59 protein-coding genes (2 of these 59 running past the window's edge) are annotated in these 57671 nt (G+C 41.6%); all 59 read right to left on the bottom strand.

Annotated features, from left to right (window positions below; translation table 11 throughout):
* Positions 1-1002, bottom strand: the 5' portion of a protein-coding gene (gene rseP, locus BIV59_RS00840) for an RIP metalloprotease RseP (protein ID WP_071349567.1). Its footprint begins 255 nt before the window's first position; 1002 of the gene's 1257 nt are visible here — the first part of the coding sequence; its start codon is at positions 1000-1002; the stop codon falls past the left edge of the window.
* Between the two features lie 16 nt (positions 1003-1018).
* The gene (locus tag BIV59_RS00835) at positions 1019-2176 is read right to left on the bottom strand and encodes a 1-deoxy-D-xylulose-5-phosphate reductoisomerase (RefSeq protein WP_071349535.1); all 1158 of its coding nucleotides are present in this window, start codon (positions 2174-2176) and stop codon (positions 1019-1021) included.
* Positions 2177-2345: 169 nt separating this feature from the next.
* Positions 2346-3143, bottom strand: coding sequence for a phosphatidate cytidylyltransferase (locus tag BIV59_RS00830; RefSeq protein WP_071349534.1), 798 nt, complete (start codon positions 3141-3143; stop codon positions 2346-2348).
* 26 nt (positions 3144-3169) lie between these two features.
* On the bottom strand, positions 3170-3943 hold the full coding sequence (locus BIV59_RS00825; RefSeq protein WP_139194278.1) for an isoprenyl transferase: 774 nt from the start codon (positions 3941-3943) through the stop codon (positions 3170-3172).
* A 422-nt stretch (positions 3944-4365) separates the two neighbouring features.
* On the bottom strand, positions 4366-4923 hold the full coding sequence (frr, locus tag BIV59_RS00820) for a ribosome recycling factor (RefSeq protein WP_071349532.1): 558 nt from the start codon (positions 4921-4923) through the stop codon (positions 4366-4368).
* Between the two features lies 1 nt (position 4924).
* Positions 4925-5647, bottom strand: a complete 723-nt coding sequence (pyrH, locus tag BIV59_RS00815; RefSeq protein WP_071349531.1) for a UMP kinase — start codon at positions 5645-5647, stop codon at positions 4925-4927.
* A 125-nt stretch (positions 5648-5772) separates the two neighbouring features.
* Positions 5773-6657 carry a translation elongation factor Ts gene (gene tsf, locus BIV59_RS00810; protein WP_071349530.1) on the bottom strand — a complete coding sequence of 295 codons (885 nt, stop codon included), beginning with the start codon at positions 6655-6657 and terminating at the stop codon, positions 5773-5775.
* A gap of 238 nt (positions 6658-6895) precedes the next feature.
* Complete coding sequence (gene rpsB / locus BIV59_RS00805) at positions 6896-7609, bottom strand: 30S ribosomal protein S2 (protein WP_071349529.1); 714 nt, start codon at positions 7607-7609, stop codon at positions 6896-6898.
* A 158-nt stretch (positions 7610-7767) separates the two neighbouring features.
* Positions 7768-8478, bottom strand: a complete 711-nt coding sequence (locus BIV59_RS00800; RefSeq protein WP_071349528.1) for a hypothetical protein — start codon at positions 8476-8478, stop codon at positions 7768-7770.
* Positions 8479-8779: 301 nt separating this feature from the next.
* Complete coding sequence (locus BIV59_RS00795; protein WP_071349527.1) at positions 8780-9541, bottom strand: FliA/WhiG family RNA polymerase sigma factor; 762 nt, start codon at positions 9539-9541, stop codon at positions 8780-8782.
* A gap of 491 nt (positions 9542-10032) precedes the next feature.
* A complete protein-coding gene (locus tag BIV59_RS00790; RefSeq protein ID WP_071349526.1) occupies positions 10033-10530 on the bottom strand; it encodes a chemotaxis protein CheD in 498 nt (165 codons plus the stop codon).
* Positions 10523-11158: a chemotaxis protein CheC gene (locus BIV59_RS00785; protein WP_071349525.1), complete on the bottom strand. Its 636-nt coding sequence runs from the start codon at positions 11156-11158 to the stop codon at positions 10523-10525. The genes BIV59_RS00790 and BIV59_RS00785 overlap by 8 nt, the downstream gene beginning before the upstream one ends.
* Before the next feature lie 3 nt (positions 11159-11161).
* The gene (locus tag BIV59_RS00780; RefSeq protein ID WP_071349524.1) at positions 11162-11638 is read right to left on the bottom strand and encodes a chemotaxis protein CheW; all 477 of its coding nucleotides are present in this window, start codon (positions 11636-11638) and stop codon (positions 11162-11164) included.
* A 218-nt stretch (positions 11639-11856) separates the two neighbouring features.
* The gene (locus tag BIV59_RS00775) at positions 11857-13905 is read right to left on the bottom strand and encodes a chemotaxis protein CheA (RefSeq protein ID WP_071349523.1); all 2049 of its coding nucleotides are present in this window, start codon (positions 13903-13905) and stop codon (positions 11857-11859) included.
* A 19-nt stretch (positions 13906-13924) separates the two neighbouring features.
* Positions 13925-15016: a protein-glutamate methylesterase/protein-glutamine glutaminase gene (locus BIV59_RS00770; protein ID WP_071349522.1), complete on the bottom strand. Its 1092-nt coding sequence runs from the start codon at positions 15014-15016 to the stop codon at positions 13925-13927.
* 9 nt (positions 15017-15025) lie between these two features.
* Positions 15026-15889 (bottom strand): MinD/ParA family protein, encoded by an 864-nt coding sequence (locus BIV59_RS00765; protein ID WP_071349521.1) that lies wholly within the window; start codon positions 15887-15889, stop codon positions 15026-15028.
* Positions 15873-17045 carry a flagellar biosynthesis GTPase FlhF gene (flhF, locus tag BIV59_RS00760; RefSeq protein WP_071349520.1) on the bottom strand — a complete coding sequence of 391 codons (1173 nt, stop codon included), beginning with the start codon at positions 17043-17045 and terminating at the stop codon, positions 15873-15875. The genes BIV59_RS00765 and flhF overlap by 17 nt, the downstream gene beginning before the upstream one ends.
* A complete protein-coding gene (flhA, locus tag BIV59_RS00755; protein ID WP_071349519.1) occupies positions 17042-19078 on the bottom strand; it encodes a flagellar biosynthesis protein FlhA in 2037 nt (678 codons plus the stop codon). Before flhA ends, flhF begins: the two co-directional genes overlap by 4 nt.
* A 74-nt stretch (positions 19079-19152) precedes the next feature.
* Positions 19153-20244, bottom strand: coding sequence for a flagellar biosynthesis protein FlhB (gene flhB / locus BIV59_RS00750; protein ID WP_071349518.1), 1092 nt, complete (start codon positions 20242-20244; stop codon positions 19153-19155).
* Position 20245: 1 nt separating this feature from the next.
* Positions 20246-21022: a flagellar biosynthetic protein FliR gene (fliR, locus tag BIV59_RS00745; RefSeq protein ID WP_071349517.1), complete on the bottom strand. Its 777-nt coding sequence runs from the start codon at positions 21020-21022 to the stop codon at positions 20246-20248.
* Positions 21023-21024: 2 nt separating this feature from the next.
* Positions 21025-21294, bottom strand: a complete 270-nt coding sequence (fliQ, locus tag BIV59_RS00740; RefSeq protein ID WP_071349516.1) for a flagellar biosynthesis protein FliQ — start codon at positions 21292-21294, stop codon at positions 21025-21027.
* Between the two features lie 17 nt (positions 21295-21311).
* On the bottom strand, positions 21312-21965 hold the full coding sequence (gene fliP, locus BIV59_RS00735; RefSeq protein WP_481747404.1) for a flagellar type III secretion system pore protein FliP: 654 nt from the start codon (positions 21963-21965) through the stop codon (positions 21312-21314).
* Positions 21966-21973: 8 nt separating this feature from the next.
* Positions 21974-22636 carry a flagellar biosynthetic protein FliO gene (locus BIV59_RS00730; RefSeq protein WP_071349514.1) on the bottom strand — a complete coding sequence of 221 codons (663 nt, stop codon included), beginning with the start codon at positions 22634-22636 and terminating at the stop codon, positions 21974-21976.
* A gap of 21 nt (positions 22637-22657) precedes the next feature.
* Complete coding sequence (locus BIV59_RS00725; RefSeq protein ID WP_071349513.1) at positions 22658-23020, bottom strand: response regulator; 363 nt, start codon at positions 23018-23020, stop codon at positions 22658-22660.
* Positions 23021-23036: 16 nt separating this feature from the next.
* Complete coding sequence (gene fliY / locus BIV59_RS00720; RefSeq protein ID WP_071349512.1) at positions 23037-24302, bottom strand: flagellar motor switch phosphatase FliY; 1266 nt, start codon at positions 24300-24302, stop codon at positions 23037-23039.
* Positions 24292-25290, bottom strand: coding sequence for a flagellar motor switch protein FliM (gene fliM, locus BIV59_RS00715; RefSeq protein ID WP_071349511.1), 999 nt, complete (start codon positions 25288-25290; stop codon positions 24292-24294). Before fliM ends, fliY begins: the two co-directional genes overlap by 11 nt.
* 48 nt (positions 25291-25338) lie before the next feature.
* Positions 25339-25764: a flagellar basal body-associated protein FliL gene (gene fliL / locus BIV59_RS00710; protein WP_071349510.1), complete on the bottom strand. Its 426-nt coding sequence runs from the start codon at positions 25762-25764 to the stop codon at positions 25339-25341.
* Positions 25764-25979, bottom strand: a complete 216-nt coding sequence (locus tag BIV59_RS22615; protein WP_083391979.1) for a flagellar FlbD family protein — start codon at positions 25977-25979, stop codon at positions 25764-25766. Before BIV59_RS22615 ends, fliL begins: the two co-directional genes overlap by 1 nt.
* 50 nt (positions 25980-26029) lie before the next feature.
* Entirely contained in the window at positions 26030-26833 is an 804-nt protein-coding gene (flgG, locus tag BIV59_RS00705; RefSeq protein WP_071349509.1) for a flagellar basal body rod protein FlgG, read from the bottom strand.
* A 70-nt stretch (positions 26834-26903) separates the two neighbouring features.
* Complete coding sequence (locus tag BIV59_RS00700) at positions 26904-27287, bottom strand: TIGR02530 family flagellar biosynthesis protein (RefSeq protein ID WP_071349508.1); 384 nt, start codon at positions 27285-27287, stop codon at positions 26904-26906.
* A 12-nt stretch (positions 27288-27299) separates the two neighbouring features.
* Complete coding sequence (gene flgD, locus BIV59_RS00695; RefSeq protein ID WP_071349507.1) at positions 27300-27950, bottom strand: flagellar hook assembly protein FlgD; 651 nt, start codon at positions 27948-27950, stop codon at positions 27300-27302.
* An 8-nt stretch (positions 27951-27958) separates the two neighbouring features.
* Complete coding sequence (locus BIV59_RS00690) at positions 27959-29278, bottom strand: flagellar hook-length control protein FliK (protein WP_139194276.1); 1320 nt, start codon at positions 29276-29278, stop codon at positions 27959-27961.
* Positions 29279-29357: 79 nt separating this feature from the next.
* On the bottom strand, positions 29358-29966 hold the full coding sequence (locus tag BIV59_RS00685) for a MotE family protein (RefSeq protein WP_071349505.1): 609 nt from the start codon (positions 29964-29966) through the stop codon (positions 29358-29360).
* A gap of 21 nt (positions 29967-29987) precedes the next feature.
* On the bottom strand, positions 29988-30431 hold the full coding sequence (gene fliJ / locus BIV59_RS00680) for a flagellar export protein FliJ (RefSeq protein WP_071349504.1): 444 nt from the start codon (positions 30429-30431) through the stop codon (positions 29988-29990).
* Positions 30432-30436: 5 nt separating this feature from the next.
* On the bottom strand, positions 30437-31753 hold the full coding sequence (gene fliI / locus BIV59_RS00675; RefSeq protein WP_071349503.1) for a flagellar protein export ATPase FliI: 1317 nt from the start codon (positions 31751-31753) through the stop codon (positions 30437-30439).
* Between the two features lie 2 nt (positions 31754-31755).
* Positions 31756-32532 carry a flagellar assembly protein FliH gene (gene fliH, locus BIV59_RS00670; protein ID WP_139194275.1) on the bottom strand — a complete coding sequence of 259 codons (777 nt, stop codon included), beginning with the start codon at positions 32530-32532 and terminating at the stop codon, positions 31756-31758.
* On the bottom strand, positions 32516-33535 hold the full coding sequence (fliG, locus tag BIV59_RS00665) for a flagellar motor switch protein FliG (RefSeq protein ID WP_071349501.1): 1020 nt from the start codon (positions 33533-33535) through the stop codon (positions 32516-32518). The genes fliH and fliG overlap by 17 nt, the downstream gene beginning before the upstream one ends.
* 12 nt (positions 33536-33547) lie before the next feature.
* Complete coding sequence (gene fliF, locus BIV59_RS00660; RefSeq protein WP_071349500.1) at positions 33548-35137, bottom strand: flagellar basal-body MS-ring/collar protein FliF; 1590 nt, start codon at positions 35135-35137, stop codon at positions 33548-33550.
* Positions 35138-35232: 95 nt separating this feature from the next.
* Entirely contained in the window at positions 35233-35538 is a 306-nt protein-coding gene (gene fliE, locus BIV59_RS00655) for a flagellar hook-basal body complex protein FliE (RefSeq protein WP_071349499.1), read from the bottom strand.
* A gap of 86 nt (positions 35539-35624) precedes the next feature.
* On the bottom strand, positions 35625-36080 hold the full coding sequence (gene flgC, locus BIV59_RS00650; protein WP_071349498.1) for a flagellar basal body rod protein FlgC: 456 nt from the start codon (positions 36078-36080) through the stop codon (positions 35625-35627).
* Complete coding sequence (flgB, locus tag BIV59_RS00645) at positions 36080-36469, bottom strand: flagellar basal body rod protein FlgB (protein ID WP_071349497.1); 390 nt, start codon at positions 36467-36469, stop codon at positions 36080-36082. The genes flgC and flgB overlap by 1 nt, the downstream gene beginning before the upstream one ends.
* 608 nt (positions 36470-37077) lie before the next feature.
* Positions 37078-37857: a GTP-sensing pleiotropic transcriptional regulator CodY gene (codY, locus tag BIV59_RS00640; RefSeq protein WP_071349496.1), complete on the bottom strand. Its 780-nt coding sequence runs from the start codon at positions 37855-37857 to the stop codon at positions 37078-37080.
* A 140-nt stretch (positions 37858-37997) separates the two neighbouring features.
* On the bottom strand, positions 37998-39407 hold the full coding sequence (gene hslU, locus BIV59_RS00635) for an HslU--HslV peptidase ATPase subunit (protein WP_071349495.1): 1410 nt from the start codon (positions 39405-39407) through the stop codon (positions 37998-38000).
* A gap of 18 nt (positions 39408-39425) precedes the next feature.
* Positions 39426-39968: an ATP-dependent protease subunit HslV gene (gene hslV, locus BIV59_RS00630; RefSeq protein WP_071349494.1), complete on the bottom strand. Its 543-nt coding sequence runs from the start codon at positions 39966-39968 to the stop codon at positions 39426-39428.
* 151 nt (positions 39969-40119) lie between these two features.
* Positions 40120-41022: a tyrosine recombinase XerC gene (gene xerC / locus BIV59_RS00625; protein WP_071349493.1), complete on the bottom strand. Its 903-nt coding sequence runs from the start codon at positions 41020-41022 to the stop codon at positions 40120-40122.
* A gap of 60 nt (positions 41023-41082) precedes the next feature.
* A complete protein-coding gene (gene trmFO / locus BIV59_RS00620) occupies positions 41083-42390 on the bottom strand; it encodes an FADH(2)-oxidizing methylenetetrahydrofolate--tRNA-(uracil(54)-C(5))-methyltransferase TrmFO (RefSeq protein WP_071349492.1) in 1308 nt (435 codons plus the stop codon).
* A 273-nt stretch (positions 42391-42663) separates the two neighbouring features.
* Positions 42664-44739 (bottom strand): type I DNA topoisomerase, encoded by a 2076-nt coding sequence (topA, locus tag BIV59_RS00615; protein ID WP_071349491.1) that lies wholly within the window; start codon positions 44737-44739, stop codon positions 42664-42666.
* Positions 44740-45112: 373 nt separating this feature from the next.
* A complete protein-coding gene (gene dprA, locus BIV59_RS00610; protein ID WP_071349490.1) occupies positions 45113-45979 on the bottom strand; it encodes a DNA-processing protein DprA in 867 nt (288 codons plus the stop codon).
* A 164-nt stretch (positions 45980-46143) separates the two neighbouring features.
* Positions 46144-47046, bottom strand: a complete 903-nt coding sequence (gene sucD, locus BIV59_RS00605; protein ID WP_071349489.1) for a succinate--CoA ligase subunit alpha — start codon at positions 47044-47046, stop codon at positions 46144-46146.
* A gap of 20 nt (positions 47047-47066) precedes the next feature.
* The gene (gene sucC / locus BIV59_RS00600) at positions 47067-48227 is read right to left on the bottom strand and encodes an ADP-forming succinate--CoA ligase subunit beta (RefSeq protein WP_071349488.1); all 1161 of its coding nucleotides are present in this window, start codon (positions 48225-48227) and stop codon (positions 47067-47069) included.
* 189 nt (positions 48228-48416) lie between these two features.
* A complete protein-coding gene (locus BIV59_RS00595; RefSeq protein ID WP_071349566.1) occupies positions 48417-49487 on the bottom strand; it encodes a DUF871 domain-containing protein in 1071 nt (356 codons plus the stop codon).
* Positions 49488-49629: 142 nt separating this feature from the next.
* The gene (locus tag BIV59_RS00590; RefSeq protein WP_071349487.1) at positions 49630-50991 is read right to left on the bottom strand and encodes a PTS transporter subunit EIIC; all 1362 of its coding nucleotides are present in this window, start codon (positions 50989-50991) and stop codon (positions 49630-49632) included.
* Between the two features lie 103 nt (positions 50992-51094).
* Positions 51095-51979: an N-acetylmuramic acid 6-phosphate etherase gene (gene murQ / locus BIV59_RS00585; protein ID WP_071349486.1), complete on the bottom strand. Its 885-nt coding sequence runs from the start codon at positions 51977-51979 to the stop codon at positions 51095-51097.
* Between the two features lie 115 nt (positions 51980-52094).
* The gene (locus BIV59_RS00580; RefSeq protein ID WP_071349485.1) at positions 52095-52946 is read right to left on the bottom strand and encodes a MurR/RpiR family transcriptional regulator; all 852 of its coding nucleotides are present in this window, start codon (positions 52944-52946) and stop codon (positions 52095-52097) included.
* An 85-nt stretch (positions 52947-53031) separates the two neighbouring features.
* Positions 53032-53310: an EscU/YscU/HrcU family type III secretion system export apparatus switch protein gene (locus BIV59_RS00575; protein ID WP_071349484.1), complete on the bottom strand. Its 279-nt coding sequence runs from the start codon at positions 53308-53310 to the stop codon at positions 53032-53034.
* Positions 53307-55238: a hypothetical protein gene (locus tag BIV59_RS00570; RefSeq protein ID WP_071349483.1), complete on the bottom strand. Its 1932-nt coding sequence runs from the start codon at positions 55236-55238 to the stop codon at positions 53307-53309. Before BIV59_RS00570 ends, BIV59_RS00575 begins: the two co-directional genes overlap by 4 nt.
* 7 nt (positions 55239-55245) lie before the next feature.
* A complete protein-coding gene (locus BIV59_RS00565; RefSeq protein ID WP_139194280.1) occupies positions 55246-56016 on the bottom strand; it encodes a ribonuclease HII in 771 nt (256 codons plus the stop codon).
* 173 nt (positions 56017-56189) lie between these two features.
* The gene (gene ylqF, locus BIV59_RS00560; protein WP_071349481.1) at positions 56190-57056 is read right to left on the bottom strand and encodes a ribosome biogenesis GTPase YlqF; all 867 of its coding nucleotides are present in this window, start codon (positions 57054-57056) and stop codon (positions 56190-56192) included.
* A gap of 291 nt (positions 57057-57347) precedes the next feature.
* Positions 57348-57671, bottom strand: the 3' portion of a protein-coding gene (gene rplS / locus BIV59_RS00555; RefSeq protein WP_071349480.1) for a 50S ribosomal protein L19. It continues 24 nt past the right edge of the window; 324 of the gene's 348 nt are visible here — the last part of the coding sequence; the start codon falls outside the window, past its right edge; it ends in the stop codon at positions 57348-57350.

Below are 57671 nucleotides of genomic sequence, written 5' to 3'. Positions count from 1 at the left end.
TGTAGATTTGTATATCCCGACAGGGCCGGAAAGCATATCTATTTTAAAATGCCCGCTGACAAGCTTGCCCAGCATAAAGAAAATTTGCTTAGTCCATTCATACGTTTCCGTAAAACCCAGTTTGAAAGCTTTGAGAGGAGACTTTTCAATAGGCGGATATACACCGATCACACCCATTTTCTGCCCGTCCCGTTCAACTTCTTTCGGGGTGACCGGAACCTCCAATGTCTTTCCATTCCGCTCAACAACGAACTCAATCTCTTTTCCCGGGTTTTTCTGAATGCTTTTTTGAACATCATTCCAGCTTGAAACTTCACTTCCGTCAATAGACTGTACTTCATCGCCTTGTTTTAGGCCTGAGGAAATGGCCGTCCCATCCTTGGTTAATTCCCCGAGCTTAGCCTTATCGACAGCAACGCCTTGAAACAAACCAATAATCATAAAAATGATTATTGCCAGGATAAAGTTCATCATTGGCCCCGCAAATATAGTAATGGCACGGTTTCCAAGTGATTTAGAAGCAAACTGCCTGTCGTAGGGTGCAATTTGATTTTCAACTCCATCTTCCACAATCACGGCTTCAGGATGCACGGAAAAAGTCTTCAGCTCTCCTTCGCTCTCCTCATAGCCGCTGATAAACAGCTTATGGTCAAGGTCCAGCGCCTCTACCTCTATGATATGAATATCTGAATATTTATCTTTATTGTTTGTGACAATTTTCGAAACAATATTTTCTTTATCAAAAATCAGTCCCACCCGAAAACCTGGTTTAATTTCTATATTTTCCGCATCTTCACCGGCCATTCTCACATATCCGCCAATCGGAAGCAGCCGAATCGTATATACCGTCTCGTTTCGCTTAAAAGTTAACACCTTGGGACCAAACCCTATTGCGAATTCCCGGCATAAGATGCCTGCCCGCTTTGCAAAGTATAAGTGGCCAAGTTCATGGAAGAAGACGAGCGCCCCAAAAATAATTATGAAGGCAATTACGGTTTGCAGTGTTTGCACGTGAACATCACCCCGAAATTAATAGTTTTTTGACATATTGCCGTGTATGCAGGTCCACTTCCTGGATAATGGATAACTCCGGATTGTCGATTGCCTGGTGATTATTCAGAGCTTTTTCAATCAATTTCTCTATTTCAAGAAATGAAATATCTCCATTAAGAAAACGCGCCACTGCCTCTTCATTAGCTGCATTTAAAACAGTCGGCATCGTTCCGCCTATTTTACCTGCTTCATATGCAAATTGCAAACAAGGAAAACGCCCAAAATCCATTTCTTCAAAATGCAGCTTTCCGATGCTTGCAAGATCAAGCCTGTTTTTCGAAGCAAGCGGCAGCCTGTCCGGATAGGTGAGGGCATATTGTATCGGCACTCGCATATCTGGGGTGCCAAGCTGTGCAATCACACTTGAATCATGATATTCAACCATTGAATGGATAATGCTTTCTTTATGCAGCAGCACATCGATTTTTTCGTAAGGCAGACCAAAAAGCCAGTGCGCTTCTATTACTTCTAGCCCCTTATTCATCATTGTTGCAGAATCGATTGTGATCTTGGCGCCCATGGACCAGTTAGGATGATTCAGCGCATCCTCTACACTGACATCTTTCAGCTCTTCCCTTGTCCGGTCACGGAAACTGCCGCCTGAGGCGGTAATTATGAGACGTTCGATGTTTTTTTCTTTTTCGCCTTGCAGTGCCTGAAAAATGGCAGAGTGCTCACTGTCGACCGGAAGCAGGCTGACTCCTGCCTTACGGGCTTCCTCCATAACCAGGTGACCAGCTGTTACAAGTGTTTCTTTATTGGCAATCGCGATGTCTTTTTTTGCTTTTATGGCTTTAAGAGTCGGAGCTAGGCCTACACTGCCGATCACAGCATTCACAAGCACAGTCGCTTTTTCGTATACAGCTGCTTCTTCAAGTCCTGTGTCACCATAAACAAACTTTATATCTCCTTGTGGAAACTCCGTTTTAAGGGTTTCACAATCTTCTTTCGTTTGTACAGAAACCAATTCGGGCTTGAATTCATTGATGAATTTCCGTGTCAGGCCGATATTTCTGCCTGCAGACATCGACACTATCCGAAACTCATCGGGATGTGAACGGACGACATCCGCGGTCTGCTTCCCAATCGAACCTGTTGCGCCTAAAAGACTAATATATTTCATGTGTATTCAACTCCAATTTGCTTGCAGCTTTTAACCCATAAAACTCCAAGGTTTTTTTCAAATGTTACTGTTACGCTTGCCTCCTGCTGTTTCCGCTTAGTTAAAGATTCCCCAGGGGCAGATTCAGTCTATAGGGCTAATACAAGGCAGCAATGTCCCTGAAAAGTCTTTAAAATAGATTCAGTATCTGGAGGATTGGCAAAATAAAAATTAAACTGTCAAGCCTGTCCAATATTCCACCATGGCCCGGCAGCAGCCTTCCTGAATCCTTTACGCCATAATGCCTTTTATACGCTGATTGAACAAGATCTCCCATTTGGCCAAAAACTGATATAAGAATGCTAATCAGCAGTAATTTAACAGCCGAGTGTTCGAGATCAGAAAAGAAGTAAAATAAAATGGCGACAATCAGAGCGCAGACAATTCCGCCTACAAATCCCTCAATTGTCTTATTGGGGCTGATTTCCGGCCACAGCTTGCGTTTGCCCATTGCCTTACCAAAAAAGTATGCACCAGAATCAGTCGCCCAGATGGTAAAAAGGGCATAAAATAAGTAATACAGTCCGTTTGTGCCCTCCTGCCGGGTCTCAAACATATAATAAAAGCCCATACCTACATAAAGAACAGAAATAGACAGAAACCCAGCATCATCAAAAGTAAATGAATTCTTCGTCACAACAGTATATATCAGGTAAATCAGCACACCTAAAAGAAAAATCTGAAGCTTATGCTGATAAATATAACCAAATATGCCTCCGTGCTGTTCCGGCACCAGCGCTGCCCATAATAAAATAAACGACAGCAGGGATGAAAAAGAACTTAATGGCATCTTTTTCATTTTCAGCAATTCATAAAAACCAATTGTAGCCATCAGATAAATCAACAGTAAAAATGGCAGGTTCCCCAATACAACTAAGGGGATAAATATGGCTGCAGCAATAACAGCCGTAATAATACGTTGTTTCATTAGTTCAATTTTCCTCGCCTTCTAAATTAGACACCGCCAAACCTTCTTGACCGTTTCTGGTAGACTTCAACGGCTTCGAGCAGGTCCTCTTCCTTAAAATCAGGCCATAATACATCAGTAAACCAGAATTCGGAATAAGCAAGCTGCCATAACATGAAGTTACTTAGCCTTATCTCACCGCTTGTACGTATCAGCAGGTCCGGATCCTGTAAATTGCCTGTCATTAAATATCTGGAGAAATCCTCTTCAGTAATATCACCATTTAATAATCCGCTTTTTTTGTCATCAATGATTTTCTTCACTGCCCCGAGGATTTCCGAACGGCTTCCATAATTCAATGCGAAATTTAAAATCAGACCGGTATTATGTTTTGTTTTCTCCATTGCCGTTTCAACTGCTCTTATTGTATGCGGAGGAAGGTACGACTTATCGCCAATCATCTCCACTTTAACATTTTCGGATACAAGTTCAGGCAAAAAAGATCCTAAAAATTCTTCCGGCAGTTTCATCAGGAACTCCACTTCACTTTTAGGGCGTTTCCAGTTTTCCGTAGAAAACGCGTAAACCGTCAATGTTCCAATACCCAGCTTATTGGCAAGCCTTGTAATTCTTCTTACCACTTTCATTCCTTCATGATGCCCCGCTACTCTAGGAAGAGCGCGTTTTTTTGCCCAGCGGCCATTCCCATCCATTATAATCGCAATATGGAAGGGTACCGCATTTTTTTTTATATCCTGAATCCTTTTATTCAGATCCGAAGAAGCATCTTTATTGAACAAACGCTTCCATAATGAATACATACTTTTGTCCCCCATCAGGTTGTACTCTATCTTTTATTTTTAAAAATTTTTGCCTGTATGACTGAAAATCATGCAAGGCCTCCTCAATTCCTATGTATAGCAAAGAATCAATCCTATCATAACAAAAAACAGACGCTTCTCCTATTATTATTATGAAAAATTGAGTAAGATAGACGGTTTTAAAGACAAGGGCAAAATATTATATCCCTTAAATCTGGTTATGTCTGTTAAAAATACTGCCGAAAAGCCTGTCTGCAGTAAAAAAAAGGGGCTGCCATATAGAGATTTGTGCAAAAAAGTCAAAACTCAGGCAGATTGAATAACTAATAACAGATATTAATTATTCACGCATAAGTGCTAAGACTCCACAAAACCCACAGATGGCCGGCCCCTTTTTACTGTTAACAAGCATTACAGATTCTTTATACTTCCAGGATTTCTTTTTCTTTATCTTTTGTAATATCCTCAATTTTGCTGATATGGCTGTCTGTCATCTTTTGGATATCATCTGAATAGCCTCTTAAATCATCTTCAGTTATTTCGCCATTCTTCTCAAGCTTTTTCAAATCATCATTTGAATCGCGGCGAATGTTCCTGATGGCAATTTTTGCTTCTTCCGATTCTTTTCTTACAACCTTCACAAGTTCCTTGCGGCGCTCTTCTGTTAAAGCAGGAATTGCAATTCTAATGATAGAGCCGTCATTTGATGGATTCAGACCCAAGTCTGATTTCAGAATCGCTTTTTCAATATCGCCAAGGATGGTTTTATCATATGGCTGAATGACTAAAAGGCGCGCTTCAGGAACGGATACTCCGGCAACCTGATTGATTGGAGTAGGTGCACCGTAATAATCCACAGATATTTTATCCAGCAGGGATGCACTTGCCCTGCCAGCACGGATACTTGCCAATTCCCTTGAATATGAACTGATTGCTTTTTCCATTCTCGACTTTGAATTTTCCAGAATTTGTTTCGGCATTTTATTTCCCCCTGACTATAGTTCCAAGCGTTTCGCCTAAAACTGCTTTTTTAATATTGCCCTTTTCCATAAGTGAAAATACAATTAATGGAATATCGTTATCCATGCATAATGAAGATGCAGTAGAATCCATAACTTCCAAACCTTCTTTAAGCACATCCAAATAAGAAAGCTCGTCATACTTAACAGCATCTTTATCTTTTACTGGATCTGCATTATAAACACCGTCGACATTGTTTTTAGCCATCAGAATTACGTCTGCTTCAATTTCAGCTGCACGCAAAGCTGCGGTAGTGTCTGTAGAGAAGTAAGGATTTCCTGTACCGGCCGCAAAAATAACGACCCGATTTTTCTCAAGATGTCTGATTGCACGGCGTCTAATATAAGGTTCTGCCACTTGTCTCATCTCTATTGAAGTTTGAACGCGTGTTTCAATACCAAGCTGCTCAAGGCTATCCTGCAGGGCCAAGGAATTCATAACGGTTGCAAGCATCCCCATATAGTCCGCATTGGCCCGGTCCATGCCCATTTCGCTTCCAATTTTGCCGCGCCAGATGTTTCCGCCCCCTACAACTACAGCAACTTCCACATCCAAAAGTGCAACTTCTTTGACTTGTTCAGCTATAGATTTAATTATAGAAGGATTGATGCCAAAGCCTTCTTCACCGGCTAATGCTTCACCGCTTAGTTTTAATACGACACGTTTATATTTCGCGCTGCTCATGAGAACCTCCAACTATGTAATCTTGAATTCATCTTGTTTTCCAATTCAACTCTCAGGTATTCATAATGGTTCAAAAATAGGGAACACAATTGTGCTCCCTATTTATCATTTCAGATGTTTTTAAATTAGTCTTTTTTAACTTGGCTCATTACTTCTTCAGCAAAGTTATCTTGACGCTTTTCGATTCCTTCTCCAACTTCGTAGCGGACAAAGCTCTTAACAGCAGCGCCTTTTGATTTTACAAATTCGCCAACCTTTTGGTCAGGGTTTTTAACGAATGACTGATCCACAACACAAATTTCTTCATAGAATTTGCCGATGCGTCCTTCAACCATTTTAGCAACGATTTTTTCTGGTTTTCCTTCATTTAATGCCTGCTGAGTAAGAACTTCGCGCTCGTGTTCGATTTCAGTAGAATCAACTTGGTCACGGGACACATATTTAGGTCTTAATGCAGCGATATGCATGGAAACGTCTTTAGCAGCATCAGAGTCAGTTGTTCCTTCAAGAACAGTCAATACTCCGATTCTTCCGCCCATATGCAAGTAAGCGCCGAAAGCGTCATTATCGCCCTTAGTCACTACTTCAAAACGGCGAAGATTTAATCTTTCACCAATTTTCGCAACTGCAGCATTGATATGGTCAGCAACAGTAGCGCCATTATCCATTGTCTGCGCAAGAGCTTCTTCAACAGTGGCTGGTTTCTTTGCAAGCAAATGCTGAGCAAGTTCTTTAACAAGAACCTGGAAGCCTTCATTTTTTGCAACGAAGTCTGTTTCTGAGTTCACTTCAAGGATAACTGCTTCATTTCCTTCTGTAACGATGTAAGCAGATCCTTCTGCAGCGATGCGGTCAGATTTGTTAGCGGCTTTCGCAATTCCTTTTTCACGAAGGAAATCGATTGCTTTATCCATGTCTCCTTCTGTTGCCTGTAAAGCTTTTTTGCAGTCCATCATGCCTGCGCCTGTTTTTTCACGCAATTCTTTAACTTGCTGTGCAGTGATTGCCATTGATAAAATCCTCCTCATAATTGTATGTATTGGTTTTTGCATTCTGTTTTCATTGTGACAGAAAACTGCCGTCTTTTCCAATTGGAGCCCGGAAAAGATTATTTTTCAAAGCCTGCCTGGCAAATGACCAAGCGCTGCGAATACTGAAGTGCCTATGGCAATTTTCAGTTTCCCGCTTGGAAAATTTCAAAAAAAAGTGATAAAAGGCATTATCCTCTTATCACCTTTTCGCTGAGCATTAAGCAGTTGTTGTTTCAGTAGCTGTTTCTTCGCCTTGTTTAGCTTCCAAAATAGCATCAGCCATTTTGCCAGTTAACAATTTGACAGCACGGATTGCATCATCATTTGCAGGAATAACATGATCGATTTCATCTGGATCACAGTTTGTATCAACAATTCCAACAAGAGGAATGTTCAATTTATGTGCTTCAGCAACCGCAATGCGCTCTTTGCGCGGGTCAATGATGAAGATTGCATCAGGAATGCCCTTCATATCTTTAATTCCGCCTAAGAATTTTTCAAGGCGTTCTAATTCTTTTTTAAGTTGGATAACTTCTTTTTTAGGAAGCACTTCGAACGTTCCGTTTTCTTCCATCTTTTCGATATCTTTAAGACGGGCAATACGCTTTTGGATTGTTTCAAAGTTTGTTAAAGTTCCGCCTAACCAGCGCTGGTTCACATAGTACATACCAGAACGGATTGCTTCTTCCTTAACTGATTCCTGAGCTTGCTTTTTAGTTCCGACGAAAAGGATTGTTCCGCCATTAGCTGCTACTTCTTTAACGAAGTTGTAAGCTTCTTCAACCTTTTTAACTGTTTTTTGAAGGTCGATGATGTAGATGCCGTTACGCTCAGTGAAGATATATTTCTTCATTTTCGGGTTCCAGCGACGTGTTTGGTGTCCGAAATGCACACCAGCTTCAAGCAATTGTTTCATAGAAATTACTGACATTATAGTTCCTCCTAAATGGTTTTGTTTTTCCTCCGTCCCGATCATTTTCATACAGAAACTGTCAAACAGCACCATCTGCATGAATCACGAAAACGTGTGTATTAACACCAAAACATAATATAGCATAACCTCATGACACAATCAAGCCATTTCGTCCATTATGTCCTAAATTTTAATAAAAGTTCGATTTCAGTTTTTCCTTTTTTCAGTTTCTGGGCAATATCCTCTGTACCCATTCCAGATGTGTAAAGTGCAAACACTTCATCCGACAATGACGGCTGTACTTCATTCTTTCCGGCCAGCTTTGAGAGAAGTTCATCTTTAAAGCTGGCTGTCCCGGAAGAAACAGCAGGAGGCGTACTATCCAGGGAATTTTCTTGTCCTATTGAAACTGCAGGATTTTCAATTCCTTCTATTTCTAATATATCTTCAGGGCCGGCTTGAGGGATGGCATCATCCTGATCTTCCGTCATGCCCTTCTGCGGATTATTTTTATACGCTCTAAGAGCTTTCTTTTTATGAATATTGCCTCCCTTAATTTTTAAGGCTGAAGGCATATCCGGTTCCAAGAGTGGACTCTCTTCTAGTGCTGTTTTTCCCTTTATATCGGCTTTGGCTTTTTTATCCGCTGCAGAGCCGGCAGGTATTTCCCCGCTTTGACTTTTTTTCTTAAAGTTAAGTAAAAAAGCCTCATTTTCTTCTTTCACTTCCATTAAATAAGAGGATAATAGATTTTCCATTTCTTCCATCGTATCTGCATGTTCCTTTTCTGCATGCATGAGGCGGTTTTGCCTTAAAAATAAAATAATGACTGCGAAAATGGTAACGATGTTCATTAAAAATAGCAGAAAAATAAAAAACACAAGCATATAATCCCTCTTATCCGCTGTAATCTATACTTTTTCCTTTGAATGTGCGAGCAGAACGAAGAGCCCTTTAATTGCCCGGCTTGCGGGATGTCTTTCTCTCAGGCCAAAGCCATCATTCCCTTTTGTTGCATCATCCTCCCCTTGCATTCCGGCAGCTTGCCTGCATCAGAGGTCCACGGAAGAACTTTTGGAGTCTGGAATTACTCACTTTTGTCCGGCAAGCTTACTGAGAGCCATTACCAGGATCATAGTTCTGCAGGCTTTCCGTTTGATTGATACTAACTATATTAGCTTAATTCTATCATTTGTTATCCTTCATCGTCGCCCTCAGCTTATAAATTGCCCTTGAATGAATTTGAGAGATTCTTGATGTTGATAAATTCATGACTTGTCCTATTTCTGTCAGTGTCAGTTCCTCTTTATAAAAGAGCTGAAGGACCAGCTGTTCTTTTTCATTAAGAGATTCAATGACTTTGGCAAGTTCACTGTAGAGTTCCTGCTTCATCAGGTTTTCCTCAGGCAGCAGCGCCTTTTCATCTTTAATATGAAAATGGCTTTCTTTTTCTTCCTGCTCTTGAGGATTTTCATCCATTGATAATACATTAGCAAAAAAGTTCTCGTTTAAAGCTGTATAAACCTCATCTTCTGTAATATTCAAACTGCAGGCAATTTCTTTTGGGGACGCATTTCTCATTAGCTCTTGTTCCAGTTTTTCTGCGGCTGCTTCAATTTTTTTTGCTTTATCGCGGGCGCTTCTGGACAGCCAATCTTCTTTGCGGAGACCATCAAGAATGGCCCCTCTTATACGAAAGGATGCATATGTATCGAATTTTAGATCCCTGTATGGATCAAAACGCTCCAATGCATCAAAAAGACCCATCATCCCAAGACTCCTAATGTCATCACGGCTGACACTTTTAGGCAAGCTGACAGATATCCTCTGAACGTGAAATGAAACCAAAGGCAGGTATTTTTTCACCAGCTGATCCCCAGCATCAGGGTCATGGCTCTCGATCCAATTTTTCCAGTGTATTTGCTCTTCTAGGGTAGACAATTGAGACATCGGACTCCTCCTAACGCTGTATGCATAATGGTAAAAAAATGATTTGAACTGATATTTTGCTTCTCCATTATCTGGGATGCCGAAATGCCAGGTCCGAACAAAAATGTTTCAATATAACTATTATAACAAAAACAGAGAATCAGTCATATAACCTGTATACCCTACCAATGGTCTATATTTACAATAAAAATACATGCATAGCTCCAATTCACGCCTGATTTTGGATTGCAGGCCAGTTCTTTTCCATCAGCGCAGAAACGATTAAAGGACGAAAGTGCCGGCACCTCTCTTCATGCTTCCGAAAATACCCAAAAACCTTCCACTTTGCACATTTCAAATAAGCTGATAATTGGCCAGAAAAAAAACAGCAAAGCTGCACTCTGCTGAATTTCTTATTTTTTTATGTATGAGCGTTTAAACTCATTATCATGGACGAAAAATGAATCAGTTAAATCAGCTTGAATGAACAGAGTTATTCCTTGTTGCAGCTGCTAGATATTTTTCGCCGCTTTATTTACCGTGCGTATATTCAGCAGGCTTGTTTTAGGATTGAATTCAATGGTCCGTCCGCAGCTTCCCCCGATATCTTCTGAAATCAGCTGGATGCCCAGTTGCTGCAGCTCATGCCTAACTGCCTCGACGTTTCTAGGTCCGATGCGCATTAAATCTTTGCCTGATGTGAATTGAAACATTTGTGCCCCTCCCGCCATTTTTGCTTTTAAAAACGGCTCTCTTGCTCCTGCCTCAATAAGTCTTTGTACAAGCTCAACAATAGCCGTATCAGCAAATTTGGCAATATTGATCTGACCGGTCTTTGACAAAGAAGAATGAGGCAGCATGACATGAGCCAAACCTGCTATCTCCTTTAAAGGGTCATAAATGACAACTCCAACACACGAGCCAAGCCCGGAAGTACGGATTACTTCCGCTGTCCTTGCAATCCCCATGTCTGCAATTCCAACTTTAATTATCGTTGCTGTATCAGTCATGATGACCAGCCCCCAATGAAGCAAAAATGGTTTCAAAAGCATCGGAATCAGGAAGGAACAAAAAATGTCCATTAACATATTCATTGGAGGTTCCTGCTTCATGGAGAGCTGTATCTATGGCAATGACATAATCGCTTGACTGGGAAATTTCCAAGATCCCGCATCCAATCTGGGCGCCAGCCATATCGATGGATAGCTCAGGCACTGTAGGATAAAGATCCAATCCAGTAAAACTTGACAAGGCAGACAGATAAGAGCCTGACAGAATATTGCCAGCCTCTTGAAGAGCAGAAAGACCAAGATCTGAAAATGGCTCAGAAAAAAGGTCTGCATGTTCTTTGGTCATTTGCCGGATAAAGTATGCAGCCTGGCCAAGCGGAAGCACAAAAAATATGCTTCCATGTGCATCTCCCTCGATTCTGAGAAAGACACTGGCTACAACCGCCTCTGCTCCTCCTGATAATTCCATCGTTTCAGCCAGTGAGAGTATCCTTACCTGCGGAACCTTCATTTCTATCTTTTTATCCAGCAGTGCAGAAAGGGATGTTGCCGCATTCCCTGCACCAATATTTCCTATTTCTTTCAAAATATCAAGATGCCAAGCCGTAATGTTTTCAATAAATGACATGACTTATCCTTCTTTTCCTGCTAAATCTGCATGTTCCTCAGGATTAAGGATCTTTTCCATATTTAAAAGAATCAGAAGCCTCTTTTCAATTTTTGCCACTCCGCTTATATATTCCGCTTCAATTGCACCTACTACTTCAGGCGGCGGCTCTATGCTGTTTACCGGCACATCCAGCACGTCATTGGCTGAATCTGTGATCAGTCCGATTTCAAGATCATCCAGGGTAACAATGATAATTCTCGTCCGGTCTGTGTATGGACGCTCTTCAAGTCCAAATCTGGCACGCAAATCAATGATAGGAGTAATGACCCCCCTTAGATTAATAACACCCTTTACAAAAGGAACCGTTTTAGGGACACGTGTGATGTGCAGGACTTTTTCAATACCGCGGACATGGCTGACAGGTATTGCATATTCTTTATCTTCAATTTGAAATACGATGATTTTAACATCTTCGGCTGCTGTAAGATTTGACAACATATAACCTCCTCATTTATGGACGGATTTACGTCCGCCGGCCTTTGTTTCAGATAGAAAAAAATCTCGTTCAATCACTCAGCCGTTTTTTTACTTATTTTATGGCCGCTAAAATGGCATTGCTGATTGCGGATTATCCCGGCTCCTGCGGTATTTGAGTTTCCTTCCCCGCAGAAGCACTAAAATCCGGTGATGAAACCAGCAGGCAAGCTTAAAAGGGACTATTTTATAAGAGCGTTGCAGTCGATAATCAATGCAACTTGACCATCTCCAAGTATAGTAGCACCGGAAATTGCGAAAACAGAAGTAAGATAATTGCCGAGTGTTTTTAACACAATTTCCTGCTGTCCAATAAATGTATCAACAACAAGCCCAGCCATTTTATCCCCTTTTCTGACAATCACAACTGAATAAAACTCTTCTTCCTCCATATACACAGGAACATCAAAGACATCTTTTAAGAAAAGAAGCGGCAGCACTTTTCCTCTGAAATCAATCACTTGCTGATTATGCGCATTCATAATATCTTCTTTTTTGATAATGGCTGTTTCTATAATTGAAGAAAGCGGAATCGCGAATTTTTCTTTTTGTATTTCAATCAGCATAACCGAAATGATGGATAATGTAAGCGGCAGCTGAATCAGGAATGTAGAACCTTGTCCTGGTGAAGAATCAATAGATACAGAGCCTCCCAGCGATTCTATCTTATTCTTGACAACATCAAGACCAACTCCCCGGCCTGATACATCGGATATGACTTCAGCTGTTGAAAAACCAGAAGCAAAAATAAGCTCATACACCTGTTTATCAGTTAATATAGCTGCATTTTGTTCAGAAATTATTCCATTGCTGATCGCTTTTTTAATGACCCGTTCTTTATTAATGCCAGCACCATCATCTTTAAGCTCAATGAAAACGTGGTTGCCGCTGTGGAACGCTTTAAGAATGACAGTACCTTCTTCACTTTTCCCTTGAGATTTTCGGATTTCGGGAGTTTCGATGCCATGATCTAAAGCATTTCTTATAAGATGCACAAGCGGATCTCCAATTTCGTCAATTACGGTCCGCTCAAGTTCTGTTTCTGAACCGATCACTTCAAGATTGATTTTTTTGTTAAGATCACGCGCCAGCTGCCTCACCATTTTAGGAAAACGGTTAAATACTGTTTCGACAGGAACCATACGCATATTTAAAATAATGTTCTGGAGATCTCCTGTCACCCGTGACATTCTTTCTACCGTTTCATTTAATTCCTGGTTGTTTAGCTCTTTTGAAATTTGTTCAAGCCTTCCCCTGTCTATAACCAGTTCTTCAAATAAATTCAGCAGAATATCCAGCCTCTCAATATTGACCCGGATTGTTTTAGATCCTTGCTGTTTACCTTGAGTCTGTTTTTGTTTTTCCGGCTCTTGGACTTTGGCATCCCCCGTGTTTTCAGGAGCGTTCTCTATGGATTGCTGCACTTTTTTTGGATGTCTCTGAGTTTCATTGCGCAATACTTCCAGATCAATCGCATGAATCTCAACATGCTCAACCTCTGAAACCTTCATGACTTTCTTTTTCAGATCTTCTTTATTTTCTTTTGAAATTACAGTTACCGTGAATGAGTGATCAAATTGTTCCTCTTCCAATTGTTCAGCAGAGGGATTGGATTGAATGACTTCGCCTATTTTCTCAAGGACTTCAAAAACCATGAATACCCTGGCAGCTTTTAATAGGCAATCTTCACGCAGGCTTATAGTAATTTCGTAATTGGAATACCCCTGCTCCTGGGATTGCTGCAGCACAGTCAATTCAAACTCATCATACTCACTTTTGCTTAACGTTTCTTTTTCTGCAAGCATTAAACCTGCCGCCACTTCCCCGCTGGCAGATTCCACGATAGGAGACTGGCCGTCTTCTATCAATTGCAGTTTTTTGACAACGTCTGTAACATCCCGTTTCCCGTCTCCTCCTTCAGCAATCGACATGACCATTGCTTCTAGGTCATCCACCGCCAAAAAAATGACATCGAATATTTCGGAGTTGAGGCTTATTTTCTGGTTTCGGATTCCATCCAGCACATTTTCCATTTTATGTGTCAGGTTAGCCAGGTCCTCGTACCCCATCGTTGCCGACATGCCTTTTAATGTGTGTGCTGAGCGGAAGATTTCATTAACAATCAATAAATCTTGCGGAGACTTCTCTAATTCGAGAAGCTGTTCACTGCATGTTTGCAGGTGCTCCTTGCTTTCTTCTATAAAAACTTCCAAATACTGATTCATATCCATAGAAATCCGCTCTCCTCAATTAGCAATAGCTGACTATCGCATTTGCTATATTTTCAACATTCTCTACTGAATCGATTAAGTTCGTACTGATGGCTGCTTTTGGCATTCCAAAAACAATGGAGGTTTGCTGTGACTCAGCAATCGCTTTTACCATGCCTTTTTCACTCATGCTGACAAGCCCTTTTGCACCGTCAGAGCCCATGCCTGTCATGATGACGGCAATTTTGGCATAATCCTGCAGCTCGCCTGCTGATTCAAACAAAACATCCACAGAAGGTCTATGGCCGTTTCTCTGCTCTGATTGTTCAAGTACTGCAAAAAGGCTTGCCCCATTTTTTTTCATTTTGAGATGAAAGCCTCCAGGAGCGATATATGCGGTGCCATTTTTAATGATCTCACCGTCTTCTGCTTCTTTGACTTCTATTTCGCAAAGTGAATTAAGCCTTTTCGCGAGTGATTTGGTAAATCCGGGCGGCATATGCTGAACAATGATAATAGGAGACTCGATATTTTTAGGAATCCTTGTCAAAACTTCCTGAAGAGCCCTTGGTCCGCCCGTAGAAGTACCGATAACAATAATTTTTTTTCCTTCTTTCTCCCATAGCGATTGTTCCGGAACCATCTTTCGGACCAGAACTTTATCCCTATATCCATTGCATGTAAGCACCTGTTTTTCAACATCATCTGTACTGTTCCGGAGATTCTGGATATTGGCTTTGCTGGCGGCCACTATCTTTTCAATTAAATCACTTTTGATTTTATGCAAATCAAGCGATATCATCCCGGAAGGCTTTGCAATAAAGTCAAAAGCGCCGTTTTCCATCGCAGACAGGGTATTTTCAGCTCCAGCCCTTGTAGAGCTTGAAAGCATGATAACTGGAACGGGGCATTCCGCCATAATCCGCTTAAGGGCGCATAGCCCATCCATAACCGGCATTTCAATGTCCATAGTTACGACATCAGGCTGATATTGTTTAATTTTCCTTATAGCATCCTTGCCGTTCCGGGCGATCCCGATAATTTCAATTCTGCTGTCTTCATTCAAAAATTCGGAGATAAGCTTTCTCATAAAAGCGGAATCTTCTACAATTAAAACCTTAATTTTAGACATTATTAAGGCCTACCTCCCTAACAAGTATCTTTTAACATTCTGCATGAAGCCCTTGCTTTTCGGATCAGTGAAATTGGGGGCTTTATTGATAAATCTAGTTGTAATATCGGTAAGAGATCGTGAAACATTAGCATTTGGGGCAAAAATCATGAATGGAACCTGTTTAGCCACAGCTTTAGATACAGTTTTGTCATCCGGCAAAATGCCGAGCGGGCTAATTTCTTTATTAAGGAACCTTTTTACGGCATTTTGTACCCTTGCAATAGTGTCCATCCCCTCTTTTCTGTTATCTGCCCTGTTGCAGACCAGGTGAAAAGGCATGGAATCATTCAGCAAATAAATATATTTCATAACCGAATAAGCATCCATCACAGAGGTGGGTTCAGGGGTTGTAATAATAATCAGCTCTTCAACACATAATAAAAATTTAGCCGAATCTTCACTAAGACCGGCTCCCATGTCAAACAGGATAAAGTCATACTCTTCGAGAATACTATTGAATTCCTGTGAAAAACGGCCAAACATCTCTTCTTTTAAAGAAAATAAATGTAATAGTCCTGTTCCGCCTGCAATAATAGAAATATTTTCATAGCCGTTTGATATGATTTCTTTTAGCTTCATTTCTCTTTCAAAAAAATCAAGAATCGTATATTGCGGATGTTTCCCCATCAGAATATCTATGTTCCCCATACCGATATCCATATCGAATACCAGCACCTTATACCCTTTTTTGGAGAGCGCGATGGAGAAATTCAAGGAAAAATTGGATTTGCCCACACCGCCCTTTCCGCTGATGACAGCGAGAGTTTTAGCCAGCTTTCCATCATTCCGGCTATTAAGCATCATCCTCAGGCTTTCAGCTTGATCCTTCATATTTTTTCTCTCCAAAAACAGTTTCTATTATATTTTCCGGTGTTGCTTTCTCAATGTCATCAGGAACATTTTGTCCATTTGTTATATATGCCGCACCTACTTGCTGATGAATCAAAAAATTAAGCATTGCTCCATATGTGGCCGTTTCATCCGCTTTTGTGAAAATCAGCTGCTTGATAGGTATAGCTGAGAACTGTTTATATATATCTTCCATATCTTTTTGTTTAGATGTCAGTGACAAAACAAGATAGGATTCAGTATCATAAGAAAAATCGATAATATCCTTTAAGTCACTAACATATTGGGGATTTCTGAAATTTCTGCCTGCCGTATCAATAAATACCGCATCATAATGCGAAAACCTCTCGGCGGCTTTCCTGAAATCCTCCAGATTATAGGCAACCTCGATAGGCACATTCAGAATCTTTGCATATGTTTTCAGCTGGTCAATCGCAGCAATCCTGTATGTATCCGTAGTAATAAAAGCCACTTTTTTATTTTGTTTTAAAATACATTCAGCAGCTATTTTTGCCAATGTAGTAGTTTTCCCGACTCCAGTAGGACCGACTATCGTAATATATTTTTTTTCAAAGTTACTTGCAGCGAACGCACCTGTTGGCATTTTATCAAGAAGTGCCTCTTTACTATACTGATTCAGCTTTTCTTCAGGGATGCCACCTCCAGCTTCCTGCCACCTGAGCATCAGTTTCTCCATGATTTCGGCAAGAATGGCTTCATCTACTTCCTGCACGCAGAGAGCATCCCAAATTTCCCTTAAAGGCTCCGGTAAATTTTTTTGAGAATCCTTGGATTGCATTTTTAGAATCAGAGATTTTAAATCTGCTAATTCCTTCACCACATCAGGCTGCGGCTGCATAGGCTGATGTAGTGAAGGTGGTGAAGGCTTTGCCGCCATGCTGTTATCAGCTTTTGGAACAGCCGGCTGTTTTCTCTCTTTTTGCTTTCTTGCTTGAAGGCTGCTGCTGTCGGGATCAGCAGCAGCTATTACTTCGATGCTTCTTTTTTTAAATAAACCAAGAAATCCGCCGGAAAATAGCGGTTTTGAATTTAAGATGACTGCGTCCGCCCCGAGCTCTTCCCGTATTTGCTTCATGGCTTCTGACATAGAAGACGCCGTATACTTTTTTACCTTCACCCTATGTTCACCACCCCAACACTTTGTACTTCAATATTTGATTCCAGCTCATTATAAGAAAGAATCGGAACCTGCGGGAAATATCTTTCTGTTAATTGCCTTACATACATACGGACAGCTGGAGAACAGAGGACGATGGGAGATTGCTCCATAAGTGCCAGCTCTTCAAGCTTTGAAGAAATGGATTCCAGTATTTCCTGGGAATCATTGGGATCCAATGAAAGATAATTGCCATGCTCTGTCTGCTGAACGGAATCTGCTATCGTTTTTTCCACCCTGCCAGAGAGAGTGATAACTTTCAGGCTTTCTTCTCCTGAAGACAGCTCGTTCGTAATTTGCCTTGCTAAATTCTGGCGTACATATTCAGTGAGCAAATCGGTATCAGAAGACATCTTTCCGTAATCTGCCAGCGTTTCAAAAATAACTGGAAGATTCCGTATTGATATTTTTTCGCGGAGCAATTTACCAAGCACCTTTTGCACTTCACCAATGGTTAATGGATTAGGTGTCACTTCATCCACTAGAATAGGTGCTGTTTCATGCAAGTGATCGATCAGCTGCTTCGTTTCCTGCCTGCCTAATAATTCATGCGCATTTGCTTTAATGACTTCGGTAATATGCGTGGAAACCACACTGGGGGGATCCACCACAGTATATCCCATCATTTCTGCATGCTCTTTCACATCTTCTGCAATCCATTTGGCCGGCAATCCGAAAGATGGCTCAATCGTATCTATGCCATCTATGGAATCATCTTCAATGCCTGGGCTCATGGCAAGGTAATGATCAAGTAAAAGTTCTCCGCGGGCCATTTCATTACCTTTGATCTTCAGACGGTATTCATTGGGATTCAATTGAATATTGTCCCGGATTCTGACAACAGGGATGACAAGACCCATTTCAATGGCCAGCTGCCTTCGGATCATCACCACACGGTCAAGAAGATCTCCGCCCTGATTTGCATCAGCAAGAGGAATCAGACCGTAGCCAAATTCAAACTCAATCGGATCAACACTCAGAAGATTGACAACACTTTCAGGGCTTTTCATTTCTTCTGTATCAATTTCTTCTTCCATTTCCTGCAGTTCCAATTCGTTAGGCATGGGTTTCTTTTTAATACTGTAGCCTGCAAATGCAAGCAATCCCGCGATAGGTATAGTCAATAAATCAGTGATAGGCGTAAACAGCCCGAGAAGAAAGATGGTAGCTGCTGTCACATAAAGCATAGTTGGATAGGCCAGCAGCTGTGATGTGATGTCAGAGCCCAGATTTCCTTTTGAGGCAGCTCTTGTTACAACAATACCTGTTGCCGTTGAAATCAGGAGGGCCGGAACCTGGCTGACAATTCCGTCCCCGACTGTAAGGAGAGAAAAGTGGGATGCGGCTTCACTGAAACCCATTCCCTGCTGCAAAATCCCAATGACCATTCCAAAAATAAGATTTATCAGGACAATTATGATTCCTGCAATGGCATCACCTTTGACAAACTTGCTGGCTCCGTCCATGGACCCGTAAAAGTCTGCTTCCATTCCTACCTTTTCCCGCCGCTCACGTGCCTCAGCTTCTGAAATCATTCCTGCATTCAAATCTGCATCAATGCTCATTTGCTTACCTGGCATCGCATCTAAAGTAAAACGGGCTGCTACCTCGGATACACGCTCAGATCCTTTTGTGATTACGATAAACTGGATAATGATCAAGATAAGGAATACAACTAGTCCGACAAGAACATTTCCGCCAACAACAAAGGTTCCAAACGTTTCGACTACTCCACCGGCATCCCCTTTAGTTAAAATAGAACGGGTAGTCGAAACATTCAGCCCAAGCCTGAATAGCGTAAGCAGCAATAACAGCGAAGGGAAAATGGAGAATTCAAGCGGCTCCTTCATATTCATAGTGGTAAGAATAACAAGAAGTGCAAGAGAAATATTCAATAAAATCAATATACTTAACAACCATGTTGGCAGGGGTATGATCAGCATGGCAACAATCATTATGACACTTATCAAAACCGTTAAATCTCTTGCTGACATATTACTTTTCTCTCCTAACTGATTTTACTGCGTGTTTATATCAAGTGTTCAAGGCATATACAGCCTGTCCAATTTTATATCTTGCCTTTTGTCTTATATACAAAAGCCAGAATTTCAGCAACTGCTTTGAAGAATTCTTCAGGAATTGCCTGGCCTATTTCAGTCTGATCATAAAGTGCCCTTGCGAGAGGCCGGTTTTCCATCATAATGATGTCATTTTCTTTTGCAACAAGTTTTATTTTCTGGGCGATAAAGTCAGCACCTTTTGCAATTACAAAGGGTGCATCCAGTTTATCTTCATCATATTTAAGGGCTATGGCAAAATGTGTCGGGTTTGTGATGACCACATCTGCTTTCGGCACTTCCTGCATCATCCGCTGCATGGCCATTTCCCTTTGCTTTTGTTTGATTTTCGACTTAATTAAGGGATCGCCCTCTATATTTTTATATTCGTCCTTGATATCCTGTTTGGACATCCGAATATTTTTTTCAAAGTCAAATTTTTGATACATGTAATCTAAAAGAGACAAAAACAGCAAAGCGCCTGTTGCATACAGGCCCACTTTTATCGTGATATCGGCCAGAGTAATCATGGCCGTCCCTGCACTTTTTTGAGAAAGTGTCATGATTTCATCCATTCGCTGCCAGATAACAAAAAAGGTTACCAGGCCTACGAATGATATTTTCAAAATGGATTTTAAAAGTTCGACGATTGCCCTAAGAGAAAATATTCGTTTAAAACCCTTTATCGGGTCTATTTTATCGAGTTTAAATTGAATGCTTTCTGTGGAAAATAAGAATCCTACCTGCATAAAATTGGCTGCTGCCGCTGCAGCTAATGCTGCTCCAAGAATCGGTGCCAGTATAAGGGCCATTTTTTTCAGAATATGAACAAGCATAGCCTGGGTATTTTCTTCTGTCAGCTTATAAAGCATAAAATCTTTTTGAAAAGATTCCTTCATAAGTCCTAAAAACTGATCTTTCATATAAGTGCCTGAAAATAACAGAACAAGAAAAACAGCAAGCAAAACGGCAGCTGTATTGATATCCTGGCTTTTTGCCACCTGCCCTTTTTTTTTGGCATCTTCTCTCTTTTTTGGTGTAGCCTTTTCTGTTTTTTCCCCTGCGAAAAATTGCAGATCCAAACGAAGCCAGTTTACATCCATCCTATGTTCCTCCCATGAGCTTCATCAGCCCTCTCATGGTAATGAGCAAATACCCAAATAGATGCTGCACAGCCACCATCATCATGCCCATTACAGCAATAAGAACGAGAAACCCTGCTGCAATCTTAACTGGTATCCCCACTACGAAAATATTTAACTGCGGGACAGTCCGTGCGACAATTCCAAGCCCCACGTCTACCAGAAACAAACTTCCCACAACAGGTATGGACATCTGAAAGGCAATAATGAAAGTCTGATTAAAAGCCTTAACCATGTACAGCATAAGATTTTCGCTCCCAAATGGAATGAACATTTTGTCTATCGGGATAAACTGATAGCTGTAAAATATGCCATCCATCAATAAGTGGTGGCCGTCTGATCCTAATAAAAATAACAGAGCGATGGTATATAAGTATTGGCCAGTGAGCGGACTTTGGGTACCGGTCTGGGGATCAATTACATTGGCAATGCTGAAGCCAAGCTGAAAATCAATGAATCCTCCTGCAATCTGTACGGCGGAAAGTATCATATAGGCTGCGAAACCAATCATCAAACCTACCAGCATCTCTTTTAATATGAGCAGGAAATAGGCTGAATCTAATTCAATAATGGGTGCCTTAATTGAATAGTACATAATCCAGGAAAGAAAAAAGCTGAGGCCTATCCGATGAGAACTGGGCACAGTACGGTATGAGAAAAACGGCATGGTCACAAAAAATGAAGACACACGCACGAACACTAATAAAAATGCAGGAAAATAAGGCAATATATTTTGCATGATTAACCTACAAACTGATTCAGATTGCTGAATATTTCATTTGCATATGACAGCATATGGCTCAGCATCCACGGACCGAGCAGAATCAAACCCAGCAGCACCGCTACAATTTTCGGGACAAACGCGAGAGTCTGTTCCTGGATTTGCGTAGTCGCCTGGAATATGCTCACAAGAAGGCCTACACCAAGAGCTATCAGTATGAGCGGCCCGCAAACAATCAGGATGGTATATATGCCTTGCTTGGCGACTTGAACAACAAAATCGGGACTCATATTCTTCACCTGCTTTACTAAAAGCTTTGTAATAAAGATTTCACAACTAAATACCAGCCGTCCACCAGAACAAATAGAAGGATCTTAAATGGAAGGGAAATCATTACCGGCGGCAGCATCATCATTCCCATTGACATCAGCACACTCGCAATAACCATATCAATGACAAGAAAGGGTATAAAAATCATGAAGCCTATTTGAAATGCTGTTTTAATTTCACTTATTGCATATGCAGGAACCATGGCTGTCAATGGGATATCCTGAATGGTTTTTGGTTTGCTTATTTTTGCATAATCCAGGAATAATGCAAGATCTTTTTGCCTGGTATGGGCGCTCATGAATTCTTTGAATGGCACGGACGCACGGTCATATGCCTGTTCAAGATTTATTTTCTCCTCAAATAATGGAGTGAGGGCCTTTTCATTAACCTGCTGAAAAGTGGGAGCCATAATGAAAAATGTCAGAAAGAGCGCAAGCCCTACAATTACCTGATTGGGAGGCATTTGCTGAGTTGCAAGCGATGTTCTAACAAAACTCAGCACGATAATAATCCTCGTAAAGCAAGTCATCAAAATCAGGATGCTTGGCGCAAGCGACAGCACAGTAAGCATAAGGACTAGTTTTACGGAAGTAGAGACATTTCCGGGATCGCTGCCGTTAAAAAATTCCATGAACTGATTCACTCTGTGTCTCTTCCCTTCTTTTCCATTTCCTTGAAAGTTCTTTTTCTGCTTTCAGACATTTCTGCGAGCTGTTCTTTCAACCGCAGCGAAAAGCTTGAACCGCCCGAACCTTCCTTTTTTTTGCTGTCGATCTTCTTCTTCAACTTTGAAAGAATATCAGCCGGCTGAAGCAAATGATCCATTCTGCCATTGTAATTATCAAGGATTTCCTTATACTCGGCTTGATCATCTATTTCCTTCAGCAGCTGTATGTTTTCTCCCACTCCCACAACAAGCATCCTGCCCCCCACCTTGATGAGCTGGACAGAGCGGTTTGAGCCAAGGCTTGCACCGCCCAGATTTTCGATAAAGTTTGCTTTTTGATAGGCCTTGCTTTTTTTATTCATAAACCTCAGCAGCAGATAAAGAAGTGCCACTACAAATATCGTAGCGAGGATTACCCGTAAAAAATCCATGAATGTTAATCCGGCACTTCCCGCTTGGAGGTTTGCAGATTCTTTTGCTGTTTCTTTTTTGCTGTTTCCCTGATCGTCATTCGTCTTGGCATAAGCATCTTTTACACTTTTATCAAGAGAAGAGGCTTGTGCAAAATCAGCCGATGTAATAGGAGCAGCAAAAAGAAGCAGCAAAGCAAAAGTTATTTTTGTTATGAACGCCAAGATGATGACACCTCTTATGTGTTAGCTTAATGTTTTATTAATAGCCTCTAATACACGGTCAGCCTGGAATGGTTTAACGATAAAGTCTTTTGCGCCGGCCTGGATGGCATCGATGACCATCGCTTGCTGCCCCATGGCGGAGCACATGATGACCTTGGCATTAGGATTTAGTTTTTTAATTTCCTTCAAGGCAGAAATGCCATCCATTTCAGGCATTGTAATATCCATTGTGACCAGGTCCGGCTGTGTTTCACGGTATTTTTCCACTGCCTGTGCCCCGTCTGCTGCTTCTCCTACAATTTCAAAACCATTTTTTGATAAAATATCCTTAATCATCATCCTCATGAAAGCTGCATCATCAACAATCAATATTTTGTGTGCCATTTTATTTTCCCCCTGATTATCTAAGTTTTTTTAAACGATCTGATTGACTGACTATATCTGTTACTCTTACTCCGAAGTTTTCATCAATGACAACTACTTCTCCTTTGGCTATCAGTCGGCTGTTAACCAGGATATCAACCGGTTCTCCTGCCAGCTTATCAAGTTCGATGATGGATCCTGAAGATAATTCAAGAATTTCCTTTACCGAACGATTAGTTCTTCCAAGCTCCACCGTTACCTGTAAGGGTATGTCCAATAGCATGTTAAGGTTTTTCGTTTCCGTCTCCTGCAAGGGATATGGCTGGAATTCTGAAAAACTTGCCGGCTGTACATTCACTTTCTGATTGGTATCTTGATATGAAGATCCCAAATGCTGAGGAGTTCCAGGGTTTTGGTGCACCGGAGCAGAAGCCTGTGTGTGCTGCTGTGTGTACCCTCCATATGCATGGTCATTTCCATTATAGGATTGCTGATGTTCATTGGAAATCCGGCTCTCGTCAACAGCCTCTGTATGGGAAGATACAGAAGGAGCCTGTTGTGTTTCTTTGGCATGATTTTGTTCATGTCCAGCTGGCGAACCATTGGACACGAATGCTTCATCGCTCTGCGGATTCAGCAATTGGTCTACAAGACTTTTTGCAAAATGCAAAGGAAGAAGCTGCATGATCGATGAATCAATCAATTCCCCCACTTTTAGCCTGAAGGAAATTTTGGCCAGATAATCTTCCTGGGGAATGGTCTCTTCTCCTTTTCCTTCTTCAATATTTAAAATATCAATTGTCGGCGGCGAAATGTCGACCTTTTTACTGAAAATGGTTGACATGGAAGTCGCCGCAGATCCCATCATCTGGTTGAAGGCTTCCTGTACGGCGCTCAGCTGGATTTCTCCAAGAAGATCTGCCGGTTCGATTCCATTCCCGCCCAGCATTAAATCGGCAATAATGGCTGCATCGCTTTGTTTAATAACAAGAAGGTTGACACCAGAAAATCCTTCTGTGTAATTTACCTGTATGGCTACATAAGGCTGAGGAAATTCCTCTGAAATCCTGTTTCTCTCGATTAAGGTAACAGATGGAGTCGTTATCTCAACCTTTTGATTTAATAAAGTTGACAAAGCAGTAGCGGAGCTTCCAAAAGATATATTTCCAACTTCGCCAAGAGCATCTTGTTCCATCGAAGTTAAAAAGTCTTCTACATTCGGAGCTGCTGTTTCGCTGATATCATCTGTCCCTCTTAAGAGGGCATCAATTTCGTCCTGCGAAAGCATTTCATCACTCACCATCTTCGTCTCCCCCCTTCAAAGTATCTAATATTTGGATGGCTATTTTTTTGCCGGCCTTGCCTGGCTGCCCTGTGAATTTCGGGACTTGGCCTACCATAATGGTTAATGGCGCATCAATGGACTGATTCAGTTCGATAATGTCCCCAGTATCTAAGTGGAGAAAGTCATTAATTGAGATATCAGTTAGTCCAAGCTCCGCTATAATCGGCAGTTGGGCATGTTTCACCCGATTTTCCAAGGTTTCAATTTCTTCAGGCAATCTTTCCTTCTTAGATGTCTGCATCCAATAATGAACAGATAACTTTGGAATGATCGGTTCCAGGACAACGTGCGGTATGCAGATATTAATCATCCCGCTTGTTTCGCCAATCTGGGTATTTAAAGAAATGACTACTACCGTTTCATTCGGGGAAACCATTTGCAGAAATTGAGGGTTTACCTCAAAGTCGGTAAGGATCGGTTCTATTGCTGAAACGCCTGCCCAGGCTTCCTGAAGATTTTCAAATCCTTTTTCGAAAAGATTGGACATGATTCTTGTTTCAATCTCTGTCAGGTTATCAACCTTATTCACACTTGCTCCGCGTCCGCCAAGCACCCGGTCCATCATCGCATAGGCAATATTCGGATTTACTTCCATAAGGATTCTTCCATCTAACGGCGGCACCTCATAAACATTTAATATCGTCATTTTCGGGATTGACCGGATAAATTCCTCATAAGGTATCTGATCAGCCGAAGCCACGGTAATTTGGACATATGTGCGAAGCTGTGCGGAAAAGTATGTGGTCAAAAGCCTCGCAAAGTTTTCATGGATCCTTGTCAGGCTTCGGATTTGATCTTTTGAAAAGCGCAATGCTCTCTTAAAATCATAAACTTTTACTTTTTTCTCTGACTCTTCCTTTTTCAATTCATCCGCATCCATTTCCCCAGTGGAAAGTGCGGAGAGAAGAGCATCTATTTCGTTTTGCGAAAGTACTTCACCAGACATAACATCACCTCCCAAATATCCTAGATTGCTGTTTTAGGCTAATATCCTTTATTGAAGGATAGAGGAGGTTATGTAAACCTGTACAATGTGTCCTTCTTTCATAAGAGCATTGACCTTTGTTTTCAGTTGTTCTTCAAATTTAATCTTGCCGGCTTTGCCTTTTAATGCCTCGGGTTTCATATCTGATAACTCAGTGATAATGATGTTTTTCACCTGAAATATCCTTTGTTCAAGCTCCTTTTTAGCATCAGTGCTGTCTGTTTGGATGGTAAACGACATTTTAATGAAATCCCCGCTTCCAAGGTTGGTAGTGATTTCAGGAATATCAACAGATGATTTTACAATTTCTTCAATGGATGGATCCTTTTTTTCTCCGTTTCCATTGAATTTTGTAATGGCCACTACAGCAAGCACCCCGACTAATGTGATGGACACCAGTATAATCACCATTATTGTTACAAGCTTATTTTTCATTATTCATTATCCTCCAGGTCATGACGAAATCCGAGAACATTTACGGCTTGATAAAAGGCAATGATCGAACGTGTAATTTCATCTTCCGGCTCACTGACTATAATTTTCTTTCCATTTGTGAATGTAATGGTCGTATCCGGGTGCGATTCAACCGTTTCTATATAAAGAGCATTGACCGTAAAACTTTTTCCGTTTAATCTCGTAACTTTAATAATTTTTATAGGAGCTAAAGAACAAAGATCTCAAGCTCCCTCCCTCCCTTACCTTATCGTTTTAGATTAACAAGCTCTTCAAGGATCTGGTCAGATGTAGTTATGATGCGTGTATTAGCCTGGAATCCGCGCTGCGCCACGATCATGTCAGTGAATTCTTCAGAAAGGTCGACATTCGACATTTCGAGCATGCCTGATTCAATTGAACCTAAACCATTCGTTCCAGATGCACCAGGTACAGGGGCCCCGGAGTTATTTGTATCTTTAAAAAGGTTGTTGCCTGCTTTGGAAAGACCTCCTGGATTAGAGAACTTAGCCATTTCTATTTGACCTGCTGGAGTTAAAGTGCCAGCGGAATTTGTGTAAGAAACAGTTCCATCCTTGCCGATCGTTATGTCTTTCGCGCCAGGTAGTATTTGAATAACGCCATTAGCTCCTTTTAAATATAATCCATCGCTATTAACAATGTAACCATCCTTATCCAGATAGAAATTCCCTGCTCTAGTATAAAATTGCTCAGAGTTAGATCCGCCAGTATAAACAGTGAAATATCCATCACCAGAAATGGCTAGATCAAGCGTTCTCCCTGTTGTCTGCATAGAACCCTGTGTATCAATGGTATCAATTGCAGACATTTGAGCTCCTAGCCCTACTTGCTTAGGGTTTATGCCTCCTTTTCCAGTCGCAGAAGACGGACCTGATGCCCCCTGCATGGTCTGGCTGACCATATCCTTAAAGACGGTCCTTCCCTTTTTAAAACCATAGGTATTGACATTGGCAATATTATTGCCGATTACATCTAATTTTGTCTGGAAGTTTTTCATTCCGCTGATTCCAGAGTACATTGAACGAAGCATGTGTACGTTCCCCTTTCTTTATGGCTGCTTCTGTCATTCCGCAGCCGAGGCCCCCTTTTCAGGTCCAGCCTTATCGATCTAGGATGATCGTTCCGTTTATATTGGTGAATATCTGGGATGATGCTTCATCCCTGTCCATGGCAGTGATCACTGTGTTATTCTTGGCGCTTACCACAAGTGCCGCATCTTTTGTCAGCACAAGAGATTCAGTCACGCCCTTTTTTCTTGCTTCCTTCACACTTGATTCTATTTTTCCCCAGAGGCTTTGGTCGATTTGTATATTTCTTTGAGTCAGTCTAAGCTGGGCATGTTTTGAGAGGGTAAGCTTATCGTTTCTGGCTGCCTGCTCCAGATGGCCTGCAAATCCTGTCTGTGCCTTTTTTCTAACACCTGCACCATTTGAAGGAAATACAATCGGGTTTTGTGTTACCGGCCTGAAAACTGGTTTTTCCATAAGACCGCCCCTTTATGAACCTGCTATTTTAATAATTTGGTTTGCACTTAATTTCGTGCCTGCTGCATCATTCAGTTCAAAAAATGTTTTACCGTCTTTCATGGAAACGGATTTCACAGAGGCAGTGGTTTCATTTTGGCTGCCGTCTAGCCATGTGACGGATTTCCCGATCAGCTCACTTGCAGAAAACAGGTTATTTCCTGTGCTGGCTGCAGTATCATTTACCTGGGAAATGTTGGCCGGCTCAAGCTTCGTTCCATCATCCAGAATGAAATATACACTGTCATCCTTAAATTGAAGTGAAACTACTGTTCCGCTTCCAGTATCAAAAGATTGCTGTGTATTTGAATCTGTATTATCCGAGAGTTTATGCCAGGTTACATTTTTTCCGACAAAAGAGTTATAAGCAATCATTTTATTCTGCTGCTCTGTCTGGACAAATTTATTAATGCTTGATGTCATATTTGTAATTTGTTCCAATGTTGAAAATTGTGCCATCTGGGCAATGAAATCTTTATCCTGCATCGGATTTGTCGGATCCTGGTTCTGCAGCTGAGTCATCAGCAATTTCAGGAAATCGTCTTTTCCGAGAGTATCCCCCGTTTTTCTTTCCTGCTTGTTTTGATAGCTTGACAGCAGCAGCGAAGTATCTATCGATGCCATATTTTCACCTACACTTTCATATTAAGTAGCACTTCAGCAAACCGGTCACTGAAAGGGTCGCGGTCTTCATCCGTATCCTCTTTAACTTGTTCCTGTCTTTGCCGCTCCTGATGCCCGGGGTTGTCTCCTTGTCTTGAAAAAAACCTTTCCTGCGAAAAGCTGCCTGCAGTCTGTGAAATTTCTATTTTTTCCAGCTGGAGATTTTGGCTGGATAGTGCCTGTTTTACACTTTGCAATTGTGTTTCCAGCATATCTTTTGCCTTGGCTGTAGTAGCAACTATTTTTGCCGTCATAACTGAATCCTTCTGCATGATCTCAATTTTCAATGATCCCAGATTTTCCGGATTCAATTTTATAAGCAGTTTTTGCATGCCTCCGGGTCCGGTTAATTGAGCTTTGCTCAATATGGTTTCAAACGCTTTAATAAATTGCTCCTGATTGACCGGCTGTCCGTTTTTCTCCGTTTTCAGCACAAATTGTTCTAATTTAGTAATTTGAAGGTGCAGTGAATTTATTGTACGGGGCTGCATGTCGGCCTCACCCGCTTTTTCCTGCGTTCCAGTTTTTGCATTTTTTCCTGTTAATGTGTTTGAGTCCCCAATAATCCGGGAATAAGCACTTTTGAGGATGTCTAAAGACTTATTTTCCTTATTGTCAAAGGCTGTTAGCAAAGTTGATGAAAAGCTTTTTCCTTTAGGCAAAGAATCATTTTCTGCAAGATTTTGAAGTGTTCCTGAAATTTTCTCAAGAAAGCTCTTCAATTGATGGCTTAATTCCGCATCATTATGGGTCATATCCTGATAAGGAGTTATGAGCACCTGGATTTTTGCCGCCTTTAATACTTCAGCTGCACCCTTTAGATCAATCTTCTTCCATTCCTCAGGCTTTAGCTTAGATAAATCCTGAATAAGAGTAAGCAGCTGCAGGATATTCCCGGCAAAACTGTTATCCTCTTTTGAAGTACCTGAATTGTCACTACTGTCTTCTTTTAGGGAGTCTGTCTTGCCGCCAAGAAGCTTTGTTATGTTTTCGGCCTCATCTTCACTGCTGTCCTTTAATAGCGAACCTATTAATCCGGATAATGCTGGACTTCCTGGATTCACTGACAAATCTTCCGGCAATGGGCTATTGTTTTCACCCGCTTTACTGCTGTCCATCTGCAGGAATGAAAGAATATCTTCTATCACCTTCAGCTGGTTCTGTCCTTGGCTGTTATTTTCTTTAATGGACTGATTATTTCCATTTAAAGATATAGCCGCTTCTAGTACAGAACCGAACGTGCCCAAGGTTTGGGAGGCGTCTACGGCTCCATCCGCTTTCTGGGCCAATTGAACCTGCTGGTTTCCCTTTGCTGGCAGAATACTTTCAATATTTATGTTTCTCACCTCCTTTAAAATAGTTCTTGACTTATGGAGTTTGCTGCTGATTGAAATCAGTCAATTTTTTTGTCAGGCGCGCTGCATCTGCAGGCTGCATTTGTTCCATGATTGCAGCTAATGACGCCGCTTTTATTTTGCTAAGAATCTTCACTGCATTATCATCTGGCATCTTAGTTAAAATGGGAGCCGCTTTTTTGGGTGCCATTGTTTCATAAGTTGTGATAATGTCTTTCATTGCCCTTTTGTTATCAGCTTGAGCGGCATTCAAGTCTTTTATCTCGTTTTCAAGCTGCTGCTTTTCAGCACTGTTTTGCTGGATTTCCTGATCTTTGCTGTCAATAATATTTTCAAGTTTAGTAACTTCCGCTGTTTTGCTTTTTATACCAGCTTCTAATTGTGCAAGCTGCTTCTTTGAATCAGCACTGCCTTCTTTTGCCGCCTTGCTGTTCTTATCGCTGCTGTTCGTCATTTTAGAAATGAACGGGATATTATCAGCCAGGGATTTTGAAGCATGCATTACATTAACCCCGGCAAACGAAAGGACAATTAAGGCAATCGTTATGGTAAATAAAAGCGGGATCAGCACGACAAAAAGAAACCATTGAAGCCTATTGTATTTTTTCTCTTCTTTATCCATGCATTTGCTCCTTGCAGTCTCCTAGTAGTCCTTATTCATGAACTGCCTGATCGAAATTTCATCCATATTCTTGTTTTCATCTGCTTTTATGATATCAAGGAATCTGATAAAATCTGTTTCTTTCATTTTTTCATATTTCTTAACTTCCATGTTCTTCTGCATCAAGCTCTCCTGCTGCCTGATCATTCTTTCTCTGGCTTGCAGTACCTGAAGCTGGGAATGCTCGATTAGTTTCTCGAGATTATCCATAAAAGACTGATTATGCCTGATTTCCTGTACCGAAAGCCCTTTGTTAAGTTTTTCTTCCTGGAATTTCTGCAAGTCTTCTTTTTTCTTCAGCAGTTTATAAAGCTTTTCTGCAGCCTCTTCGAACTCTTTCAGAGCACCATGATATTTTGCCAAGGCATCTTCTTTTTCCTTTTCCCTGATGGTCAGAATTTTGTCAAATTTGTACTTATAAATCATTCAATCTACTCCATTTCCATCAAATTCAAAAGGGACTGGATGCTTTCGTCCTTGGACATTTTTTCATGTGTTCCCTGTTTTAAAAATGAAATGATTCCCGGCTGTTTTATTATTGCTTCATCAATGTCTTTAGAAGAGCCTCTTTTATAGGCACCAATATTTATTAAGTCTTCGGACTCTATATAAGTAGATAAAGAGGATCTCAGTTTTTCCGCCGACTCTTTATGTTCCTGGCCGACAATCCCATTCATGACCCTGCTTATGCTTTTCAAAACATTAATTGCGGGAAACTGGCCTTTATTGGCTAATTGGCGGTCTAGAACAAAGTGCCCGTCGAGAATTCCTCTAACTGCATCGGCGATAGGCTCATTCATATCATCTCCGTCAACCAATACGGTGTAAAATGCTGTAATCGATCCCTGTTTGTTCGTTCCGGTCCTTTCTAAAAGCCTCGGCAATATCGAAAAGACAGAAGGAGTATAACCTTTGGTAGTCGGAGGCTCGCCAATCGCCAGTCCAATTTCCCGCTGGGCCATGGCAACCCGTGTGACAGAATCCATCATCAGCATGACATTCATCCCTTTATCGCGAAAATACTCAGCGATAGCTGTCGCTGTCAATGCCCCTTTAATCCTCATTAATGCAGGCTGGTCTGATGTAGCCACTACAACAATGGATCTTGCAAGTCCTTCAGGGCCAAGATCCTTTTCAATAAATTCCCTGACTTCTCTTCCTCGCTCACCAATCAGCCCGATTACATTTAAATCGGCATTTGTATTTCTTGCGACCATGCCAAGCAAAGTGCTTTTCCCTACTCCGCTTCCTGCAAATATCCCCACACGCTGTCCTTTGCCGACAGTCAGCAGGCTATCAATCATTCTGACACCTACATCAATGGGTTCATTTATGGGCGGCCTTTCCATAGGGTTAGGAGGATCCCTGTCTATGGGCACTGATGCAAGCCCTTTAGGAAGTGCTGAGCCATCCAAAGGATTTCCCAATGAATCTACCACCTGTCCGATAAGCCCTGAACCGACCTTAACCTGAAGTGACTGTGAGGACGCTTCTACCATGCATCCCGGAGATATATCACTGATGGCATCATACGGCATCAGTATCACCATTTCTTCCCGGAAACCGACCACTTCTGCTTGGATAATTCTTTTCTTGCCCTTTATTCCGGCATGAATAAAGCAAACATCGCCTACTGAACTTTCAGGACCCTGTGATTCGATCATTAGCCCCACAACCCTTTTAACCCTGCCATAATGTTTAACTGCAGGACAATCATCAATCAAAGGAAGCAGATCACAAGCCTTCATTATCATTCCCCTTCCAGCATATCCGCGAGTTTTTGTTTGATTACCTCCAGCTGTGTATCAATGCTGGCATCAATGCGCCCGTTCTGGGATTCTATGATACAGCTGCCTTCATTCAAATCATGATCAGGGTAGACATAGAAATCAGTTTCTTTTGGAAATATGCTTAGCAGCTCTTCTTTTCGGGATAAAATGAATTCATAATGTGCCGGATGGACATGAAGCTGGATATCTCTATATTCCCTAGCATTTTTAATCGCTTTTTTTACTGCAGAAAAGAAATACTCTGAATCGGTTTCCATTGCTTTGCCGATAATTTTTTCAGCCACGGAAATGCCCAGCTCCAGAATGATTTTTTCTGAAGATTCAATATGCTGCTGATAATCTCTTTTTGAAGCTTCAACTACCGTTTTGGCAAACTCAATGGACTGAGACATTTCCCCGTAGCCTCTTTGCCTTCCAGACTCCAATCCTTCCTGGTAGCCTTGGTCAAATGCCTGCTGAATATATTGCTGTTTCTCAGTTTGTTCCCAGAAATCTTTCTGTGCCTGCGCTTCTTGGATTAATTCATTGGCCCTGTTCCTTGCCCTGTTCAGTATTTCTTCGGCTTCATGCCTTGCCTGTTCAGCTGTCTCGGCATGAGCATGGGCGGCATCAAGAGGATCATCTATGTCTTCTTCAGCATGTAAAAATGAACTGAATTCACGGATTTTAATAGTCTTATTCCCTGCTTTTTCTGCTGCCGCGTGATAAGACTTAATGATCCTAGACAATAATATCATCTCCTCCGCCACGGGCTACGACAATTTCCCCTGACTCTTCAAGCCTTCGAATAACAGCCACAATCCGAGACTGGGCCTCTTCCACATCTCTAAGGCGCACAGGACCCATATATTCCATTTCTTCCTGGAAGGTATCCACCATGCGTTTAGACATATTTTTGAAAACAATCTCTTTGACTTCTTCGCTTGCCACTTTAAGCGACAGCTTTAAATCTTCATTATCCGAATCACGTACAACTCTCTGGATGGCTCTTCCATCAAGCGTAACTATGTCCTCAAATACAAACATCCTTTTCTTGATTTCTTCTGCGAGCTCAGGATCCTGTATTTCAAGGGCATCAAGAATAGTCCGCTCTGTAGAACGGTCGACACCGTTCAATACATCCACTACCGCTTCCACACCGCCTGTTTGTGTGTAATCCTGTGTAACGGTTGCTGAAAGCTTTCTTTCAAGGATTTGTTCGACCTCATTGATTATTTCAGGAGATGTGCTGTCCATCAGTGCAATTCTTCTGGCGATATCCGCCTGAACCTCCTGAGGCAGTTCTGATAGGATCTGGCCTGCCTGTGCAGGGTCAAGATAGGATAGTATCAGCGCAATGGTTTGCGGATGTTCATTTTGTATAAAATTCAATATTTGGGCAGGATCCGCTTTTCTCGCAAAATCAAATGGCCGCACCTGCAGCGAAGACGTAAGCCGGTTGATAATGGCTGCTGCCTGATCTGTGCCAAGCGCCTTTTCAAGGACTTGCTTGGCATATCCAATCCCCCCTTGCGAAATGTAATCCTGTGCAAGAGCAATATTATGAAACTCATCCATAATTTCTTCTTTTTCCTGTGAATCTACTTTTCTCACTCCAGAAATTTCAAGTGTCAGCCGCTCAATTTCTTCCTCAGACAAATGCTTGTATACAGAAGCTGACACATCCGGTCCTAGGGAAATGAGCAGGATAGCTGCTTTTTGCTTTCCTGTAAGTCCGCCTTTTTTCTTTCTCTCGCTCAATTCATATCCTCCCTAATCTTCAGCAATCCAGCTTCTTAATAATTTAGCAAACTCATCTGGCTTTTCTTTGGCCAGTTTTTCAAGCTGTTTTCTTTTTAAGCCAGCTTCTGTTTCTATTTCATCATTGAGATCCGGTACATTTTGGATGGTTTCTTCTTCTTCCAGTATCTCCTCATATTCTGCAAGGCGTCTTGAGCGGATAAATAAGATCAGCAGAATAATGACTGCAAGCAGCAATACGCCTCCTGCTATATAGACCCACAATGGAATAGAAGCTTGTGCAGGCTGGGTAAAGGTGGTATTGCCATTGAAAGGCTGGACAGTAACTGAAATTTTATTTGCAATGTCCTGGTTGGTTAATGGCTGTGCATTAGCTCCCTTATCAATGGATGTACGCACAATAGTCCCAAGCATCTTCGTAATATCACTAACACGCGCCTGCGGCAGAGATGAAGGCTTATTTGGCTTTGGAGGCTCCACCATCACCTGAATCCCTAAATCTCTAACTTTATATGGACTTTCAACAATTTGTTTTTTAATTCTATTGACTTCATTATTAATCGTTTCTTCTTTTCGTTCATAATCCCCATTGCCGTCTGTTCCTGACACATAATTGGATGCAAGTGAATCGCCAGGATTTGAACCGGATGGCACTCCGCCTGCAGCACCTTTTCCTGTATACGTTTCATTAATTCTTTTTGCAGAGATGGCAATCCCGGCCATATTCGCTTTATCAACAGGTGTAACCAGATTTTCTTCTCTTTTCTCCTGTGTAAAGTCAATATCTGCCGTTACAGAAACGACAACCTTATTCTGGCCCATTAATGTTCCGAGCATGGTTTGAACCTGTCTTTGAATATCGCGTTCTATGCCTTTTTTCACTTCCTGCTGTGTGGCAAAAGTTGCACCTGCACCCGTATCGCTATCGCTTTTCAAGTCAAAATACTCAAAGTTTTGATTCATGATGACGATATTATCTGTAGGAAGGTTGGGAACACTTTTTGAAACCAAATGATAAAGTGCTTTGATCTGGCTATCCTCAAATTGATATCCAGGCTTTGTGTTAAGAACAATGGAAGCAGAAGCCTGTTCTTCGTTGTCGCTGACAAAAACGCCTTTTTCAGGAAGGGTGATCATGACCTTTGCATCATCCACTCCATCAATATTCTTTATTAAATCTGACAGCTCTGTTTGCATGGCATCCAATTTGAGTACACCAAATTCATTTTCTGTCATGCCCATTCCGGCATTTTGGCCAAAAAATGAATAGTCGATGCTTCCGGACTTCGGAATACCTTCAGCAGCCAGCTCAACCTTCAGCGTATCCACACTGTCATCAGGAACCATGATTGTCTTTCCGCCATCTGCAATTTGCGATTGTATTCCTTTGCCATCCAGATTTGCTTTTATATTGCCTGTCTCTGATGGTGATAAATTGCTGTATAACGGAACAAGTGTAGTTCTTGAAGTCAGGAATACGGTTAGTGCAATAATAAGGGCCACTAATCCAAGAATGCCAAAAAAGATTGTTTTCTGCTTTTTGGTGCTCCCGGACCAGTAACCAGTAATTCTATTTTTAAAGTTTAATAATGCTTCATTCATTTCAATCCCCCGGTTAATCTCTTTGAATTTATGACAGGACAGTGATTTCTATCCTGCACATCGTTTCCTGGAACTTGAGAGGTTTCAAAATGAAGCTATATATTCATTCTCATCATTTCCTGATATGCTTCTACCACTTTATTTCGTACCTCAAGTGCTGCCTGCATAGTGATGCTCGCCTGCTGGGAAGCGATCATTACCTGGTGCAGATCAACGTTTTCGCCATTGGCAAGCTTTTGAGTCAATGTATCCGAATTCACCTGTGCTTCGTTTACTTTTTCAATAGAATCCTTCAGTACGGACGCAAAACTTTTTTGAGATTCATTTGGTGCAGCCGACTGGGCTTTTGTATTTCCTGCAGCAAAAATGCTGTTTCCCGGGTTCAGGTTTATTCCCTGCATTCTATCATTCTCCTGTCTATGTGCTTATAAAGGGCTATGGGGTGGCAATTTCCCCGAATCATAATCACTAGCCCCACAGTACCTATTTACTTCCCGATTTCAAGGGCCTTCATCAGCATGCCTTTAGAAGCGTTAAAAACTGTGACATTTGCTTCATATGACCTTGTAGCGCTAATCAGGTCCGTCATTTCCCTTAATGGATCGACATTCGGCATTTCGACATACCCATTCGCATTGGCATCCGGATTTTCAGGATCATACACAAGTTTAAATGGCGTTTGATCTTCTGCAATCTTCGTTACTTCCATGCCTCCGCCGGCACCTTGTCCATTTTGTCCGGCTGCTGCGTTCAAAAAGGATGAAAATTGGGTTTCCTTCGGCTGTATGACAGCCATTTTCCTTCTGTACGGTTCCCATTTTCCATTCACAAAATTTGCTCTTGATGTATCGGCATTGGCCATATTCGAAGAGATAATATCCATTCTGAGCCTTTGCCCTGTAAGAGCTGAAGCTGTTGTATTTAAACTTTGAAACATTCCCATTACTTACCGCCCCTTATTATTGTTTGAAGCGACTGGAACTTCCCGCTGATTAAATCAGAGGCAGCGTTATAATAGATCTGGTTGGATGCTAAATCACTCATTTCCTTATCTATATCCACACTGTTGCCATTGCTGTTGTACTGAACATTCTGCCTTGTTATCACACCCTGGCTTGACTGGTCCCCTGAAAAATCAAAATGTCTCGCATCCGTCCTATATGCTTTAATAGATGAATCCAATGCATCCTGAAACGATCCTTTAGTTACATCTTCAGCTTTATAATTGGGAGTATCTGCATTCGCGATGTTCTGTGAAAGCACTTTTTGTTTTAAACTGGAATAATCCAGTGCGCTTTCCAGCGACTGAAATGTATTTGAAAATAATTTCATTTCTTTCACCCCTTCTGGAAAGGAATTTTAAATATCTCATTTCGTAACAAAAAAAACATAATATAGTAACTATTGTAATGAAATCCAACCGTTCTGTCTATGAAGTATCGACAAAACTTCGTAAGATAAAAGGCCTATTTTTGTCGATAAATGTTAATTAATACCTTTAAAACCCAATATTTACAATAAGTTTTCCTTATTTTTTCCTGTAAAGTAGCCCTTTTTTCCCCCTTCGACATAATTCACTATATTTCCCCTGCACCTTTTACTACATATTGAACATTACAATACTCTTCTTATAATGCTTTCTGCTTATTTTTTTGACAATAAATAATATTACAATATATTTGTTAAAATGATAAGGATATTTATGTATTATTTTTATTTTTTTCCGAGAGGCAGGGATGCATTTTCTCGGCAATTTCATTCCACTGTTGATATGGCTTCGACTTCAATGCCCATCTCAAAAGGCAAGTGATATCTTCCTTCAAAAGCTTGAGTAGTGATTGAAGGTCGTATAATAATTACTTTTTTGCAGGGAAACTCTCAAAGGTATTTCTCTTTCAAATGATGTTTGGGCAAAAAAAAAACAGCCCGAGGGCTGTTTTTTAATGGTTTTTCAATTTTTCAAGCTCGACAAGGAATTTATCATTTAATACTTTGATATATGTCCCTTTCATTCCCAGTGAACGAGACTCGATTACTCCCGCACTTTCCAGCTTCCTTAGCGCGTTAACAATTACAGAACGTGTGATTCCCACTCTGTCAGCAATTTTTGAAGCGACCAAAAGGCCTTCATTTCCTTTCAATTCTTCAAAAATATGCTCAATTGCTTCCAGCTCACTGTATGAAAGCGAGCTGATTGCCATTTGGACAACTGCTTTGCTTCTTGCTTCTTCTTCGATCTCTTCTGCTTTTTCGCGAAGGATTTCCATGCCGACTACAGTTGCGCCATATTCAGCAAGAATTAAGTCATCGTCATGGAATTTTTCTTCAAGCCTTGCAAGAATCAATGTACCAAGTCTTTCGCCTCCGCCAATAATCGGAACAATGGTTGTCAGGCCGCTTGCGAATAACTCCTTGTTTTCCACAGGGAATGCTGTATATTCGCTGTTTACATCCAAGTTGGAAGATGTGGACTGGATATTGAAAAGATTTTTAGTATATTCTTCTGGAAATTGTCTGTCTTCAAGCATCTGGACCATGCGTTCGTTCTCAATCTGCTGATTGATTGCAAAGCCTAATAGCTTTCCCCGTCTGCTAACAACAAACACATTTGATTCGATTACTTCACTGAGACTTTCAGCCATTTCCTTAAAATTAACTGGCTGGCCGGCTGCATTCTGCAGCATGCTATTGATTTTTCTTGTTTTACCTAATAAATTCATTTAATTGTTCCTCCTAGAAATCCTTGTTTCATGTACCGCTCTTATATAATATTTAATCTTGGTGTGTTTACTGATAAAGAGAAACAGGCATTTATTGTGACTGTACCCTATGTTTATAAAGTGAAACTTGTCGTCCCGGGTTATAATATGAACTGGCTTAAATCTTTATTGCGGGAAATGGAGCCTAGCTTATCTTCCACATATTTAGGCGTGATGGTTACTTTTTGCATGGAAATTTCAGGGGCTTCAAACGATAAATCCTCTAAAAGCCTTTCCATGATGGTATGCAGCCGTCTGGCGCCAATATTGTCTGTATTCTGATTCACTTCAAAGGCCACTTCTGCAATCTTATGAATAGCATCGTCAGAAAATTCAATTTCTATACCTTCTGTTTCCAATAATGCTATATATTGTTTGATAAGGGCATTATCGGGTTCGTGAAGGATGCGGACAAAGTCATCCACTGTCAATTTTGCAAGCTCCACCCTGATTGGAAATCTTCCCTGCAGTTCTGGAATCAAATCTGAGGGCTTTGCAATATGAAATGCTCCTGCTGCCATAAACAATACATGATCTGTTTTAACAGAACCGTATTTCGTGACTACGGTAGAGCCTTCTACGATTGGCAGGATGTCACGCTGAACGCCTTCTCGTGAAACATCAGCTGATGAACCTCCTGATTGTTTGCTTGCAATCTTATCAATTTCATCGATAAAAATAATGCCTGTTTGCTCAGCACGGAAAACGGCTTCCTGTGTGACCTCATCCATATCGATCAGCTTGCCCGCTTCTTCATTTGTCAGAACCGTCCTTGCTTCGCTTACCTTTAATTTGCGCTTCTTTTTCTTTTTAGGCATCAGGCTTCCGAGAGCATCCTGCATGTTCATACCCATCTGCTCCATGCCGGATCCCTGAAGCATATCAAACATAGAAGCCTGCTGCTCCTCAACTTCTACGGTAATCAGCTCATTTTCGAGTTCGCCTTTTGCCAGCTTCTCAGATACCACTCTTCGCTTTTCATACAGTGAGCTGTCTTCTGCACTGAAATCAGACTGCTGCTGGGAACTTTCATTATTCCCTCCAAAGAAGACTTCTAGAGGGTTTTTAAAATTTGCCTGCTTTTTAGAAGAAGGAACAAGCAATTCAATAAGGCGGCGGTTTGCGTTTTCTTCAGCCCGTTCCTTAACGTTTGCCTTTTTTTCTTCTTTAACCAGCCGGATCGATGTTTCCATCAGGTCACGGACCATAGATTCAACGTCCCTGCCTACATATCCGACTTCTGTAAATTTTGTTGCTTCAACCTTTATAAATGGGGCACCTACCAGCTTAGCCATCCTGCGGGCAATTTCCGTCTTTCCTACACCCGTCGGACCGATCATCAGGATATTTTTTGGAACTATTTCATCCCTGAGCTCTTCCTGCAGAAGGGTCCGCCTGTAACGGTTTCTCAAAGCAACAGCAACTGCGCGTTTAGCATCCCGCTGTCCAACGATATATTGATCAAGTTTTTCAACAATTTGCCTAGGCGTTAAATCCGTTTTGTTTGCCATTATGAAACAGCTCCTCTCTTACAGCTCTTCAACGATAATGTTTGTATTTGTAAATACACAGATCTCTGAAGCAATTTGCAGGGCGGATTGCGCAATTTCTTTTGCGGTCAAAGTTTCTCCCGAGAAGCGTTTTAATGCCCTCCCTGCAGAAAGGGCATAATTGCCGCCCGATCCTATTGCAAGGATGCCATCATCAGGTTCAATGACCTCACCAGTCCCTGAAACGAGCAGAAGATCCTTTTCATCCATGACAATGAGCATAGCCTCAAGCTTCCTCAAAATATTATCACTGCGCCATTGTTTCGCCAGTTCCACTGCTGCACGCTGAAGATTGCCGTTATACTCTTCAAGCTTAGACTCAAACATGTCAAACAAGGTAAAAGCATCAGCAACTGAGCCTGCAAACCCAGCGAGGACTTTTCCATGAAAGATCCTTCTGACTTTTCTTGCAGTATGCTTCATAACAACCGAATTTCCTAATGTTACTTGTCCGTCTCCCGACATAGCGCTTTGTCCCTTATGCTTGACTGCAAATATCGTTGTTGCATGAAATTCACCCATAAAAATTCTCCTTTTTTATCCCGCATTAATAATCCCCCGATTTAAACATGAAAGTTATCAGAGAAGCTTTGCGGGGAGTAATCGTCAAATCCCTGTTAGTTCAGCTGCCGGCCAGAGAAAACGAAAAGAAATTTCCGGACGGAGCTTCACTTTATGCTCTTGGATGTGATGCGTTATATACTTTCCGCAATTGCTCTTTGGTAACATGAGTATAAATTTGAGTGGAAGATATTTTGGAATGGCCCAAAAGCTCCTGTACGGTCCTTAAATCTGCACCATTGTTAAGCAAATGTGTTGCAAAAGAATGTCTGAGCATATGCGGATGAAGCTTTCCTTCACCTGCCGCTTTTTTAATGACGCCATTCAGGATATAACGCAGCCCCCTGGCAGTAAGGGGGTCCCCCCGAAAATTCACTAACAGGTAAGGATGGGTTTTCGTTTTGGATGACATGAGTTCCGGCCTTGAATTCTGTATGTACTTAGTGAGAGCCTCTGAAGCAAAGCTGCCGATTGGAACATAACGGTCTTTTTTTCCTTTTCCATGCACAAGGACAGTGCCCATCGAAAAATCCAGATCCAGGAGTTTTATATCACAGCATTCGCTCACACGGATACCTGTGGCATAAAGAAGCTCCAGCAAAGCAGCATCTCTCAGCCCTAAAGGCGTCTTTTGATCGATTGCCTGAAACAGCTGATTCATTTCTTCTTCATACAAAAACCTTGGGAGCCTTTGTTCTTTTTTAGGAAGAGAAACAAGGGCAAAGGGATTCTCCCCTGCAAGTCCTTCACGCATTAAGAATTTGTAAAAGCTTCTTAAACAGGAGGTCTTCCGGGCAACCGTCTTTTTGGAAAGGCCTTTTTCATACATCATGGTCAAATATAGCCTGGCATCAGAATATTGTACGGATAACAAGGATTTTATACCTTGTTCATTCATGAACAAGGTATATTCACCGATGTCTCTCGTGTAATTTTCAATTGTATAGTGTGAACTGTTTTTCTCAATTTGGAGATATTCAATAAACACTTTTACACATTGATCTATTTCTGCCATGCAAACACCCCACAAAGGCTACTAAATAGTAACATAATTTAAAACGGCAGGCAAATAATTTTACAAATTTTTCATAAAGTTCTGAATTGTTTCCAATGCCCGCTGTGCATGCTGTTCATTTCGTTCTTTTTTCCCTCTGATTTTTTGTTCCAATTCAGGGAAAAGCCCGAAGTTGGCATTCATCGGCTGGAAGCTTTTTGCGTTTGTTGATGTTATATATTTTGCCATGCTTCCCATTGCGGTTTCCGCCGGAAAAACTACCGGTTCTTCACCAAGGGCCATTCTTGCAGCATTGATTCCTGCAACCAGCCCAGAAGCAGCAGATTCAACATAGCCTTCCACACCAGTCATTTGGCCAGCAAAGAATAAATCATCGCGATTGGCAAACTGGTAAGTCGGCTTAAGCACCTTAGGGGAATTTATGAACGTATTTCTGTGCATAACGCCATAACGTACGATTTCAGCATTCTCAAGTCCCGGAATAAGCTGAAGCACTTCTTTTTGCGGTCCCCATTTAAGGTGTGTCTGAAAACCGACAATATTGTAAAGTGTTCCTGCAGCATCATCCTGGCGCAATTGAACTACTGCATATGGTCTCTTCCCTGTTTTCGGGTCTTCTAACCCAACTGGTTTAAGAGGGCCGAACAGCATGGTCTTTTTGCCTCTAGAAGCCATTACCTCAATCGGCATGCAGCCTTCGAAGAATATTTCCTTTTCAAATTCCTTCAACGGTACAGTTTCTGCAGCAATCAGCGCTTCATAAAACCGGTTAAATTCTTCTTCAGTCATTGGGCAATTCAAATATGCGGCTTCCCCTTTATCGTACCGTGACTTTAAATATACCTTATTCATATCAATGCTGTCTTTTTCAAGAATCGGTGCTGCAGCATCATAAAAATATAAATACTCTTCATCCATGATTTCTGCAAGCTTTTCCGAAAGTGCTTTACTTGTTAATGGACCGCTGGCAATGATTGTCGGCCCTTGGGGTATTTCTGTCATTTCTTCATTAATTACAGTTACATTGGGATGGTTTTTTACCAGCTCCGTTACTCTTCCTGCAAATTCATGCCGGTCTACTGCAAGTGCACCGCCGGCTGGAACCGCACAGGCATCAGCAGAGGAAATAATGATAGAGTCCAGGTAACGCATTTCTTCCTTTAATACACCGACTGCATTTGTCAGAGTGTTGGCTCTCAATGAATTACTGCAGACTAATTCAGCAAATTTTTCAGTATGATGGGCAGGTGTCTGCTTTACCGGCCTCATTTCGTATAAATTAACCTTTACTCCCCTTTTGGCAAGCTGCCATGCTGCCTCGCTTCCGGCAAGTCCTGCCCCGATTACATTAACGATAGCTTCTTTCATTTTACGAACCTCCATGCAAAGATATGATAAAACAGGAACATTTACAAATTTTATATAGTTTTAGTTCAATTCAGAAAGTAAAATACATCAGCAGGCAAAGATGAATTATATAGCTTTTTTCAATACCTTGTCCACTGGATTTGTTCAATTTAGTGCCAATTATTAAAAATAACAGTTTTGCGCCTCAAATTCGCCTGTTAAAATCCAAAAATTCCAGTTTTGCCCTTTTTGTGAATCAACAAGAAAAAGGCGAGCTCTCGCTCACCTTTTTTATCAAGCCTGCGGCGATTCTTTGTAGTCACATTGCATACATTGAACCTGTACGCCTTTTTTGAGTTTTTTCTCGACAAGTGTGCCTTCGCATTTAGGACAGGATCTTGGCAGCGGCTTATCCCAGGAAATAAATTCACAGCTTGGATATCTGTCACAGCCATAAAATATCCTGCGTTTTTTGCTTTTTCTTTCAATGATATTTCCCTCGTGGCACAGCGGGCATTTCACTCCAATTTCTTTGACGATTGCCTTTGTATTCCTGCAATCAGGAAAATTGCTGCACGCCATGAATTTTCCATAGCGCCCCATTTTAAATACCATCGGATGGCCGCATTCTTCACAATCTTCGCCTGCAGGTTCATCCTTGATTTCAACCTTCTCCATTTCAGCCTCGGCTTTGGCAAGGTGTGTTTCAAAATCCCGGTAAAATTCATCAATCACTTTAATCCATTGGGTATTGCCGTCTTCGACACTATCGAATTCCTGCTCCATTTTCGCAGTGAATTCTGCATCTAATATATCAGGGAAAAATTCCAAAATCAATTCCAGGACAATTTCACCAAGCTCAGTAGGGATAAAACGTTTGTTATCCAGACTGACATATCCTCTTTTTTGAATGGTATCCAGTGTCGGAGCATAAGTGGACGGCCTGCCTATACCAAGCTCTTCCATCGTTTTAACTAGCCTTGCTTCCGTATAGCGTGGCGGCGGCTGGGTAAAATGCTGTTTTGGCTCAATGTCTTTTGAGAAGACCTTGTCTCCTTTTTTCAGATCGGGAAGCAGATTATCTTTTTCTTCTACTCCATCATCCGTGCCTTCAACATATACCTTCATAAAGCCAGGAAACTTTATCTTCGAGCCATTTGCCCTGAACCGTACTTCTTCATTCTGCAGATCTACACTCATTGTATCCATTACAGCAGGGGCCATTTGGCTTGAAACAAACCGCTCCCAGATGAGTTTATACAGCCTGAATTGATCTCTGGATAAATATTCCTTCAGCGAGGCAGGTTCTTTTAGCGTGCTTGTCGGCCTGACTGCCTCATGGGCATCCTGTGCATTACTTTGCTTATTATCCTTTTTCTGATTGCTTCCAATGAATTCAGAGCCATATGTTGTTTCGATATAGCTCCTGGATTCCTGTTTCGCTACATCAGAAATTCTGGTTGAATCTGTTCTCATATATGTAATGAGACCAACCGTTCCTTCTTTTCCAAGCTCAATTCCTTCGTAAAGCTGCTGTGCAAGCATCATCGTCTTTTTAGCACGGAAGTTCAATTTCCTTGCAGCTTCCTGCTGAAGTGAAGATGTAGTAAATGGCGAAGCAGGATTCCGTTTACGTTCCTTTTTAGATACATCTGAAACAGTAAAATCATTGCCTTTTAGCTTTTCCAGGACATTATTTACATCTTCCTCAGAATTCAGGGAAATACGTTCGCCATCAAGGCTGAAAAAGGAACCTTCAAACTGTTCTTTTCCCTTCGCAAATTCCGATTTAATCGTCCAGTATTCTTCTGGAATAAAGGCAGTGATTTCTTTTTCCCTGTCAATGATCATCCGGACTGCAACAGATTGCACGCGGCCAGCGCTTAGTCCCTTTTTTACTTTTTTCCAGAGAAGAGGGCTTATATTATATCCTACAAGACGGTCAAGAACCCTTCTCGCCTGCTGGGCATCAACAAGATTCATATTGATGGGGCGGGGTGATTTAAAGGATTCTTTAATGGCATCCTTTGTTATTTCATTGAAAACCACCCGGCAGTCCGAGTTAACATCAACATCAAGACTGTGGGCGAGATGCCAGGCAATTGCTTCACCTTCTCTGTCGGGGTCAGCTGCGAGATAGATCTTTTTCGCCTTTTTAGCAGCGGTTTTCAATTCTTTCAAAACAGGTCCTTTTCCCCGTATTGTTATATATTTAGGTTCAAATTCATGTTCAACGTCAACACCCATTTGGCTTTTCGGCAAATCCCGTATATGCCCCATGGAAGCTTTCACTTTATATTTTTTTCCAAGATATTTTTCTATGGTCTTCGCCTTGGCCGGCGACTCCACGATCACTAAGTATTCTGACATCCAAAAAGTCCTCCTCAAGAGGTAATATAAATCTTCACTATTATTAATCATAAAAATTTCATTTGTCAATGTTTCTTTATATAAAGAAAAGGATTTTACCGCTTATTGGCTTTGCGTGATCCATTTTTTCAGGCAGCTTAACTTTCATTTTTTGTAAAAAAAGTTTCTTCTATTATATAGTTTCTATCTATGCCATTGTACGGACACAGTATATTGATTTCAAGCTGCCGCAAAAGATGTGCCTGTTGCAAAACTTATAACAGTTTTATAATAATTTCAACCCTTTTAACTTATATTCCTATGATTTTTGTAAAATATTTATAATTCCCTCATTAATTAGGAGACTATGGAACGAATACAGCAGCAAAGCAATTTAAAATTCTTCTTCAATATCCGAGCTTGTCTGCACCAGCTTCGCGCCTTCTTTAATTAAAAAATTTGTACCTTCTGATTCTTTGCTGATAATATTGCCTGGAAGTGCGAAGACCTCCCTTCCCTGCTCAAGAGCACATTGTGCTGTAATCAGCGAACCGCTTTTTATCTTGGCCTCAACCACAAATACACCTCTCGACAGTCCGCTGATGATCCTGTTTCTCACCGCAAACATCCAGGGTTCAGGCCTCCTTGAAGGAGGGATTTCTGAAATCAGGGCACCTTTTTTCATAATTTCAATACCCAGGGGTATATTATTTTTCGGGTAAATGTGAAAGTGCCCTCCCCCTAATACACCGATTGTTTTCCCGTTTTCCTTTAGTGCAATCCTATGGGAAATTTCATCAATTCCTGCGGCTAAACCGCTGATAATGACAAAGTTCTTCTTCATAAGAGGCGGAAGCAGCATTTTTAAAGCCTCTGCACCGTATTGTGAAGGCTTTCTGGCTCCTACTACACCTAAACCGTTCTTACTGTTTAATAAGCAGCTGTCACCCTTTAAATAAAGAACCCATGGCGGGTCAAAAATTTGTTTAAGCAGTTCGGGATAGTCAGAATCTATAATCGTTATAGCGGAAATACCGTTATTTTCATATTGTTTCAACAGTTTTTGAATATTAATTGAATGAAGGTCACAGTAGAACTCTGTCAATTTGTTTTGGGGGAGGGGGAGGATTTGCTTCCATTCATCGTGCGTTCTGGTGAAAATAGTCTGAAGTGACGGATCGATGCTTATTATTTTTTTAATTGTTTTCCAGCCTGCACCGCGGCAATGATGCAAATGGATCAGTTTTTGATTAATATCCATGAAGGCCACTCCTTATATGGGGGATTTTTCCGGGGATAAGACCTGATATAAGATAAGACATATGAAGGCTTAATGCTTCTTCGCCAAATATGCCGCAAAAGTATGTTTGGCAGCTTTAAATGTGTAAAAATCGCCCCCCTGTTCACCGGGGGACGATTTTTACATTAATGTGTTTTGCAAGTTTCGTAGATGCCTTGTTCTTTTAATACTGAAATAAGTGTTTCACCCATTACGGATGGTGTTTCAGCCACTTTGATTCCGCATTCATTCATAACACGGATCTTTTCATCAGCCGTTCCTTTTCCGCCGGAAATGATAGCTCCCGCATGGCCCATGCGCTTGCCAGCTGGAGCAGTCCTTCCGCCGATGAATCCTACAACAGGCTTCGTCATGTTTTCTTTAACCCACTGTGCAGCTTCTTCCTCAGCTGTTCCGCCGATTTCTCCAATCATGATAACAGCATGTGTCTCAGGATCTTCATTGAAGGCTTTTAGCACGTCGATAAAATCCGTTCCATTAACAGGATCTCCGCCGATGCCTACTGCAGAAGACTGTCCTACCCCTGCCTGTGACAATTGGTGAACAGCTTCGTAAGTTAAAGTTCCAGAACGGGATACTACGCCCACATGGCCTTTGGTATGGATATACCCAGGCATTATGCCGATTTTACATTCACCCGGAGTGATGACACCCGGACAGTTTGGTCCGACCAAACGTGTTTTCTTGCCTTCCATATAGCGCTTAACTTTTACCATATCAAGAACTGGGATGTGTTCAGTTATGCATATGGCCAAATCAAGTTCCGCATCAACAGCTTCAAGGATTGCATCTGCCGCGAAAGGTGCCGGCACATAAATTACAGAAGCATTTGCGCCTGTTTGTTTCACTGCTTCAGCGACTGTGTTATAAACCGGAACGCCTTCAGCTTCTGTGCCGCCTTTGCCTGGTGTTACGCCGGCAACAATCTGTGTTCCGTATTCAAGCATTTGTTTTGTATGAAATAAAGCCGTTGAACCGGTGATGCCTTGAACAATGACTTTAGTGTCCTTATTAATAAATACGCTCATTTATTGGTTCCCCCTGACTGTTATCCTACAAGTGATACGATTTTTTGTGCACCGTCTGCCATTGATTCTGCAGCGGTGATATTCAATCCGGATTCTTTTAAAATCTGCTTTCCAAGCTCAACATTGGTGCCCTCAAGGCGCACTACAAGAGGAACTTCGAGGCCAAGCTGCTTGGCTGCTTCAACAACGCCGGTGGCAATGATGTCGCACTTCATGATTCCGCCGAAAATATTAACAAAGATTCCTTTAACATTTTTATCAGAAAGGATGATCTTAAAGGCCTCTGTCACTTTTTCTGCTGTAGCGCCGCCGCCAACATCAAGGAAGTTAGCAGGATCTCCGCTGTAATGCTTGATAATGTCCATAGTGGCCATTGCAAGGCCCGCTCCATTTACCATACATCCGATATTTCCATCAAGTGAAATATAGCTGAGGTCATATTTGGAAGCTTCAATCTCTTTTGGATCTTCTTCTTCCAAATCGCGGTACGCTATAATATCCTTATGGCGGAATAAAGCGTTGTCATCAAAGTTCAGCTTGGCATCAAGCGCCATAACATTACCGTCTCCTGTAACTACAAGCGGATTGATTTCAGCGATTGAGCAGTCTTTTTCAATAAAAGCTGTATATAATCCGGTCATGAATTTGACCGCTTTATTAATCAGTTCTTTAGGGATGTTGATATTAAAGGCAATTCTTCTTGCCTGGAAGCCGGTTAATCCGACAATTGGATCGATATATTCCTTGAAGATTTTCTCTGGCGTTTTTTCTGCCACTTCTTCAATTTCAGTTCCGCCTTCTTCGGATGCCATAAGCACAACCTGGGAAGTCGCACGGTCAAGCACAAGGCCTACGTAATATTCTTTCTTGATATCGCAGCCTTCTTCAATTAGTAAACGCTTAACTTCTTTGCCTTCAGGACCTGTTTGGTGTGTAACAAGCGTTTTCCCCAGAATTTCCTGTGCATATGTACGTGCTTCATCAAGATTCTTTGCTACCTTGACTCCGCCGGCTTTACCGCGGCCTCCCGCATGGATTTGAGCCTTAACGACAACAACATTTGTTCCTAGTTCCTGAGCTGCTTCCACTGCTTCTTCAACAGTAAATGCAACACGGCCATTGGGAACAGATACCCCGTATTGTCTGAGGATCTCTTTTCCTTGATACTCATGGATATTCATCTTTCATCCTCCTTGTCAACTAAAAAAGCATTCTTAAAATATACTGCATGTTCGTATTAAACTAGTATTTGCTTCAGCATATGCAAATAATGCTGAATTGCAAAATTAGACTGCGCTATTATTGTATAGAAAGTATAATTAGTTGTCTACTATAACCTATCAAAATATTAAAACTTGTCGAAGAAATCTTTATTGTTTGGCCAATAATATAAATGCCTGCCCTCCTCCTACAAAACGCAGCAGGGGCAGATCTTCCTCGACTACCTCCCCGATAACATTTATACAAGAATCTTCCGGAAGATCCCGTTTAGTTATCTGCAGCTCACCCTGATACCTGCCATAAAGCCGGTTATCAATGGTGATGCTTCCTTTTTTTCTCTCAGCAGGGGATACAGGCTCTATAACCAGCTTTTTTTCCGCAGCATAAGGTCTTGTATTTTGCGAACGTACTGCATCCCTGGCAGAATCTGTCCGGTTAATATGGTCAAGGGCGAGAATTTCCCTTGTTTCGGGTGTATCCGAATAAATGCGGCAGCGCAAAGGAATCTGATTCTTTTCATAAATGGAGAATTTGTTAAGAGTCTCTTCTTTAAGAGTTAAATCACCAATGAATACTTTATCAGCAAAACATTCATGTTTCAGTTCTAAGAAGGCCTCAAACGGATCAGCTCCACGGTGTTTTTCCAAGCTCGGAAGTCCTTTGAAAATTGGCCCTCTCTGTACTCCGTCTCCGGGTACGAATGCCATAACGGTAAATCCCTTCTCCTTGAGCCATTTGTTCCTGCTCGTAAAATCTTCCTTCCCAAGACCAGTTTCCGGCCTCGGATAATAGTTATGCCACGCCTCTGCCATGCTGAAATCCATGGAGCAGTCTTTTAATTCCTGATAAAGCCTATCGTCAATCGTACTGGCATTAAGGGCAATTTTCATCGTTTTTGAAAGGCGGGCTATCACTTTGGGATCTACCCCATAATCCATGCGCAAGCCGGTTATCCCCCATTCCAGAAGATCAGGCAGACTCTCATAAGTGATGTTCAAATTTTCAAGCGTGACAGGTGAGATATCGGCAATAAGCTCCATGCCGTTTTCCTTTGCCTGCCATCCCAATTCCTTAAGCAAAGCCAAATGCTGAGTGGCATCATCCTCTGGGATATGAAGCGATGTAAAAATGGAACGGAATCCAGACTGTGACATGTCTCTTATAAATTTCTCCTGAATATTCCCGCTTTGCTTTCCGAGATAAACAGATATTCCAAGCATGTAAACCATCTCCTTTTTATCCGTATGAATTGCCCCGTGCTGAAAGTACAATGATCTAAATAGCCCCAAGTATTTAAAAAGATCTATGGAGCATTTGCGGATTTCAGCAAACAAAAAGGAGAGAAAATTCTCCCCTTCTTTATCACTTAATATTTTTTGCCATGCTTTCTTTAAAGCCAAAAAGATAAGTGAAAATGAAACCGCCTAAATAAGCGATAATGATGCCGATTATATACTGCAGATATTTATCCTGAATCAGCGGTATAAGTGATAAACCAGATACCCCCATACCCACAGACGCTGTTCCTGCAAATGCCTGGAAAGCACCTCCGGCAGCACCTCCGAGACAGGCTGTCAAAAATGGTCTGCCAAGCGGAAGGGTAACTCCGTATAAAAGCGGTTCGCCTATGCCTAAGAAGCCAACCGGCAGGGCGCCCTTAATGACATTTCTGAGTTTTCTGTTTTTTGTTTTTGTAAATACAGCAATGGCTGCACCCACCTGTCCTGCTCCGGCCATGGCAAGTATTGGAAGCAGAGGAGTGGCTCCCGTGCTTGTAATGAACTCCGCATGAATCGGCGTAAGTCCCTGGTGAAGCCCGACCATAACAAGAGGAAGGAAGGTTCCTGCCAAAATTGCTCCTGCGAAGACGCCGCCAATGTCAAGAATGCCTTTTATCCCCGTTGTGATGCCTGTTGACAAATAGCCCGCCAAAGGCTGGATGGCTAAAAGTGTTAAGAATCCTACAAATAAGACCGTAATCAGCGGTGTAATAATAATGTCTACAGAATTTGGCACAATCTTTCTGATTCTTTTTTCTGTTGCGCTCATAAGCCATGCTGCGAAAATAACAGCAAATAATCCGCCCCTTCCCGGGACAAGTGCTTCATGAAACAAGGTTATTGTTGCAAGTGCAGGGTTGAAAACAAATATACCGGCAATTGCCCCGAGAGCAGGGGTGCCCCCAAACTCTTTAGCGGTATTCCAGCCTACCAGAACTCCCAGGTAGGCAAATATCCCTCCTCCCATAAAGAGAAGGAGCTGCAGAATGATATTATTTTTATCTGCTCCTGCATTCAGGCAAAAGTTAGCAATCCCGTTTATTATGCCCGATGCTACAAGAGCTGGAATAAGCGGTATAAAAATATTTCCAATCTTGCGGAGCAAATTTTTGAAAGGCGTATTATTTTTTGCTTTAATATCACTGTGTACCCTTTCTGCGGTGCCTTCATCAATTTCATCATGTTCACCAAGGCTTAAGCCTGTCAGGCTGCACATTTCTGCCGCAACTTTGTTTACTGTACCGGGACCGACTACAATTTGAAGGGTTTGGTCTTCAATTACCCCCATGACTCCTTCAATATCCTTCAGGCCTCCGATATCGGCGAGCCCATCGTTTTTAAGATCCAGCCTTAGCCTTGTCATACAATGAGCTATCCGGCTTATATTAGATTTTCCGCCAACTTTTTCAGAAATCTCCTCAGCCAGCCTCTGTTCTTTCCTCATACTTTTCCCCCCTGTCTCCCTTTTGCAGAACAAGCCTGCATCCTGTCCTTAGATATATATTCTTCATTGCCAATTTCATGTATCCGCTGTCCTGTCAGGCCGTTTAAAGCGCTTTTCGGATAAATCCCTCTGCTTCAGACAGCCTTTTTACGGCCTCGTCATATGTACAGTTTGTCAAAATCATGACAATGGCCGTTTTAACATGGCCCCCTGATTCCTTATAGTATCTTTCGGCTGTTTCATAATCAGTTTCCGCTGCCTGCATGATTATTCTTTTGGCACGCTCCACAAGCTTTTGATTTGTTGGCTGTACATCTACCATCAGATTTTTATATACCTTCCCGATGCCAATCATTGCAGCTGTGGAAATCATATTCAATATCATCTTCTGGGCTGTCCCTGCCTTCAATCTCGTCGACCCTGTCAGTATTTCACTGCCGGTATCCGCCTCTACGGCAATATCCGCATACTTTGAGATTTCTGCATTTTTATTGCAGGAAATACTGCCGGAAACTGCTCCCCTGCTCTTCGCAAATTTCAGTCCGCCTATCACATAAGGAGTCCTGCCGCTTGCTGCAATTCCGACAACAACATCGTTTGCGCTTAAAGATAATGCTGTTAAATCCATTTTTGCAAGCTCTTCTGAGTCCTCCGCTCCTTCAACAGCGGTCATGATGGCCTTTTCTCCGCCGGCAATCAGTCCATGCACCATGGAACTTACAGTGCCGAAAGTTGGCGGGCACTCAGCAGCATCCAGAATGCCGAGGCGTCCTGACGTTCCTGCTCCTAAATAAATAAGCCTTCCGCCTTTTTTTAAAGCTTCCACAGTATGCTTTACAATTCGTTCAATCTGCGGCAATTCACTGTGTATGGCCGCTGGGACCGACCTATCTTCTTCATTCATCACTTGAAGAACTTCCCTTACAGTCATTTCATCCAGATTCATCGTGTTCTCGTTGCGGTTTTCTGTGGACAGTCTTTCAAGCACCGAATCACCTCTCTCATATTGTTTGCGCTTTCATTATAACGCATCGAGAAATTATAAATCAATATTTCTATTAAAATATATGAATTATAATTTCATAAAATACATTCTGCCTTCGTTATTTTCTCTTTGACAGGATTTCCTTGGATTTATGAATGGATGGATAAATCTCTTTCCCTATTTCATGAAAAAGACTTAAATATAATGCATCAATAATGTTAAGCTGTGCCATTCTCGATGCAATGCTCCCCACTCTCTGTTCTTCCTCAACATCAGGTATGCACAGCTTGATATCAGCCATCTTATATAATGGACTCTTTCTTAACGCTGTGATGGCTGCCGTTATAACTCCCTGTTCTTTGGCATACTGTGCAAGCTCTATGCTTTCTTTTGTTTTACCGGAAGTGCTGATGATAACAAGCAAGTCACCCTGTTTCATCATGGACAGCTGTGATACAGCATAGTGAAAATCTGAAGAGGCAGTAGCATTCAGGCCTAATTTCATAAATTTGTATTGAGCATCAATGGCAGGGGGAAACGAACCTCCCACACCAAAAAAAGCAATTTTATTTGCGGATTTCAAATGTGATGCCGCCTGTTCAAACTCTCTTTTATCCAGTGTATGGGTGGATAATTCTATAGCACTTTTATTAAGGTAGGTCACCTTCTGAAACAGGCTGAGAGGGGTGTCCTCTGTTTCAAACAAGGCAAAATGATTGATATTTTCGTCCCCTATTGTATTCTCTTTTGCCAGCATAATCTTCAGCATTTTGAAATTTCCCGCACCTATCGTTTTGCAGAACCTAACGACGCTGGCCTCGCTTGAATCGCTTTGTTTCGCCAATTCTCTGGTGGTCATGGTTGGTATAAAACCTGGATGATCCAGAATATATCCCGCTACTTTTCCTTCTGCATCAGTAAACAGCGAGAGATTTTTCCTGATTTTTGCAAGAATACTAATTTCATTCATTATACTGTTCTCCTTTTTGTATTCAGCAATCTATTCATATTGTATCACTTGGGTTCATTTATAGTGCATGAAAAAAAGCACCCTGTTAAGAGTGACTTTTCATCTGTGTATCAATTTTATAAATAAAAGCAAATACTTCAGCTACAGCCTGATAGAGTTCTTCTGGTATTGCGGTATTGATATCCAGCTTCCCCAGCAGTTCGACCAATGAAGGATCTTCCTGAACAGGAATATTGAATTCCTTTGCCTTTTCAAAAATATTCTCCGCGGTCTTTCCCTTGCCCTTTGCCACAATGACAGGAGCGCTGTTTATTTCCGTATCATATTTCAGCGCGATTGCTTCTTTTCTTTTTTCCTTGGTCATACCCGCAAATCCAATCCTTTATATGGTATTTTCGCACCCTGCCCGAATGAATTGATGCCGGGACCTTGTTCGCTATTGCTCCATGCTGAAAACTTAATAGCGGATAACTGATAGTTCAGGTTTTCTATTTTTCCTTTAAGCAGAGAAATAAATGCCCCTGAAAGCTGTTCAATTTCCCGATGCTGTTCGTTCATAACCGTGATTTTTATTACCCGGTTCTGGACTTTCATGTCGATAACCGTTTCCTTAAGCTGCTGTAAATCCAGGTAAAACAAGATTCTGCAATAATCCGGGTCAATGCTTCCATCTTCTTTTTTGCGTCCGCTCCATTGAATGCTCACATCTGTCTGGAAACCAGGAAGGGCAACTGGAAGCTGCATGTACACATTTTGAAGCGGCCCGTTTTCCTGTGACAATATTTGCTGTGCTGTGATTTTATTTATCAATAGAGCTGCCGTATCCTTCACATCTTTTGGATGATCTTCCGTTACCAGCTGTAAAAGCAAAGATTTCAGCGAAAGAGGATGGTCCCTGAAGGGTTGCCTGCCCGTTTCTTCAGGCTGTCCTATAAAATGTTCATGATTCAGCCCAAGCAGCTTTGCGGCGTCCTTCAAAAACCTTGGTGCAGAAACGTGAGAACTATCAATTTCAGATAATGCGTTTTCCGCCAGGCTGCCTAGTAACAGCAGCTCATTCTTCGGAAGAATATTATCTGCAGGATTTCCATTCATGGCCTTCATCAGCAAGTTTGCTGCCTTCTCAGCTGCCCCTTCTGCTGAGTTTGCGTTCAAAAGCGACAAAAGCAAGGTGCCTTTATCCGGAAATCCCTTTAGTAAGGGCTCATTTTTCTCCAGCAGGTTTTGGACAGCCTGCAGCAGTTTCCTCGGCAGCCCGCCAGTTTCCATATCCGCATTCACCAAGTTTACCGGAATCGCATGATCAGCAGTAATCTCTTCTCCATTTGCTGCTGCTCCTGCATCAAAAGCTGAATTCACTAAGCTGATGAGCCTGTCTAATACGGGTTTTAATGCTTCCTGGTTCCCGGCATTTACTGATTTTGCCCGGGTCAGCATGTTTTGGGCCTCTTTCAAGAAAGGCAAGATCCCGGCTGATTCAGCTTGCGCCTGAAGCTTGGGATTCCTAAACAAATCCCCAATCACTTCAGGCTCCGATTTATCTGCAGATATCAGCCCGGTTTTTTGCAGAATAGAAAATGCGGCTTTATTGTCATCCTCTGATGATAGGGGGTCCATCCAGCTTGCGATAATTGAAGGGAGCGGATCTTTCATCAGGCGCTCTTTGGCAGTGTACATCATTGAAATAATTAAAGAGCGCGTCTTTAAAGACGTTTCAGTATGGCTTCCTTCCAGCTGTTTTAAAAGTCCGCTTAGTACTCTATGAATCGGCTCTCCCTTGCTGTGGGCTAACAGAGCCTGAAATACGTCTTTCACAAAAGGAAGTCCCGAAGTATGCATCGTTTTTATTGCCATAAATGCTTCGCCTTCATTTTCCGCAGTTTTCATCCAGCTTAAAATTTGCTCAAAAGAATCCTTTGTAACAGGAAGCTGATTTTTGAGCATAAACCCTGCAAGATCCATTGATTCCCTGCTTGCCGGAGAGGACAAAAGTTTCAATAGCTGTTCAGCCGAGCCATTGCTCCCTCCTGCTGAATTGGATGTACCCGTATCTATTAGCTTTAGATGTACCATGCCCTGATCAGGCTGCACCTGCAGTAAATAGCTGCTGCCGGCCTTCAGCGGTACATCAAGTGAGGCAATGATCTTCTGTGATCCAATTTGCACTTCTGCCGTTTGGTTCGGAAAAATCTTATTCACCTTTCCCAAGAAAATCTGCCCGCTCTTAAACCCAGGCTTCTGTTCTGGAGTATTTGGCAAAATCGTTTTCATAGATATAAAGGCTGGCTTCATTATCCTATCACCTTTTTACAGTTTTTTCGGCTATCTCCTTTACTGGTGCAAAGCTTCTGCGATGCCATGGGGTCAGGCCATATTTATGCAAGGCTTCTAAATGTCTCTTGGTTCCATAGCCCATATGCTGTTCAAATCCATATTGAGGGAATTTCATGCTATATTGCTTCATCAGCTTATCCCTGGTTACCTTTGCAATAACCGAGGCGGCTGCAATTGAAATGCTTTTCGAGTCTCCTTTTATAATAGAAAACTGCGGAATATCAATCTCCAGTTCCATCGCATCTATTAGCAGATGATCAGGAGCAGAGGATAAATTCAAGATCGCTTCATTCATTGCTTTCTTTGATGCCTGGTAAATATTCAAGGAGTCGATTTCATGACTATGTATTATTCCTACACCGATTGACTCGGCTTCACGTTGTATAACAGTAAAAAATTCCTCGCGTTTTGCTTCAGAGAGTTTTTTGGAATCATTCAATCCTGCCAGATAAAAATCAGGTTTAAGAATAACAGCACAAGCGACGACCGGCCCGCAAAGAGGGCCTCTTCCTGCTTCATCAATTCCGCAGAGTGCCGAGAAGCCTTCCTTCTTCAATGCTTGTTCATAAGTAGACATACTTTGGAACAATTCTTTTTCTTCTTTCAGCTTTGTCAGCTGTTTATCCCATTTTTTTATTAAATCTTTTACGCCTTTTCTTTCATCAAGTCTGCATTCAGCAAGAAAGGCATCTTTTGGATTATGAATGCTTTTTAATTTGTCAGCTATTTCCTTCATTTTTAATGCTGCTGTCAATTTCATCACCTATCATTTTAATTATCGGCCAAGTCTTTCTTATTTTCAGTTTTTCATAGAAAACAGCCGGCAGATACTATGCTAAACTCAAAAAAAAACGGGGTTTTAGAAATAATGATACAGTACTCATTATCTAAATCCCGTTATTTTTATACTCATTCTTCTTCTGTCTGCAAATCTGAAGGTTTTTCGAGAGTCAGCGGCCCCATTTTTTCAGAACGGATTTCTCTAACAATCAGTTCTGCTGTTTTGTCATAATCAACCATTCCGCCTCCTGATAAGCAGCCCCGGAATGTTCCAATGGCATCAAACAGCTCGACAGGTTCTTCTGGCAGGGCTTCGAGGTTGTAGCGGCTTTTCAAACGTTCAGGATATTCTTTCTCCAGAAAGCGCAATCCATATAGTGAAATTTCATGAAGATTTAAAAGGGTATCTTTAATAGCCCCTGTTAAAGCAAGCTTCAAGCCCACTTCCTGATCCTCAAATTTCGGCCATAATATCCCTGGTGTGTCCAGCAATTCAAGCTCTTTTCCAAACTTGATCCACTGCTGTGCTTTCGTCACTCCCGGAACGTTTCCTGTCCTGGCAATATTTTTTTTTGCAAGCCGGTTTATTAGTGTCGATTTTCCCGCATTCGGAATCCCCACAATCATGGCTCTTATTGCCCTTGGCTTTATTCCTTTTGCCTTCATCCTGTCATATTTCGCTTTCAAAAGTTCCTTTGATACAGCAGTAATTTGAGCTAAACCGCTTCCTGACTGAGAATTAATTGCGAGCGCAGTTACTCCCTGCTCCCTGTAATAATCCAGCCATTGTCTGGTTTTTGCCTGATCTGCCATATCTGATTTGTTTAACAGGATAAGTCTTGGTTTATGCTGGATTATTTCATCTATCATCGGATTTCTTGAAGAAGCCGGAATTCTGGCATCCACCAGCTCATATACAATATCAATAAGTTTAAGTTTTTCCGTTACTTCTCTTCTCGCTTTGGCCATATGGCCCGGGAACCACTGTATTGTCAACTGGATCCACCTCTCTTGCTATTTTTTCAGCTAAATCGTTTTAAAACCCTAAAACGATAACGCCTCTATACTATAACTTGGATAGTTGTTCGAAGGGCTTACATTACTGTTTCATCAATTGCTTCTTATCTTGTTCCAGAAAAACCACTTTATACGTGTTTCAGATATATTCAGCCATTCAAGATAGCCTGCTGTTCATGATGCCTTGAATGATATGTATTCCTCATTAAAAAAAGGAGCCTGCAAAACAAGCTCCTTTTAACTCTTTTAGTTTAGGCAATCATTGATATCTTAGCGGCGAATCTCTTTAATACGAGCTTTTTTACCGCGGAGCTCACGAAGATAGTATAGTTTAGCACGGCGTACTTTACCATGGCGAATCACTTCTAGGTTAGCGATTTTTGGTGTGTGTACAGGGAATGCACGCTCAACTCCGACACCGTAAGAAACCTTACGTACTGTGAAAGTTTCGCTGACTCCGCCGCCGCGGCGTTTGATTACAACACCTTCGAATAACTGGATACGTTCGCGAGTTCCTTCAATAACCTTAACGTGTACACGTACAGTGTCACCAGGACGGAATTCTGGAAGATCAGTGCGAAGCTGTTCTTTTGT

Source organism: Bacillus sp. MUM 13 (genome assembly GCF_001866725.1).
Taxonomy (GTDB): Bacteria; Bacillota; Bacilli; order Bacillales; family DSM-1321; genus Peribacillus.
This window is presented reverse-complemented; position numbering and strand designations above follow the sequence as displayed.

What these genes read in the sequence shown, in the direction of transcription:
- BIV59_RS00835 (WP_071349535.1), bottom strand. Translation starts at nt 2,176, where the DNA reads ATGAAATATATTAGTCTTTTAGGCGCAACAGGTTCGATTGGGAAGCAG.
- BIV59_RS00830 (WP_071349534.1), bottom strand. Translation starts at nt 3,143, where the DNA reads ATGAAACAACGTATTATTACGGCTGTTATTGCTGCAGCCATATTTATC.
- BIV59_RS00825 (WP_139194278.1), bottom strand. Translation starts at nt 3,943, where the DNA reads ATGTATTCATTATGGAAGCGTTTGTTCAATAAAGATGCTTCTTCGGAT.
- frr (WP_071349532.1), bottom strand. Translation starts at nt 4,923, where the DNA reads ATGCCGAAACAAATTCTGGAAAATTCAAAGTCGAGAATGGAAAAAGCA.
- pyrH (WP_071349531.1), bottom strand. Translation starts at nt 5,647, where the DNA reads ATGAGCAGCGCGAAATATAAACGTGTCGTATTAAAACTAAGCGGTGAA.
- tsf (WP_071349530.1), bottom strand. Translation starts at nt 6,657, where the DNA reads ATGGCAATCACTGCACAGCAAGTTAAAGAATTGCGTGAAAAAACAGGC.
- rpsB (WP_071349529.1), bottom strand. Translation starts at nt 7,609, where the DNA reads ATGTCAGTAATTTCTATGAAACAATTGCTTGAAGCTGGTGTGCATTTC.
- BIV59_RS00800 (WP_071349528.1), bottom strand. Translation starts at nt 8,478, where the DNA reads ATGCTTGTGTTTTTTATTTTTCTGCTATTTTTAATGAACATCGTTACC.
- BIV59_RS00795 (WP_071349527.1), bottom strand. Translation starts at nt 9,541, where the DNA reads ATGTCTCAATTGTCTACCCTAGAAGAGCAAATACACTGGAAAAATTGG.
- BIV59_RS00790 (WP_071349526.1), bottom strand. Translation starts at nt 10,530, where the DNA reads ATGACTGATACAGCAACGATAATTAAAGTTGGAATTGCAGACATGGGG.
- BIV59_RS00785 (WP_071349525.1), bottom strand. Translation starts at nt 11,158, where the DNA reads ATGTCATTTATTGAAAACATTACGGCTTGGCATCTTGATATTTTGAAA.
- BIV59_RS00780 (WP_071349524.1), bottom strand. Translation starts at nt 11,638, where the DNA reads ATGTTGTCAAATCTTACAGCAGCCGAAGATGTTAAAATCATCGTATTT.
- BIV59_RS00775 (WP_071349523.1), bottom strand. Translation starts at nt 13,905, where the DNA reads ATGGATATGAATCAGTATTTGGAAGTTTTTATAGAAGAAAGCAAGGAG.
- BIV59_RS00770 (WP_071349522.1), bottom strand. Translation starts at nt 15,016, where the DNA reads ATGTCTAAAATTAAGGTTTTAATTGTAGAAGATTCCGCTTTTATGAGA.
- BIV59_RS00765 (WP_071349521.1), bottom strand. Translation starts at nt 15,889, where the DNA reads ATGAAGGATCAAGCTGAAAGCCTGAGGATGATGCTTAATAGCCGGAAT.
- flhA (WP_071349519.1), bottom strand. Translation starts at nt 19,078, where the DNA reads ATGTCAGCAAGAGATTTAACGGTTTTGATAAGTGTCATAATGATTGTT.
- flhB (WP_071349518.1), bottom strand. Translation starts at nt 20,244, where the DNA reads ATGGATGTAAACTGGCTTCGTTTGGATCTGCAATTTTTCGCAGGGGAA.
- fliR (WP_071349517.1), bottom strand. Translation starts at nt 21,022, where the DNA reads ATGCAAAATATATTGCCTTATTTTCCTGCATTTTTATTAGTGTTCGTG.
- fliQ (WP_071349516.1), bottom strand. Translation starts at nt 21,294, where the DNA reads ATGAGTCCCGATTTTGTTGTTCAAGTCGCCAAGCAAGGCATATATACC.
- fliP (WP_481747404.1), bottom strand. Translation starts at nt 21,965, where the DNA reads ATGGAATTTTTTAACGGCAGCGATCCCGGAAATGTCTCTACTTCCGTA.
- BIV59_RS00725 (WP_071349513.1), bottom strand. Translation starts at nt 23,020, where the DNA reads ATGGCACACAAAATATTGATTGTTGATGATGCAGCTTTCATGAGGATG.
- fliY (WP_071349512.1), bottom strand. Translation starts at nt 24,302, where the DNA reads ATGGTGAGTGATGAAATGCTTTCGCAGGACGAAATTGATGCCCTCTTA.
- fliM (WP_071349511.1), bottom strand. Translation starts at nt 25,290, where the DNA reads ATGTCTGGTGAAGTACTTTCGCAAAACGAAATAGATGCTCTTCTCTCC.
- fliL (WP_071349510.1), bottom strand. Translation starts at nt 25,764, where the DNA reads ATGAAAAATAAGCTTGTAACAATAATGGTGATTATACTGGTGTCCATC.
- flgG (WP_071349509.1), bottom strand. Translation starts at nt 26,833, where the DNA reads ATGCTTCGTTCAATGTACTCTGGAATCAGCGGAATGAAAAACTTCCAG.
- BIV59_RS00700 (WP_071349508.1), bottom strand. Translation starts at nt 27,287, where the DNA reads ATGGAAAAACCAGTTTTCAGGCCGGTAACACAAAACCCGATTGTATTT.
- flgD (WP_071349507.1), bottom strand. Translation starts at nt 27,950, where the DNA reads ATGGCATCGATAGATACTTCGCTGCTGCTGTCAAGCTATCAAAACAAG.
- BIV59_RS00685 (WP_071349505.1), bottom strand. Translation starts at nt 29,966, where the DNA reads ATGGATAAAGAAGAGAAAAAATACAATAGGCTTCAATGGTTTCTTTTT.
- fliJ (WP_071349504.1), bottom strand. Translation starts at nt 30,431, where the DNA reads ATGATTTATAAGTACAAATTTGACAAAATTCTGACCATCAGGGAAAAG.
- fliI (WP_071349503.1), bottom strand. Translation starts at nt 31,753, where the DNA reads ATGAAGGCTTGTGATCTGCTTCCTTTGATTGATGATTGTCCTGCAGTT.
- fliH (WP_139194275.1), bottom strand. Translation starts at nt 32,532, where the DNA reads ATGATATTATTGTCTAGGATCATTAAGTCTTATCACGCGGCAGCAGAA.
- fliF (WP_071349500.1), bottom strand. Translation starts at nt 35,137, where the DNA reads ATGAATGAAGCATTATTAAACTTTAAAAATAGAATTACTGGTTACTGG.
- fliE (WP_071349499.1), bottom strand. Translation starts at nt 35,538, where the DNA reads ATGCAGGGAATAAACCTGAACCCGGGAAACAGCATTTTTGCTGCAGGA.
- flgC (WP_071349498.1), bottom strand. Translation starts at nt 36,080, where the DNA reads ATGGGAATGTTTCAAAGTTTAAATACAACAGCTTCAGCTCTTACAGGG.
- flgB (WP_071349497.1), bottom strand. Translation starts at nt 36,469, where the DNA reads ATGAAATTATTTTCAAATACATTTCAGTCGCTGGAAAGCGCACTGGAT.
- codY (WP_071349496.1), bottom strand. Translation starts at nt 37,857, where the DNA reads ATGAATTTATTAGGTAAAACAAGAAAAATCAATAGCATGCTGCAGAAT.
- hslU (WP_071349495.1), bottom strand. Translation starts at nt 39,407, where the DNA reads ATGGCAAACAAAACGGATTTAACGCCTAGGCAAATTGTTGAAAAACTT.
- hslV (WP_071349494.1), bottom strand. Translation starts at nt 39,968, where the DNA reads ATGGGTGAATTTCATGCAACAACGATATTTGCAGTCAAGCATAAGGGA.
- xerC (WP_071349493.1), bottom strand. Translation starts at nt 41,022, where the DNA reads ATGGCAGAAATAGATCAATGTGTAAAAGTGTTTATTGAATATCTCCAA.
- trmFO (WP_071349492.1), bottom strand. Translation starts at nt 42,390, where the DNA reads ATGAAAGAAGCTATCGTTAATGTAATCGGGGCAGGACTTGCCGGAAGC.
- topA (WP_071349491.1), bottom strand. Translation starts at nt 44,739, where the DNA reads ATGTCAGAATACTTAGTGATCGTGGAGTCGCCGGCCAAGGCGAAGACC.
- dprA (WP_071349490.1), bottom strand. Translation starts at nt 45,979, where the DNA reads ATGGATATTAATCAAAAACTGATCCATTTGCATCATTGCCGCGGTGCA.
- sucD (WP_071349489.1), bottom strand. Translation starts at nt 47,046, where the DNA reads ATGAGCGTATTTATTAATAAGGACACTAAAGTCATTGTTCAAGGCATC.
- sucC (WP_071349488.1), bottom strand. Translation starts at nt 48,227, where the DNA reads ATGAATATCCATGAGTATCAAGGAAAAGAGATCCTCAGACAATACGGG.
- BIV59_RS00595 (WP_071349566.1), bottom strand. Translation starts at nt 49,487, where the DNA reads ATGCTTGGAATATCTGTTTATCTCGGAAAGCAAAGCGGGAATATTCAG.
- BIV59_RS00590 (WP_071349487.1), bottom strand. Translation starts at nt 50,991, where the DNA reads ATGAGGAAAGAACAGAGGCTGGCTGAGGAGATTTCTGAAAAAGTTGGC.
- BIV59_RS00580 (WP_071349485.1), bottom strand. Translation starts at nt 52,946, where the DNA reads ATGAATGAAATTAGTATTCTTGCAAAAATCAGGAAAAATCTCTCGCTG.
- BIV59_RS00575 (WP_071349484.1), bottom strand. Translation starts at nt 53,310, where the DNA reads ATGACCAAGGAAAAAAGAAAAGAAGCAATCGCGCTGAAATATGATACG.
- BIV59_RS00570 (WP_071349483.1), bottom strand. Translation starts at nt 55,238, where the DNA reads ATGAAGCCAGCCTTTATATCTATGAAAACGATTTTGCCAAATACTCCA.
- BIV59_RS00565 (WP_139194280.1), bottom strand. Translation starts at nt 56,016, where the DNA reads ATGAAGGAAATAGCTGACAAATTAAAAAGCATTCATAATCCAAAAGAT.